Here is a 57,671-nt window from a genome sequence, read left to right as displayed (position 1 = left end):
CGGCTTCAAGTCTTCCGGCGCCTGGTCGAGTCTCGCGTACACCTGCTTGCCTTGCAGCAGATTGCGCGCGATGACCGAACGGCCTCTTTTCGAGCCTGCGCCTTCGACGGTCGTCCCATCCTCGTAGTAGAAGCTGGCGTAGCTGTAGTACGCCGTCTTCGTCACCGAAGAGAATGTCGGGCAGATCGCGTAGGCATTCGAGAATTCCATGCCCGACAGGTCCGCTCCCGCTTCGGCCGCGAACAGATACCCGTCGCCTGTAAGCACGTTGCAGCCGAGTGCCCGGCTCAGGAAGGCGCATCCGCCGGTGGCTACCACTACGGCGCCCGCCCGGATCTCCCACGTCTCGCCGGTCTGCGTATTCACCCCCCGCCGCACCTCCTACGCCGTGCTCGTCTGCCAGCAGCTCCAGCACCGGACTGTGGTCCATAATTTTGACGCCCGCCCGCTGCACGAGCTTCCTCATGAGCCGCATGTACTCCGGCCCTTGCAGCCCTCGCTTGTACGGATTGCCGTTCTCGTCGACGGGAAACGGATAGCCGAGATTGCCCAGCTTGTTCATATTCTCGTACGTGCGGTCGAGCACGCGGTCCATCCAGCGGTGCTCCGCCAGTTGTCCGCCCATCGCGTATCGGCTGGCTTTGGCTTCTTCGCGCTTCTCCCGGTCGGGCTCGACGTACCAGACGCCCGTTCCCGACGGCGCGGTGGCGCCGCTTGAGCCGCAGTATCCCTTGTCCACCAGCGTTACCTTCGCGCCCTTCGAAGCCGCCGATATCGCCGCCCACGTTCCCGCGGGTCCGCCGCCGATGACCAGTACGTCCGTGATCCGTTCAACCGAAGCGCTTGCCGCTGCGTTCGTCATTTTTTTAGTTCCTCCTCCGAATGGGTCGTTCAACTCTAGCTGGCTGCCGCCCTGTCCTTCATGACCTCCCGGCGAACGGTTCAACCCTTGTAGCCGTCCTGCCACTTCAACGTCCCGCGTTCGATCGCCTTGACGGCCGAATCCAGCAGCTTGCCCACGATCGCGAAGATCAGAATGCCCACGAATATCACTTCCGGCTGGCCGTTCTGCTTCGCTTCGTTGATCAAGAAGCCGATTCCCGAGGTGGAGCCGATCAGCTCCGCCACCACAAGACCGATCCAGGAGACGGCGAGCGAGGTACGCAAGCCGAGCAGGATCTGGGGCGTCGCAGACGGGAGGATCAGCCGCGCGACTCTTTTGTACCGACTGAATCCGAGCGTGCGCGACACCTCGAACAGCTTGTTGTCCACCTGGCGAATGCCCAGGAAGGCGTTGACGTACATCGGAAAAAAAAGAACCTGCGGCGATGATGACCACTTTGGAAACTTCGCCGAATCCGAACCACAAAATGATCAGCGGCGCGATCGCCAGATGCGGAACGAGCCGCAACACCTGCGCGCTGGGATCGAGAAGATATTCGGCCCGCCGGAACAATCCCGTCAGAACGCCGAGTGCGAGTCCCAAGCCTCCGCCGAACACAAATCCGATCCCCCGCTCTGCGAACGCTGTCTCCCATGTGATGGAGCAGTCCGCCGTTCGCCGCCAAGTCCGCGAATGCCGCCGCGATCGCGGCAGGCGTCGGCAGGAACTCCGAAGAGATCCAGCCCAGGCTGCCGGCCAGCTGCCAGACGGCGATCGCCGCGATCGGCACGAGCCACCCGGCGGCGACATCCGCGAGTGCCGCGCGTATTTTTCCCGCCGCGCCCCGAGCCCGCTTCTCCCTTGCCTTTCCCGCAGGCGCGAGCCATGCTTCGACTCTTTCGCTCATTCTCTCACGCCTCCTTATCCGTTATAGGTATCTTTCCATCGCACGATTCTGCGCTCCAGCAATCGCACGGCCGTGTCCGATACGAGCCCGGCTACCGCGAATACGAGGATCCCGACGAATACGACCGGCGTGTCCGCGAACTGGCGCGCGTCCGATATCATGTAGCCGATGCCGGATGTCGAGGCGATCAACTCGGCGACCACCAGACCTAACCAGGCCAATCCGAGCGACAGCCTGACGCCCAGCAAAATATTCGGTATCGCCGCCGGGATCACCAATCTCACGATTTGCTTGAACCGGTTGAAGCCGAGAACGCGGCTCACCTCGAACAGTTTATTGTCCACATGCCTTATTCCGATGAACGAATTGATATAGAGCGGGAAAAAGGCGGCTTTGGCGATCAACAGCACCTTCGATTCTTCGCCGATACCGAACCAAAGAATAAAAAGCGGCACGACGGCGAGGCTCGGAATCATTCGAATCATCTGAAGGGTCGGATCCAGCAGCTTTTCCGATTTTCGGAACAAGCCGACGACAACGCCGAACGTCAGCCCGAGTCCCCCCGCCAAGCAGAAATCCGGATATTGCCCGAACGGCGCTGATTCGGAAGTTCGTCCACAAATCGCCCGATGCCGCCAGATCGGCGAACGAACCGGCAATGACCGTCGGCGCCGGAAACATGAGTTCAGACAGATATCCCCACTCCGCTAGAATTTGCCATGCCACGACCACTGTCATGGGCAGTAGCAGCCCCAGGCCAATCTGTGCCCACCGTCCGGGCGCTCCCGTCTCGCGCGAATCCGCTATCCGACTGCTCAACAACGTTCCCTCCTTGCCTGTTCAACTTGAAATTCGATTTGCCTGTGTTGCCCAGATTATAAACACATTAATTCCTAGCTGTAAAATAGGAATTATCTATCGATGGTTTCATTGACAGGGAGCGTACCTCGATGTTACGGTTAATTCTATTATTCTTATCGTTTTTGTATGTTATGTTCACTCTTCGCATGGGGGGAGGCGTAAGTAGTGGGGGATATCTCGCTCAAAATTGAACATCTTAACAAGCAATTCGTTGGCGCCAAGGGGACGGTGACGGCACTCAGAAATGTCGATCTGGACGTGCGCGAAGGAGAGTTCCTAACGGTTATCGGCCCTAGCGGATGCGGCAAGAGCACCTTGCTCCGGATTGTCGCGGGACTTGATACGCAATACTCAGGAAGCGTCCGCCTGAACGGCGAGCCCATCGTCAAACCCGGCATCGATAAAGGCTTTATTTTTCAGGAGCATCGTCTATTTCCTTGGTTGACCGTGGAAAAGAATATCGCTTCCGATTTGTCTCTTAATGATAAAGAAATCCGCCGAAAAGTGGATGCGTTGATCGAGCTTGTCAGACTCAAAGGCTTCGAAAAGGCCTATCCGCGCGAACTGTCGGGCGGCATGGCTCAGCGAGTCTCCATCGCGCGCGCCCTGCTCCGACAGCCTCGGATCTTGCTGCTTGACGAGCCCTTCGGCGCGTTGGACGCCTTCACGCGGGCGCATATGCAGGAAGTACTGCTCGAAATCTGGCGAAACAACAAGACGACGATGATCTTCGTCACCCACGACATCGATGAAGCGATCTTTTTGGCCGACCGCGTCGTCATTTTGAAGCCGAGACCCGGCGAAATTAGCGCGATCGTCCCCGTCGGACTCGCCCATCCGCGTAAAAAAAGCGAGCCCCGATTTTCAGGCGCTTCGCCTGAAGGTACTCAGCCAATTCGAATCCGGCGAGGAATTCCAGTTCGCGGACGGCGCGGGAATTTAGCGAACGACAAAAAAAGCCTGGCGACCTAACCCTTATGGGTTGGAAGCCAGGCTTTTTGATAATCATCTATGATAGCCGATAATTAAACTTCAAGAATGTTGAGCTCGGTGTCCTTGTCGAAGATATGAATCTTGTTCATATCGATCGCCAGCTTGACGTTTTGGCCTTCTTGCAGTTGGGAACGGCCGTCGACGCGCGCGATGACGTTGTCCTTGCCAAGTCCGTTCAGGTACAGGAACATTTCGTGACCGAGGTTTTCGGAAACTTCGATGCTCGCGCTAATGACGGAGTTCGGAGACGCTTCGATAAAGACCGGCTCTTCGTGCAGATCTTCAGGGCGAATACCCATGATGATCTCGCGGCCGATATAGCCCTTGTCGCGCAGCAGTTGTGCTTTGCCCGCAGGAATAGCCACGTTGATGCCCGTCGCCTTGATGCGAACGGCGCCGCCTTCTTCGGACAGCTGGCCCGTGATGAAGTTCATCGCAGGAGCGCCGATGAAGCCTGCCACGAACAGGTTGACCGGGTGGTTGTAAAGCTCATCCGGCGTAGCGGCTTGTTGAATAAAGCCGTCCTTCATAACGACGATACGGTCGCCCATCGTCATGGCTTCCGTCTGGTCATGCGTTACGTAGATGCAAGTCGTCTCGAGACGCTTCATCAGCTTGGAGATGTTCGCCCGCATCTGCGTACGCAGCTTGGCATCGAGGTTCGACAGCGGTTCGTCCATCAGGAACACTTGCGGTTCGCGAACGATGGCGCGGCCCAGGGCGACACGTTGGCGTTGACCGCCGGAGAGCGCCTTCGGCTTGCGGTCGAGCAGGTGCTCGATCTCGAGCGTGCGAGCGGCTTCGCGAACGCGACGGTCGATCTCGTCTTTGCGGAACTTGCGGAGCTTAAGGCCGAATGCCATGTTCTGATATACGTTCATGTGCGGGTACAGCGCGTAGGACTGGAATACCATCGCGATATCGCGGTCCTTCGGTGCAACGTCGTTCACGACGCGGTCGCCGATGTAAAGCTTGCCTTCGGAGATCTCTTCGAGGCCTGCGATCATACGCAGCGTCGTCGATTTGCCGCAGCCGGACGGGCCGACCAGCACGAGGAATTCTTTGTCTGCAATGTCGAGATTAAAGTCGGTTACCGATGCCTTGTCGGAACCCGGATATTTTTTGTATACATGCTCTAAACGTACGCCTGCCATTGGAAAGTTCCCCCCTAACTCTTCGTTTAAGGTACGTTCTTATCTTACCTTAGACCGTGACGACTGACTATGCACAATCCGTACAAAAAATTCATTTCCTTTTCGTAACTTTGTACAATAGCATAAGCAGACGCACCAATATCGCATCGTTAAAGGAGCGGACGTCCAAGCCTGCTTCCTGCTTAAGCTTGTCCAGCCTATAGAGGAGCGTATTGCGGTGGATGAACAGGCGCTTCGCGGTCTCGCTTACGTTGCAGTCCATCGCAAAAAAACGCATCCAGCGTCAATACCGTCTCCGGGTCCGTGAACAAATCCTGCCGGCCGGACATCTCATCCATGAAACGCGAACGCACAGGCTCCGGGATGCCGCTGAGCAGCCGCTCCAGGTGAACGAGCCATGGCATATGCACGTGCATGCCCACGTGGAACTTGCGCCCGAGATTCACCGTCTCGCGCAGCGTCGCGACGGCGTAGACGAGGCTCTCCGTCGGTATGATCGGCTCACCGACCGCGACATGGCAGTCCCCGCCCCACTCCTCGGTGATCATCTGATGCAGGCCGGTCGCCAAGGAGACGAGCGCTTCCTTCGTCTCGCCGCGTTCGATCATGTCGCCGTCGCTGGTCTCGACCTCCGCGAGCAGCCGGTCCGTACCCAGAATGAGCCACTCCCGCTCTCTCAGAGGGATCAGCAGCATGTCGTCCGACAGATAGGAGCGAAGAACCTTTTCCAATTCTACGTAGGAGGGCTCGCGATTTTCCGCCTGTTCGCTCATCAACAAAAACGGAATCATGCCGTCGAACAACCGATGATGCAGCTCGAATCGTTCGGGAATTTCAGCTCGCCACTCGCCTGCATCGATCGACTGCTGCAGCCAATCGCCGAGCTTGCGGGCTTGCCGTTCCATCTCCGATGCGCTGACGCTCCCCGACTTTGACATCGAGCCTTGTTTGGCCAGCCAGCTCAGCAGTTCTTTCTCCAGCAAGGTTAACTCCGCTTGCATGTGCAGAACTTGAACCTGATGGTTATCCACCTTGGTCACGAGCATGAACCCTTGATCCAGATCCAATTGATCCCCGGACTCGGGGAGCTTGGCGCCTCCGGCCTTTACCCACTCCGATTTGGACATGGTGTCGATCTCGACGGAACCGACGATCATTTGCTGCAACTGTTGAAGTCTCGTATTGTTCATCTTGCGAGCCCCTTGTTTGCCTGGCGTTTAGCCACATTGTACCACATCGGATCTCGGCCGGGCTAAACGGCGGCGCTCAGCCTTTAACGAAGCAGAAGGACGACCACGACGGACATCAGGGCGAACACGGCTGCGATCAGGTACAGAAAAGACACGGTCTGAACCTGGGAGAGTCCCCATTTCATCAAGCTGTGATGCGTATGGAGATTGTCGGCATGATGGAGCCCCTTTCCCTTAATCAGACGCCTCGCGAATACGATCGCCGTATCGAGGATGGGTACGCCTAAAGCGAGAAGCGGCACGAGCAGCGACAAGAACGTCGCGCCCTTCAACGTACCGTCCATGGCGATGACCGCCAGCATATACCCTAAAAAAGGTTGCGCCGGCGTCTCCCATGAAAATCCTTGCCGGATGGAAATTATAAGCGAGAAAGGCGAGACAGGAGCCCGCGATGGCCAGCGCCGCAAGCGCCGTCGTCTCTTGATGGCCGACAATCGACGCGACGAACAACGTTAATGCCGAGATTACGGATATGCCCGAAGCGAGCCCGTCCACGCCATCGATAAAGTTCATCATATTAATTAGCGCGAATACCCAGACCATCGTGAACAAAACGCGCCAGCCGTCGCTGAACAAGATCATCGAGGAAAAGGAAGGAGAAGATACGCCCTGGATCGCAATTCCGAAGGCGCAGGGGATATACGACACTAGTGTGTAGAGGATAAGACGCGGCCATACGGGAAAGTCCTTGCCCTTCGACTTGAAAGCGTCATCGAGCAGTCCCGTGGCCACCAGGAGCGCTCCGCCTGCGGCAATCGCCCTGAACAATGCCGCATGCTGGACGAATAGCGCGCAGGTAAGCACCGCCCCGATATAGATCGCAACGCCGCCGCTCAAGGGAATCGGCGATTTATGTATCTTACGGTTGTTCGGCCGGTCGACGAACCCGATCCTCAGAGCCGCCATTCGAACAAAAGGGACCAGTATCATCACGCACAAAAAAAGCGAATGCGAACGCGTAAGTGTATCTCATGCTGGATGCCTCCGAAGGGACGGGATGCGCTTAACGTTCCCTAATCAGCATCCTGTTCATTCGAATGACGGCGAATTTATCCGGAAAATGCAAAAAAAACAGACGACATCGCGTCTGCTTCGATTGAAAAAATGGTGAGCCATGAAGGACTCGAACCTTCGACACCCTGATTAAAAGTCAGGTGCTCTACCAACTGAGCTAATGGCTCGGGTAAACTGGTGGAGGCTGATGGAGTCGAACCACCGAACCCAGAGGGAGCAGATTTACAGTCTGCCGCGTTTGGCCACTTCGCTAAGCCTCCACGTTATAGACCCGATCCCCGGTAGCTTGCACACCTGATGGCTTGCGTATACCGGAAATAAGTGGTGGCTCGGGACGGAATCGAACCGCCGACACGAGGATTTTCAGTCCTCTGCTCTACCGACTGAGCTACCGAGCCGTAAAGATTGCCATTTAAAATGGCGGAGCTGACGGGATTCGAACCCGCGGTCTCCTGCGTGACAGGCAGGCATGTTAGGCCTCTACACCACAGCTCCATGTGGTTAAATCGATGGTGGAGGCTGAGGGGATCGAACCCCCCGACCCTCTGCTTGTAAGGCAGATGCTCTCCCGGCTGAGCTAAGCCTCCACGGGATAAATGGAATGGTAGCGGCAGAGGGGATCGAACCCCCCGACCTTTCGGGTATGAACCGAACGCTCTAGCCAGCTGAGCTACGCCGCCACGCCACTTTGCGATTGGAGCTTGTCCAATACGCAGCTTCACAGAGCTTGCGCCCTGAAAACCGGATGCGAAACGAAGATGCGCTAGAAATGCTCTTACCTGTGCGGCTTGCCGTTTGTTCCTCGGAAGGAACGGTAGGATAAGCCCTCGACCGATTAGTACTCGTCAGCTACACATGTTGCCATGCTTACACCCCGAGCCTATCAACCTGGTGTTCTTCCAGGGGTCTTACATACTGGGAAATCTCATCTTGAGGCGGGCTTCGCGCTTAGATGCTTTCAGCGCTTATCCCTCCCGCACTTGGCTACCCAGCGATGCTCCTGGCGGAACAACTGGTACACCAGCGGTGCGTCCATCCCGGTCCTCTCGTACTAAGGACAGCCCCTCTCAAATTTCCTACGCCCGCGACAGATAGGGACCGAACTGTCTCACGACGTTCTGAACCCAGCTCGCGTACCGCTTTAATGGGCGAACAGCCCAACCCTTGGGACCTACTTCAGCCCCAGGATGCGATGAGCCGACATCGAGGTGCCAAACCTCCCCGTCGATGTGGACTCTTGGGGGGAGATAAGCCTGTTATCCCCAGGGTAGCTTTTATCCGTTGAGCGATGGCCCTTCCATTCGGTACCACCGGATCACTAAGCCCGACTTTCGTCCCTGCTCGACTTGTAGGTCTCGCAGTCAAGCTCCCTTATGCCTTTGCACTCTTCGAATGATTTCCAACCATTCTGAGGGAACCTTGGGGCGCCTCCGTTACGCTTTAGGAGGCGACCGCCCCAGTCAAACTGTCCGCCTGACACGGTCCCTTCACCGGATTCACGGTGACAGGTTAGAACCTAGATACGATCAGGGTGGTATCCCAACGGCGCCTCCATTGAAGCTTGCGCTCCAACTTCTTAGGCTCCCACCTATCCTGTACAGACCGTACCCAAGTTCAATATCAAGCTACAGTAAAGCTCCATGGGGTCTTTCCGTCACGTCGCGGGTAACCTGCATCTTCACAGGTACTAAAATTTCACCGGATCTCTCGTTGAGACAGCGCCCAAGTCGTTACGCCATTCGTGCGGGTCAGAATTTACCTGACAAGGAATTTCGCTACCTTAGGACCGTTATAGTTACGGCCGCCGTTTACTGGGGCTTCGGTTCACAGCTTCGGGTTGCCCCTAACCGCTCCCCTTAACCTTCCAGCACCGGGCAGGCGTCAGCCCGTATACTTCGCCTTACGGCTTCGCACAGACCTGTGTTTTTGCTAAACAGTCGCTTGGGCCTATTCACTGCGGCCCCCTCGGGCTATTCACCCTACCGAGGCACCCCTTCTCCCGAAGTTACGGGGTCATTTTGCCGAGTTCCTTAACGAGAGTTCTTCCGCGCGCCTTAGAATTCTCTTCTCGCCTACCTGTGTCGGTTTGCGGTACGGGCACCTTCTCCTGGCTAGAGGCTTTTCTCGGCAGCGTGAGCACGGAACCTTCGGTACTGTAATTTTCCCTCCCCATCACAGCTCAAGGTTAAAGCATGCGGATTTGCCTACATGCACCCCTCACTGCTTGGACGAGCTATTCCATCAGCTCGCGTTCTTGCCCTCCTGCGTCCCCCCATCGCTCGTAACGGATTACGGTGGTACAGGAATTTCAACCTGTTGTCCTTCGACTACGCCTTTCGGCCTCGCCTTAGGTCCCGACTTACCCTGAGCGGACGAACCTTCCTCAGGAACCCTTAGGCTTTCGGCGGACAGGATTCTCACCTGTCTTTTCGTTACTCATACCGGCATTCTCACTTGAATGCAGTCCACCGGTCCTCTCGGTCCGACTTCTACCCGCATTCAACGCTCCCCTACCCAAGCGTTTCTAAAAGAAACGCGAGCCATAGCTTCGGTGGTGTGTTTAGCCCCGTTACATTTTCGGCGCAGAGTCACTCGACCAGTGAGCTATTACGCACTCTTTAAATGGTGGCTGCTTCTAAGCCAACATCCTGGTTGTCTTCGCAACTCCACATCCTTTCCCACTTAACACACACTTGGGGACCTTAGCTGATGATCTGGGCTCTTTCCCTCTTGACGACGGATCTTAGCACTCGCCGTCTGACTCCCGAGCATACATCCATGGCATTCGGAGTTTGACTGGACTTGGTAACCCTTGGCGGGCCCCGCACCCAATCAGTGCTCTACCTCCATGATGCTAAATCTCGAGGCTAGCCCTAAAGCTATTTCGGGGAGAACCAGCTATCTCCGAGTTCGATTGGAATTTCTCCCCTACCCCCACGTCATCCCAGAGCTTTTCAACGCTCACGAGTTCGGGCCTCCAGTAAGTGTTACCTCACCTTCACCCTGCACAGGGGTAGATCACCCGGTTTCGGGTCTACGACTACGTACTCAAGCGCCCTATTCAGACTCGCTTTCGCTGCGGCTCCGCATCTCCTGCTTAACCTCGCACGTAAACGTAACTCGCCGGTTCATTCTACAAAAGGCACGCCATCACCCCTAGATCGGGCTCTGACTTCTTGTAAGCGCACGGTTTCAGGTTCTTTTTCACTCCGCTCCCGCGGTGCTTTTCACCTTTCCCTCACGGTACTGCTTCACTATCGGTCGCCAGGGAGTATTTAGCCTTGGCAGATGGTCCTGCCGGATTCCCACGGGGTTTCTCGTGTCCCGCGGTACTCGGGATCCGTCTCGGAGGGAGCAGACTTTCGGCTACGGGGCTTTTACCCTCTATGCCGGACCTTTCCAGATCTCTTCGCCTAACCTGCTCCTTTGTAACTCCATGTGAGACGTCCCACAACCCCTGAGAGCAAGCTCTCAGGTTTGGGCTAATCCGCTTTCGCTCGCCGCTACTGACGGAATCACTCTTGTTTTCTTCTCCTCCAGGTACTTAGATGTTTCAGTTCCCTGGGTGTGCCTCCAATGCAGCTATGTATTCACTGCATGGTGACTGGGCATGACCCCAGCCGGGTTTCCCCATTCGGACATCCCCGGATCAAAGCCTGCTTACGGCTCCCCCGAGGCAATTTCGCTGTTCGCCGCGTCCTTCTTAGGCTCCTGGCGCCTAGGCATCCTCCGTGCGCCCTTAATAGCTTAACCTGACGCTCCGAGTTGTCGATGTCACTGCGTTCTCCGATCAACCCGCCGACCTGCTTGCGCAGTCCGGCCGATCCTCGAAAGGCTGTTCCATTCGACATCTCTTCGCTCTCAGCAAAGTCTACACAAGGCATTGTAGAGAATTTCTAATTTGCGCATTTTCGTTTCGCTATCCGGTTTTCAAAGAACAAGTTCTGCCCTCCGCCCATCTGACCAGCAGGCTGCGCGGAGAATAAAAATGGTGGAGACTAACGGGATCGAACCGTTGACCCCCTGCGTGCAAGGCAGGTGCTCTCCCAGCTGAGCTAAGTCCCCATGGGAAGTATTCCATTAAAACTTGGTGGTGGGCCTTAGTGGACTCGAACCACCGACCTCACCCTTATCAGGGGTGCGCTCTAACCAGCTGAGCTAAAGGCCCGCATTGTATGGCCAGTCTCGCTGGCTTGATCCCGATTCCGATGAAGGAATCAAGACCGGCTTGGCGACGTCCTACTCTCCCAGGACCCTGCGGTCCAAGTACCATCGGCGCTGGAAGGCTTAACGGTCGTGTTCGAGATGGGTACGCGTGGAACCCTTCCGCCATTATCACCAAACCGGTTGTTGATCTGAAGGATTTCTCCTTCAAAACTGAACTCGAGCGTTAAAGCCACGGACTTTCGTATTGCCCCGAAGGGCTCCTTAGAAAGGAGGTGATCCAGCCGCACCTTCCGATACGGCTACCTTGTTACGACTTCACCCCAATCATCTACCCCACCTTCGACGGCTGGCTCCCTTGCGGGTTCCCCCCACCGGCTTCGGGTGTTGTAAACTCTCGTGGTGTGACGGGCGGTGTGTACAAGACCCGGGAACGTATTCACCGCGGCATGCTGATCCGCGATTACTAGCAATTCCGACTTCATGCAGGCGAGTTGCAGCCTGCAATCCGAACTGAGACCGGCTTTGGTAGGATTGGCTCCGTCTCGCGACTTCGCTGCCCGTTGTACCGGCCATTGTAGTACGTGTGTAGCCCAGGTCATAAGGGGCATGATGATTTGACGTCATCCCCGCCTTCCTCCGGTTTGTCACCGGCAGTCGATCTAGAGTGCCCACCCGAAGTGCTGGCAACTAAATCCAAGGGTTGCGCTCGTTGCGGGACTTAACCCAACATCTCACGACACGAGCTGACGACAACCATGCACCACCTGTCTCCTCTGTCCCGAAGGAAAGGCCTATCTCTAGACCGATCAGAGGGATGTCAAGACCTGGTAAGGTTCTTCGCGTTGCTTCGAATTAAACCACATACTCCACTGCTTGTGCGGGTCCCCGTCAATTCCTTTGAGTTTCAGTCTTGCGACCGTACTCCCCAGGCGGAGTGCTTAATGTGTTAACTTCGGCACCGAGGGGTGGACCCCCCCCAACACCTAGCACTCATCGTTTACGGCGTGGACTACCAGGGTATCTAATCCTGTTTGCTCCCCACGCTTTCGCGCCTCAGCGTCAGTTACAGTCCAGAGAGCCGCCTTCGCCACTGGTGTTCCTCCACATCTCTACGCATTTCACCGCTACACGTGGAATTCCGCTCTCCTCTTCTGCACTCAAGTCTCCCAGTTTCCAGTGCATCACGGGGTTGAGCCCCGCACTTAGACACCAGACTTAAAAGACCGCCTGCGCGCGCTTTACGCCCAATAATTCCGGACAACGCTTGCCCCCTACGTATTACCGCGGCTGCTGGCACGTAGTTAGCCGGGGCTTTCTTCTCAGGTACCGTCATCGAACCAGCAGTTAACTGGCCCTTATTCTTCCCTGGCAACAGAGCTTTACGACCCGAAAGCCTTCCTCACTCACGCGGCGTTGCTCCATCAGGCTTGCGCCCATTGTGGAAGATTCCCTACTGCTGCCTCCCGTAGGAGTCTGGGCCGTGTCTCAGTCCCAGTGTGGCCGTTCACCCTCTCAGGTCGGCTACGCATCGTCGCCTTGGTGAGCCGTTACCCCACCAACTAGCTAATGCGCCGCAGGCCCATCCCAAAGCCACAGCTTGCACCGTGTTTCTCAGCAAGGCGATGCCGCCTCGCTGCCTATCCGGTCTTAGCATTCGTTTCCGAATGTTATCCCGGTCTTCAGGGCAGGTTGCCTACGTGTTACTCACCCGTCCGCCGCTAACCTCGTCAGGAGCAAGCTCCATCTGAGATCCGCTCGACTTGCATGTATTAGGCACGCCGCCAGCGTTCGTCCTGAGCCAGGATCAAACTCTCCATAAAGGGTAGTTCGACTTGCTCATGATAAAGCTGGTATAACTTTTGCCTCAGCCCCGAAAGGCTTCAGCGTCCGTTTGTTTTAACGCTCGATGTTCAGTTTTCAAGGAGCAATCTCGTCTTCGCTCTCGGCCTCTTGCTCGGCGGCCTCTCAGCGGCGACTTGAATAATATATCACACTCGCCTAATCCGATGCAACCCATATTTTCTGGAATTTTGCTTTCTTTCCGACGGCCGCTTGGCCGCCGCTCTTAGGCGCGAAAATTAATTTAACACATCCCGGTATGGCTCGTCAATGCATTTCGCGCTTTTTGTTGCTTTATAGCACCAGCATATGTTGAAGACCGAGCACAAGCGCGACGCCAGGCAACCCAAGCAGCGACACCGCGCCGATCGTCGCCGGATTTAAGGGCACATGCCATCCGCTGATCCACCCCGAGAAATTGAGCGCATAGATCGCGAAGGCCGCTAACGCCAGATGGGTGCCGAACCTCAAAAGCCAGCCTCCCGGAGCGCTTCTTCGCAAGAGAAGCATCAACAGGGAGGCCGTAGAGACGACCAGCATGACGAGCCACACCGTCTTCACGCGCCCTCGCCTCCGACTACGGCAGACTCCATGCGAAAATCGGACAGCTGCGCGGCTTGGTCCGCGTGCCAGTGCATGCGCGCGCGCCGAAGCGTCATGTCCAGCTTCTGCTCGGCCGCTTCAAGCAGGTAAATAGCATAGTCGACCTGATCCGCGCCCAAGGCATCGTCGAAACGAACGCATGCCTGCCGCCACTCGGCCTCGGCCAGACGAACTTCATCCACGAGCTTTTCCCGTTCGGACATGCGCTGCTGCGCCGCTATTCTTTCCCGTCTCCCCTTCAACATTGCTCACCGCTCCCTTTCCTGTGTGGTCAAGCGCCCGCGAAGGACAACCCGATACCATTTATATGTCACAGAATCGGCATTCAGAATCAGGCAAGCACAGAAAAGAGCGCCCGCGGGCGCTCTTTCATGAATATTTTTACGATTAGAAAAGTTCGCGTCGCCCTTCCAGCGCTTTGGAGAGCGTCACTTCGTCCGCGTACTCCAAATCTCCGCCGACCGGAAGACCATGCGCGATGCGCGTCACCTTGATGCCGAAAGGCTTAACCAAACGCGACAGATACATCGCGGTCGCTTCGCCCTCAATGTTGGCGTTGGTCGCCAGAATCAGCTCCTGCACGCGTTCGTCGCTCAGACGCTGCACGAGCTCTTTAATGCGGATATCGTCGGGACCTACGCCGTCCATCGGCGAAATGGCCCCGTGCAGCACGTGGTAATAGCCGGCGAACTCCCGCGTACGCTCCATGGCGACGAGGTCCTTAGGCTCTTGCACGACGCAGATCGCCGAAGCATCGCGCGTCTTGTCCGAGCAAATCCGGCAAGGATCCGTGTCGGTAATATTGCAGCAAATCGAGCAATACGTCAGATTGCGCTTGACGCTGACCAGCGCCTTCGCAAAATCGATCGTGTCCTCTTCCTTCATCCGAAGCACGTGGAACGCCAGCCGGGCCGCCGTCTTCGGACCGATGCCCGGCAGGCGGGAGAAGGACTCGATCAGCTTGGCGATCGGTTCGGGATAGAACAAGAATCAGGCTCCTCGCTTAGAACAAGCCCGGAATCTTCATTCCGCCCGTATATTTGCCCATGTCCGCGTTCGCCAGCTCGTCCGCCTTGGTCAGGGCGTCGTTGACGGCGGTCAGCACGAGGTCTTGCAGCATCTCGACGTCCTCGGGATCGACCGCTTCGGGCTTGATCGTCACGTTAAGCAGCTTTTTGTGGCCGTTCATGGATACCGTCACGACGCCGCCGCCAGCCGTACCGTCGATCGTCTTCTCGCCGAGCGCCTCTTGGGCCTTCAGCATCTGCTCCTGCATCTTCTTCACTTGCTTCATCATTTGGTTCATGTTGTTCATCTTATAGTCCTCCTCTAGTCCTCTTTAATAACGACCAGTTCTTCCCCGAAAAGACGAATCGCCTCGTCGATCAGCGGCTCGCTCTGCGGGCCGGCGTCGTCCGGGACGAGCTGCAGCTCCTCGGGCGCTTCCTTGCCCGCCGCCGACGAATCGGCGGACGCGAGCGCCTCCTGCCATTCCTTCTGCAGCAGCGTAGCCAGTTGGGTCGGCCTTCCGAGCACCGCGCTAAGCACGCCTTCGATCACCTGCCGGTTGGCCGGCTTCTCCGTCGTCTCGCGGTGGATCGAGTTGCGGAAAGCGACAAGCACGGTATCGTCCGCATAGGACACCGGCTCCCCGTCCACCAGCCAAGCATGCACGGTCACGCGCTCTTCCTTGACCCGCTGCATGGCCTGCGGCCATTTGCCGAGCGCCTGCAGCGCGTCCGGCGAGCCCTTGGCGGCCAGAAACGGCTCGACCTTGACCCTGGCGCGCAGCGGCGCCTTGGCCGGTCCGCCCGACGCCCCGGCCGGGCTCCCGGGACCGCGGGCCGAACCCGCGCCTCCCGCGCGGCTGCCGCCGGCGTCGGGCGAACCGACCGCGCCGGCAGCGCCGGGCGCCACGCCCGTACGCGCCAGCTCCGCGAGCTTGCGCTCGAGGCCGGCCACCTGCTGCTGAAGGCGCTGCAGGTCTGCGCCTCCGGCAGCGGCAGGCGCGGCTGTCGCCGCTGCTTGTCCGCCGGAGGCGGTCGCGCCGCCGTCCGAACAAAGCTTGAGCAACGCGATCTCGAACATCGTCTGCGGATGCGCCGCGTACTTCATCTCCGTCTGATATCGGTTCAGATGGTCGATGACGGCGAACAACCGCTCCCGGCTGAATCCCGCCGCCGCCCGCGACAGCGCGGCCGGGTCGCCGGCGCGGCCCGTCGCCCCTTCGGCATCCGGAGCCAGCTGCGCCAGCAGCAGATCGCGGAAATAATGCATCAGCTGTTCGAGGCATTTGTCCGCGCTCTTGCCCGCCTGCATCATCTCGTCGATCTCGCGAAGCGCCGCGGCCGCGTCCTGATCCCGGATCGCCGCCGCCATGCGCACGAACTGATCCGCCGGCAATCCGCCCGTCGCGTCGACCGCGCCTTGAAGCGTGACCTCTCCGCCCGTGAACGAAGCGATCTGATCCAGGAGGCTCACCGCGTCGCGCATCCCGCCGTCCGACAGCCTGGCGATGTAGCCCAGCGCGTCCGGCTCGGCCGCAATGCCTTCTTCGCCGCAAATCTCGCGCAGCCGTTCGACCTGCTCGGAGAGCGGCACGCGACGGAACTCGAAGCGTTGGCATCGCGAGATGATCGTCGCGGGCAGCCGATGCGATTCGGTGGTCGCCAGGATGAACATCACGTGCGCAGGGGGGCTCCTCAAGCGTCTTGAGCAGGGCATTAAAAGCCTCTGTCGTCAGCATGTGCACTTCGTCGATAATATACACTTTGCGCCGAACCTCGGTCGGCGCGTACTTCACTTTGTCGCGGATGTCGCGGATCTCCTCGACGCCCCGGTTAGAGGCGGCGTCGATCTCGACGACGTCCATCACCGCGCCGGAAGTAATTCGCCGGCAGGCGTCGCATTCGTTGCAAGGCTCCGTCGCGGGGCCGCGCTCGCAGTTGACGGCCTTGGCCAGAACCTTGGCCGCCGTCGTCTTGCCCGTCCCCCTCGGACCGCTGAAAAGATAAGCATGAGACAGCCGGTCTTCCCGGATGGCGTTCTGCAGCGTCTGGACGATATGTTGCTGCCCGACCATGTCCTTGAACGTCTGGGGACGCCAGGCACGGTACAATGCCATATGGGCCATTCCAAGTCGCTCCTGCCTTTGGTGTATTGCTATTTATTATACATCATCGCAGGGAATCGCTCCACCGCCGGATGCGCGGTCGTCCAAGCCGGAAGCGGCGCAAGGGAGCAAGACGGTGAATACCGTGCCGGCCTCGGAGGAGGAAACCGCGATCCGTCCGCCCAGATCGTGAACGATACGCTGGCATATGGACAGACCGAGCCCCGTTCCGTTTTCTTTTGTCGTATAAAAGGGGTCGAAAATGCGATCCAGCGCGGCTTTGGGAATGCCGGGACCCGTATCGCACACCTCGACGGCGACGAAGCCGGCAAGCGCAGGACCGCCGTGGCGCTCGCGAATGAGCAGGCGGCCGCCCTTGCCCATCGCTTCGATCGCGTTTTTCCCCAAATTCAGAAGGACCTGCTTGAGCATCTCCTTGTCGGCCAGCACAGGCGGCAGATCGGGCTTCGTCTCGTATAAGAGGACGATGTCGTGGAGCGTCGCCTCATTGCGCAGCATCGGCATCATCTCCCGCATGACGTAGCCGATACGCATCGCGGACAGCTTCGTTTCCTTGGACTTGCTGAGCAGCAAAAATTCGCCGACCAGCTCCTGAACGCGATCGAGCTCGGACAGCACGATGTGCGCGTACTCCTGCTCCTTCGTCATCTCGCGCTCGTCGAACGATTTTTTCATCAATTGGACGAATCCCTTGATCGCCGTCAGCGGATTGCGAATCTCATGCGCGGTCCCCGCCGCGACCTGTCCGATCATCTTGAGCCTGTCCGAACGGCGCACCTGCTCCTCGAGCATCATCCAAGGCGTGACGTCGTGAAAAAGCAAATAAGCCCCGATCACCTCGCCACCGGAGACCAGCGCGTCCCCGTCGACGACGACTTCGCGGGTTACGCCGTCTTTGGTCCATGCCAGCTTGCGGTTGCGAAACGCTTCTCCCTGTAGAAGAGATCGGCCGAACGGCAGCGGCAGTCCCAGCTTCTCGGCCCAAACGTCCGCAGGCTGCCCGGCCCAGGCAGACCGGTCTCCGCCGAAGATGTCTCCTGCCATCGGATTCGCTTCGACGATCCGAAAATCGGCGTCGAGAAGCAGAACGCCCGTCCATTCGTCGGTCAGCATCCGATTCGCGAACAACCGGACGAAGTGATCCCGACGCGCGCCGGAATCTCCCCGCCACTGCGCGATCGCCCTCGCCGCTCCCCTCTGCTGCTGCCTCTTGTCCCCCATGCCTTCCCCCCCCGCTCTGCCGCTTTGGCCGCTCGCGCTGCCCGCCCTCTCGCGTTGGAATACGCTTACGCAAAAAATGAAAAAACACACCCCGGCGCAGCTCTGTCTACGCTGAGGTGTGTTGATGTTGGAATATGAAATATCGTCCTCGAATGAAGGACCGTGCACCTGCCCTCGATCGATGCCATCCAGCCGTACCTCGCTCGTACGCTCCCGAAGGGCTACCCTTCAGCACAAGAACGTGACCACTTACGGCTGCTTCCTTCCGGACCTGACCGGGTTCATGGGCGTCCCTCGCGAAGGACCCTGCGATCAACGCGCCGGGACGAAGCCGGAACTGCGTGGCATGACCTCAAACAGGAATTCGATCTCGCTATAGCGGATTGCGAGTGACAGGGCACCGCTACCTCCCCATCTAGCACGGCATGACCTAGTATAACGAATATCGCGACCAGGCGCAACTAAGTCCGGCATATCCCTTTGCGGGAATCGTTCCCTGCCGGGAAACTTACGGCAATTGTGCGGCTGCCCGCCCGACGATTCGCAGCATGCCGATGTCAGCGGCCGCCGACCGTCGACACATGAACGTTGTATCTCGGAAAATTAAAGCGGAGCACGGTCGTCGCCTGGTTTTCCACCGTCTGCCGCTGCTGGGCGTCGAGCCCCGGCTTTAACGTCACGGTCACGTAAGCGTCGGCGCCGTTAAAAACGACGCGCGAGCCGGCCACGCCGTTCAGGTTCTGGATCGACGTCGACATCAGCTTGGCGTCGTTGTCGTAAGTGAGCGTCATATGGCGTCCGGGAATGCGCGGATAGCTGCTCGTCCGTCCGAGCAAACCGTCGTCCGCATAGCTCTGCTGCTTGATGGAACTGCTGTTCGAGCCGCCCGAACTCCCGCATCCGGCGACGGGCAGCGCGGCCGCCGCCAGCGCGGCGATCAGCAGCATATTCAGGCGGAATCCCGTTGGTTTAAACATAAAAAAAACCTCCCTTCGTATCCGTTAGGATGCGGAGGGAGGCTGCGCTCTATTCGTGATGATACGGCTTGAATTAGATGCCGTATTTCTTCTTGAACTTGTCGATCCGGCCGCCGGCGTCCAGGAACTTCTGCTTGCCGGTGAAGAACGGATGGCACGCGGAGCAGATCTCGACCTTGATGTTCGGGCGAACCGAACCGGTCTCAAAAGTGTTGCCGCAAGCGCACGTAGCCGTCGTGACGGAGTACTTCGGGTGGATGGCTTCTTTCATCTTAGAATTCACCTCTTCTGCCCTGGAACGCATGCGGCTCCAGAGTTAATGGACATACCCGAACATTATAGCACCAATGCCCGCATCCTGCAACGGAATCGCAAAGCAGCGTCAAACGCCGGCGACGGTTCGGTTTTTCCGCGAGGGCGGGAGATGCGTATAGGAGCCGATCACGACGTCCGGCAGCTCCTCGCGGAAGATCTCGAGCAGCGTCTTCATGCCGTAGATCTCGCCCTTCGCCTTGGGAATCAGGTTCAGATACGCATCGGGATCGATGTTCAGATTGCGCATCTGGATGAGCTTGAGCTTGGTACGGCGCGCGAATTCGATCATCGCTTCGATTTCTTCTTCGCGGTCCGTGACGCCCGGGAAGATCAAATAATTGATCGAGGTATAGACGCCCTGGCTCTCCGCGTACTTCATGGTCTTCTCTACGTTGGCGAGCGTGTAGCCCCTCGGCTTGTAGTAAGCATTGTAGTGCTCGTCGATCGCGCTGATCGTACTGACGCGCATCAGGTCGAGCCCTGCGTCGGTAATGGCGCGCAGGTGGTCGCTAAGTCCGGCATTCGTGTTGATATTAATGTAGCCGTTCGACGTGCGTTCCCGCACCCGCTTGATCGCTTCGATGATCGTCTTGGCCTGGGTCGACGGCTCGCCCTCGCAGCCTTGGCCGAAGCTGATGATCGTGTCGGGCTTTTTCAGATGCTCGAGCATGATGTCGACGACTTCGTCCGTCGTCGGCTTGAACTTCAGACGCGTCTGGGGGGACACGAAGCCGCTATCGTCGGGCTGCTCGGAGATGCAGCCGAAGCAGCCGGCATTGCAGGCGAACGAGACGGGCACGGCACCTTCAAGGCGCTGGAGAAACGTATTGGATGCCGTGAGGCATTCGTAGCCGAGCGCGCAATGGGACAAATGCTGGTACAGCCGGTTGTCCGGGTAGGCGGCGAGCAGCCGGTCCACTTCGACCTCAAGCTCCTTGCGGTCGCAATTGTCCGGATTCCAAGGTTCGGGATCGTCCGTGCCCGCGGCCGCTACGTAGAAGCCGCCGTCTTTCCAGACGACGGCCGTGTAGCCGAACAAGGGAAACATCTGCGACTTGTCCGTTTTCGTGTAGCCCGGAACGTAGAATCGCGTGAAGCCCTGCGGAAGCAAAGCGCCGACCGCCTGGCTGCCCGCGGGCAAAGCCTTCATTTCGCCGGTCTTCGGATTCATCCCGATCGCGCGCGTGTGCGGCAAGCCGACCAGCGTCGCGCCGGCGGGAAGCGGAATCAGTTCGTCTTCAAGCAGCTCGACCAGCCTGTCGCCGCTCCGCGCAACGGCATGAAGTTTATCGTGATCGTATACATTGCCGTGCTCGTCGGCGTAAACCAGGTACATGGCGTATAGCTCCTTTCGTGACTTGGACGCGCCCGGACGATGCCGGGCGCGTCCTGTATGACTTAGGCGGGCTTATTCGCTCGCCGGATTGTTCTTGGTCGTGCGCCGCTGGCGCGGCGCTTTGGCGGGCGGCGCCTCGGCGTCGGGCTGCGTCGCGGGCGCTGCCGGCGCTGAAGGCTCAGGCGCGGCGGATGCCGCGGATGCACCGCTCGCGGCATTGTCCGCGACGTTCGCGGCCGCTTTGGCGGCGCGAGCGCCCGTCTTGGCGCCCGCGGACGCGCGGGTGCGCGTCGCCGGCTTGGCCGCGGCCGTCGGAGCCGCTGCCGGCTCAGCCGCCTGAGGCGCTGCCGCCTGCGGAGCTGCGGCAGCATCCGGCGCCTGCGCGGCAGGCGCGTCTTCGGCCGCCGCCTTGGCAGCGCGGCTGCCGCGGGCCGTTCCGCGCGGCGTCGAAGACGATGCGCGCGCGGACGTGCGCTTCGCGGCGGACGAAGTCTCGCCGGCGGATGCCGGCGCCTCAGGCGCCGCTGCGCTTGACGCGCCGGCCGATGCCGACGCCGCAGGCGCGGTTGCACTTGGCGCGGACGCAGACGCGTCGGCACTCGGCACGGCAGCCGGCGCAGATGGCGTCGCTGCGCCGGTCGCAGGCGCTGCCGCGTTAGTCGCTGCGGCAGCCGTTGCCGAAGGCGTTGGCGCCGTTGGGACAGACGGCTTGGCCGGGGCCGAAGCTCCCGTCGCAGGCGCTGCCGCCTGGTTAGCCCTTGCCGTCGTTCCCGGGGCGGCGCCCGCCGACGGCCGGTTGGAGGCCGCGGAGTCGCTCCCGGTCGCCGGCCTCGAAGTGCGAGCCGCCGCCCCCGTCGAGGACGCTGTCGGCCGCGCCGAGGCTCTCGCCGCGGATGATGCCGACGACGAGGAAGACGGCGTCGTCCCGCCCGTTCTGGGCGACGCGTTCGCGCGCGGCGTCGCTCCCGCCGGTGCCGTACCGCCCGTCGCGGCGGACGCACCTGCGCCCGGGTTCCCTACGCTCGGATTGGTCGATGCCGAAGGCGCGACCGGCGTGCCGTTCCCCGTCCCTGGAGATGCGCTTGCCGGATTCCCCGCCCCAGCCCCCGCGCCCGTCGACGACGATCCGACAGGCGAAGACGGCGCCTGTGAAGCAGGCGAGCCGCCGCCTGCGGACGGCGATGAAGCGCTAGGCCGTCCTCCGTAGGAGGACGTGCCGTTCGAATACGTAGGGCGGCTGCTCGAGTAGCTGCCGCCGCGCGGTCCTGCGTTGTAGCTGCCCGGACGCGACTGGGACAACGGCCTGGAACCGGACGCGCCGGAATAACGCTGACCGCCGGTCGAACTTGCGGTCGAGGAACCATAAGCCGCCGCCCCGGTGCCCGAAGTCCCGCCGGAAGGCGCACTCGCGGAGGCGGATCCGCCGGACGATACCGAACCGCCGGAAGCGGCGTTCCCGCCGGCGGCCGGGGATGCCTGGCCGCCAGTCTGCCCCGGACGCAGCGGTCCGCGGCCAGGCGCGTTCGCGGCGCTGTCCAGCACGGCCAGGAACTCCACGTTCGTCTTCGTGCCGCCCAGCTTGCGCAGGAATTGATCCACGAATTCGATCGAGTCGTTCATGCTCTTGCGCAGCGTCCATACCTTGTCGAGCTCCTCCTTCGAGAGGAGCATCTCCTCGCGGCGCGTGCCGGAGCGGCGAATGTCCAGCGCCGGGAAAATGCGGCGTTCGGCGAGCTTGCGGTCCAGATGCAGCTCCATGTTGCCGGTGCCCTTGAACTCTTCGTAAATGACGTCGTCCATCCGGGAGCCGGTCTCGACGAGCGCGGTCGCCAGAATGGTCAGGCTCCCGCCCTCTTCGATGTTGCGCGCCGCGCCGAAAAACCGCTTCGGACGGTGAAACGCAGCTGGATCCACGCCGCCTGACAGCGTACGGCCCGACGGCGGCACGACAAGATTGTAAGCACGCGCCAGACGGGTAATGCTATCCAGCAAAATAACGACGTCGCGCTTCTGCTCAACCAGACGGCGGGCGCGCTCGAGCACGAGCTCCGCTACCTTAATATGGTGTTCGGGCACTTCGTCGAAGGTCGAGGCGACGACTTCTCCTTTGACCGAACGCTGCATATCCGTCACTTCTTCCGGGCGCTCGTCGATCAGCAGAACGAACAAGTCGATATCCGGACGATTGGTCGAGATGCTGTTGGCGATTTCTTTGAGGAGCAGCGTCTTGCCTGCTTTGGGAGGAGCGACGATGAGACCGCGTTGCCCAAGACCGACCGGGGCCAGGAGATCCATGATGCGGGTAGACAAGCGATGGGGCGACGATTCGAGCACGAGCTTCTGATCCGGGAATAGCGGTGTAAGTGCAGGGAAATGCAAGCGCTCCGCCGCAACTTCGGGCGTGTCGCCGTTGACGAGGTTGACCTGCAGCAGGCCGAAGTACCGTTCGTTCTCCTTCGGCGTGCGGCATTTGCCGGAGACGAGATCGCCGGTGCGCAAGTCGAACTTGCGAATCTGGGAAGCGGAGATATAAATGTCCTCCGCGCTGGGCAAATAGTTGATCGGGCGAAGAAAGCCGTAACCTTCGGGCAATACCTCAAGCACGCCTTCGAGGAACATATGTCCTCCGCGTTCGGCTTGCGCGCGCAGAATGGCGATCATAAGCTCCTTTTTTGATCATCTGGCTGTAGCCTGCGATCTGAAGGTCCTTCGCCAGCTTGTAGAGCTGGGTCAGGCTGAGGCCTTCCAGATCGGACATTTTAAAATCCGTCAATACAATCCCCACTTCATCTTAGGATATGCGCAGCGCCGGAGCGGCTTGCCGCCGCTCAAGCTTCGCGCCATACGTCCGCGCCGAGGCCGCGCAAATGCTCTTCGAGCCTCTCGTAACCGCGGTCGATGTATTCCAAACCGGTGATCTCCGTCACCCCTTCTTCGACGGTCAACGCAGCCACGACAAGCGCGGCGCCCGCGCGCAGATCGGATGCGCGAACCTTGGCGGCGTTCAGCTTGCCGCCTTCGACGATGGCCGAGCGGCCCTCGACGCGGATCTGAGCGCCCATCCGCGCGAGCTCGGGAACGTGCTTGAACCGGTTGCTGTACACGTAATCGGACAAAATGCTGACGCCCGTCGTCTGTGTGAGCAGGCTCGTCATCGGCGACTGAAGATCCGTCGCGAACCCGGGATAGACGAGCGCCTTGACGTCGACTGCCTCGTAGTCTTGCTGGCCCACGACGCGGATGGATTCGTCCATCTCGTAGACGTGAACGCCCATTTCTTGAAGTTTGGCGGTGAGTGCTTCCATGTGCTTGGGAATGATGTTGTCGATGAGAACGTCGCCGCGCGTGGCGGCGGCCATGATCATATAAGTGCCGGCCTGGATGCGGTCGGGAATGATGGAGTGTCTGCAGCCGTGCATGCGGTCTACGCCTTCGATGCGGATCGTCTCGGTGCCGGCCCCTTTGATCTTGGCGCCCATGGCATTCAGAAGCGTGGCCACGTCGATGATCTCGGGTTCCTTCGCGGCGTTCTCGATGATCGTGGAGCCCTTCGCTCTGGCGGCTGCCAGCATAATGTTAATCGTGGCGCCTACGCTGACGACGTCCATATATATTCTAGCTCCGCGTAATTCGTTAGCTTGGATGCGGATAGCTCCGTGTTCGTTGGTTACGATTGCGCCCAGGGCCTCGAAGCCCTTGATATGCTGGTCGATCGGTCTCGGCTCGAAGTTGCAGCCGCCCGGCAATCCGATGGTGGCTTCGCCAAAGCGTCCGAGCAGAGCGCCCATTAAGTAGTAAGAAGCTCTAAGCAGCTTGACCCGGCCGTTCGGCATCGGGATCGATTGAATGCCTGTCGGATCGATGGACAAAGTCTCCTCTTGCCAAGAGACCTCGCAGCCTAGTTCTTGAAGCAATTCCTTGTAAATCTCGACGTCGCTGATATGAGGCAGATTGTCGAGCCTGACCTCGGATTCGGCGAGAATGGCGGCTGGGAGCAGCGCGATCGCGCTGTTCTTGGCGCCGCTGATGGAGACCGTTCCGCGAAGCGGACGTCCCCCGCGTATCATCAGTTTTTCCATGAATGCATGGTCCTCCTCGTAGATGCTTCATCTACTCCGGGGGCGCGTGGCGACCGCGTTCGATGAAGGAAAGGAAAGACGCCCGGCAGGCGTCTTGTCCCGTACGCAAGACAGAGCTCGCCGATCGTCCTTCGCCGGCGGCGGACAAGCCGCGGCGGCGGGACGAATACGGCGACGATCTGCGCTTAAGCTTGGTTGCTGCTGCCGAAGAGACGGATCTTTTCTTGAACGACGGCCTTCATCGCGGTGCGCGCAGGCGTCAGGTATTTGCGGGGATCGATGACGTTCGCGTCTTTGCCGAGCACTTCGCGGATCGCGGCGGTGCAAGCGACTTGGTTTTCCGTGTTGACGTTGATCTTGCCTGCGCCGGCCTGGATCGCCTTGCGGATCATGTCGTCCGGCACGCCGGAGCCGCCGTGCAGAACGATCGGCACGGGGATCTTGGCGACGACCGCTTCGATGATATCATAGTGGATCTTGACTTCGCCCTTGTACATGCCGTGAGCCGTACCTACTGCGATGGCCAGCGCGTCGACGCCGGTCTCTTCGTAGAAACGGATCGCTTCTTCGGGCTTGGCCAGCGAAGCGTCGGCTTCGTCCACGCTCAGGTCGTCCTCGACGCCGCCGATCGTGCCCAGCTCGCCTTCGACGGAAACGCCCATCGCGTGCGCGGCCTTGACGATCTCCTTGGTCAGCTTGATGTTCTCTTCATAAGGGTGGTGCGAGCCGTCGAACATGACGGAGGAGAAGCCTGCGCGAATACACTTCATGGCGATGTCGAACGTGCTGCCGTGGTCGAGATGCAAGGCGATCGGAAGGCCGGATTTCTTCGCTGCCGCCTCCGCGATGGCTACCGTGTACTCGATGCCCATGTACTTCAGCGCGCCTTCGCTGACGCCGAAGATGAAGGGGGATTTTTCTTCCATGGCGGCTTCGGTGATCGCTTGGGCGAATTCAAGGTTGTTCATGTTGAATTGGCCTACCGCGAACTTGTTCGCCTTCGCCTTGGGAAGGAATTCGTTCATTGATACGAGTGGCATTGTGATTCCTCCTGCGCTCTGAATAAGTCGTGTGCTGTCTTACGCCCGACTTGCATGCGACGTTATTATATCACAAATGAAAGTAGGATTGTAAAATGCCTGTACGCGGCAAACGGCCCGCCCCAAAGCCTGAAAAAACGAAAACCGCCGGTCGTCTCCGGCGGTTCCCTTCCCGATATTTCCAGGCATTCTCAGGTGCCCGCCGCGAACCTCGGCGACGGTCCGCCCTCCGTCAGCTGCATATTGACGGCCACCCGCAATTCGTCGATATCGAAGGGCTTCGTGAAGTGCATCAGCGCACCCAGATCGGTGGCTTCCTTGATCATGTCGAGCTCGCCGTAGGCCGTCATCATGATAACCTTGACGTCGCGGTTCATTTCCTTGATCTTTTTCAAAATCTCAAGCCCGTCCATGCCGGGAATCTTCATGTCCAGCAGAACAAGATCCGGGGTATGCGTGCGTACGATCTCCAGCGCCGCGCGTCCGTTCGCCGCCTGGAAAGTCTCGTAGCCTTCGACGCTGAATACCTCGAGCAGCAAGATCCGAATGCCGATCTGATCGTCGACAATTAGCAATCTCTTCTTGGCCACCTCATGATCCTCCTCTTCCTGTTGGTTCCTTCTTCCCGTATTCGCGCCCCGACCGGGAATTCCTTCCTAACTTCTGGCAATTACAAAAAAAAGCTCCGGCTTTTGCCGAAGCTGGAATCGTTATGTTGAAATAATCAAGATTCTGCGCCGGCCAGCGCCGCCTTGACGAATTCGCGGAACAACGGCTTGCGGACGGTTCGGACGGGAGATGAACTCCGGATGGAACTGTACGGCCAGGAACCAGGGGTGGCCCGGCAGCTCCACCATCTCGACCAGCCGGCCGTCCGGGGACGCGCCGCTAATCCTGAGGCCCGTCGACTCGATCAGGTCGCGATATTCGTTGTTGAACTCGTAGCGATGGCGATGGCGTTCGTAAATGAGCTCTTCGCCGTAGCATTCGGCCGCAAGCGTGCCCGGCACGATCTTGCAAGGATAAAGGCCGAGACGCAGCGTGCCCCCCCATGTCCTCGATGTCCTTCTGATCCGGCAGCAGATCGATGACCGGATACGGCGTAGCCGCATGGAACTCGGAGCTGTGGGCGCCGTCCAGGCCGGCCATGCTCCGCGCGAACTCGATGACGGCCACTTGCATGCCGAGGCAAATGCCGAAAAACGGCACCTTGTGCTCGCGCGCGTACCGGATGGCCGTGATCTTGCCTTCGATGCCGCGGTCTCCGAAGCCCCCCCGGCACGAGAATGCCGCCGACGCCGCCCAGCAGCTCCTGCACGTTCGCGGGCGATACTTCCTCGGCGTTCACCCAGCGGATGTTCACCTCGGCGTCCGCGTCGATACCCGCATGCGCGAGCGATTCGACGATGCTCAGATAAGCGTCGTGAAGCGCGACGTATTTGCCCACGATGGCGATCTCCGTCGTGCGCTTCAGCGACTTGACGCGGTTCACGAGCTCGATCCACTCGTCCATGTCGGGCTTGTCCGCTCCGCCGAGCTTAAGATGGCTGACGACATAATCGTCGAGGCCCTGCTCCTGCAGCATCAGCGGCACTTCGTACAGCGTGGAGGCGTCTCGGCATTCGACGACGGCGTTCGCGTCGATATCGCAGAAGAGCGCGATCTTGCGCTTCAGATCTTCGGCCAGCGGATGCTCGGTGCGGCAAACGATGACGTTCGGCTGGATGCCGATGCTGCGCAGTTCCTTGACGCTATGTTGGGTCGGCTTGGTCTTCACCTCGCCGGCTGCCTTGATGTAGGGGATCAGCGTCACGTGGATGTACATGACATTGTCGCGGCCGATATCGCTCTTGATCTGGCGGATCGCCTCGAGGAACGGGAGACTCTCGATATCGCCGACCGTGCCGCCGATCTCGGTGATGACGACGTCGGAACCGGTCTCGCGTCCCGCGCGGAACACGCGGTCCTTGATCTCGTTGGTGATGTGGGGAATGACCTGCACCGTGCCGCCCAGATACTCGCCGCGGCGTTCCTTGCTGATGACGGTGGAATAGATCTTGCCGGTCGTCACGTTGCTGTTTTTGGAAAGATTGATATCGATGAAACGCTCATAGTGCCCGAGGTCGAGGTCCGTCTCCGCGCCGTCGTCGGTCACGAACACCTCCCCGTGCTGATACGGGCTCATCGTGCCCGGGTCTACGTTGATGTACGGGTCGAACTTCTGGATCGTCACTTTGAGTCCGCGATTCTTGAGCAGGCGCCCCAGCGACGCCGCCGTGATGCCCTTGCCGAGCGAGGAAACGACGCCGCCCGTCACGAATATATATTTGGTCACCCTCTGTCATACCTCCTGCATGTGCCCCTGGCATCATGTTAATGGTCTCCAAAAAAACAAAAAAAAGTGACACCCAATTAAATGGGGGCACTTTTAAAAATAACGCTATTGAAATGCCTGCTTGAAAAGCCCAAGCATAAGTTTACCCGCAGACCACAGTGGTGTCAAGCCTTCGGAGCCCGTCGCACTTGAGGTCAAAGGCGTCTCGAACCGCCCCTGAAAAGACCCGAAGCCAGGCTGCGGGCTCGCCGCAGCCAGTCGCGGCAAGGGACGCCGGCCAGTCGTCCCGCAAGGCCGGAATTAACGCGTTTCTTCGTCTTCCTCTTCGTCCGCGTCTTCCTCGTCCTCATCCTCGTCGAAGCCGTCTTCTTCCTCGTCGACTTCGCCTTCGATGCCTTCCTCTTCTTCGGACTCCTCGTCGATCGCGACTTCTTCGTCGGATTCGCCGGCTTCTTCGCCTTCGTCGAAGATCTCCTCGCGGTCTTCGTCGAACAGATCGAAGCCCTCTTCGGCCTCCGTGAAGGTCTCTTCCTCGTCCTCGCCGTACAGATCCTCGTCGTCGAGATCGTCGTCGTCGTTGATGATGCGCGGACGCTTCGCGCCGCCCGTGACCGGATCGTCGGAGCGGTCGACCGGATACCAGCGCTTCAGCCCCCAGACGTTGCTGCCGACGCAAGCGAAGCGGCCGTCGATATTAATCTCTGTATACACCTGCGCGATAAATTCATTGATCTGCTCGGGCGAAAATCCCCCGCAGCTTGGCAATCTCCATCATGAGATCCCGGTAATAGAACGGCGTATTGGCCGCCTTGAGCACCTCGAAGGCCAGGTCGACCATCGGCATCTCCCGGATCTTCTCGGCGTCGAACTTCAGGACGTATTCAGCGCTCACGCTCTAAGTCCCCATCCTCTCTGTATGTTAAACGTTCTTATACCCCTCGGGCGTCAACCTTTAGTTAACCGCATTTGCCGCGAAAATGCAAGTACGGCGGCCTGCGGACAAGGCTTGGCGGGCGACGCGCCGCCACATGCTCCCATTCGTCATTTTCCGCGTTCGAGCGAGGAGGACGGCGCATCCGCCATCCCCGCCGGGCTTGTCCGCCGCGATGCGCACGCCATTAAGCGAAGGCGCCTCGGAGCCGCGCCTTCGCTTAACCGACTGTACCCTTCCGCGCTCCTCGGGAGGAGGAACCTACATGGGTGCGAGAGTCTCTCCGGGGAAACTCCCACTTCATACTATGTGCGGTGAACCGAATTGACACCGCCTGACGCCCAATTTAAGCATCCCCGGGCCATACTCCCAAGCTTCGCTCCGCCGCTGTACATAGTATGGGGAATCTAAGCCGGGAAGGGGGCCAGCACATGAACACGAGCGCTCTCCTTCGCCTCCTCCGGCGCCTGCTCGACGGCGGCGGGGAGCATGGCGCCAGAACGATCGTGCGATTCGCGAGGCCGGAAGACGGCCGCAGGTTCCTGCCGAAGCTGGCCGCCAAGCGAGCAAGCGTCGGCGCGCTGCGCGCCGCCCGTCCGATCCGGGTCATCGGCGGCTTCAGCCTCCCGCTGTCCGCCGCTGCCCTGACCCCGCTGCTAGGTTACGGCTGCCTGCTCGAGGAAGACGCAAGCATCAAGATCAGCCGCGCGCTTCCAAGACCGATCGTCCGCACGGACAGCAAGATGGACATCCCTTGGGGCGTTCGGCGAATCCGCGCGCCGCAAGCCTGGAGCCGCACGACGGGGCAGCGGGTCAAGGTCGGGGTGATCGACACCGGCGTCGACTTCGGCCATCCGGACCTTCGCCATGCCTTGAGCCGCGGCATCAATCTCCTGCAGCGCGCATCGCTGCCGTATGACGACAACGGCCACGGCACCCACATCGCGGGCACGATCTCCGCCGCCAACGCCTCGCGCGGGATGATCGGCGTCGCGCCGCGCACGGAGATATATCCGGTCAAAGCGTTCGATACGGAGGGCTCCGCGTACGTATCGGACATCATCCTCGGGATCGAGTGGTGCGTCCATCACGGCATGGACATCGTGAACATGAGCTTCGGCATGCCGAATCGGAGCGACGCGCTGCTGAAAGCGGTGGAAAACGCGCACAAAGCCGGCGTGCTCATCGTCGCCTCGTCGGGCAACGACGGCAGAAAGGGCCGGATCGACTATCCGGCCGGCTTCGGGCACACTGTCGCCGTCGGCGCCCTCGACCGGCGCGGCCGGATCGCGCGCTTCACGAACCGCAGCGCAGCCATCGATATCTACGCCCCCGGCGCAAAGGTGGAATCCGCCTGGCCGCACGGCCGCCGCCGCGTCATGAGCGGCACGTCGATGGCGACCTCGCACGTCACCGGCGCGGTCGCGCTGCTGCTCTCGCTCCGGCCGGGTCTGTCGCCGGGCCGGATCAAGGACATCCTCCGCCGATCCGCGAAGCCGCTCGCCTACGACAAAGCTCCCCCCGGGGGGCCGGGGAGCTCGATGTGCTGCGGATGCTGGAAGTCGCGGGCGATTCTTCCGACGGAGCGGGGCGGCCGCCGCCGGGGGACCGGTCGGCAGGGTCGAAGGCGCTATAAGCGTAGCCGGGCGGGCCGATGCCAGCGATGTCGCTAATGCCTTTTGTCCGCCGCCCCCCAGTGCCTTTAGCGGCTTGAAATGCCGCTTGCGACCGATTGCTTCCTACATCTGCTCCGGCGCGGAGACGCCGATCAGACGCAAACCGTTGGCCAGCGCGTGACGCAGCGCGGCCAGCAGTTGGAGGCGCGCCTGGCTCTGCGCGGCGTCCTCGGTGATGACCCGCTCCGCGCGGTAGTAGCTGTGGAACAGCGCGGCCAGCTCGTACACGTAGCGCACGATGTGGTGAGGCGCGTAGTCTTTCGCCGAATCGGCGACGACGGCGGGGAACTCGCCCATTTTGCGCAGCAGATCGTATTCGTGCTCGGTCGCGAGCAGCTCCAGGTTCGCTTCCGTCACCGGCAGCACGGCGACGCCTTGTTCCTCCGCCTGACGGAAAATGCTGCAAATGCGCGCATGCGCGTACTGCACGTAGAACACCGGATTCTCGTTGGACGTCGAAACGGCGAGGTCCATGTCGAAGTCCAGGTGCGTATCCATGCTGCGCATCGTGAAGAAGTAGCGGATCGCGTCGACGCCGACTTCGTCCATCAGATCCTCGATCGTGATCGCCTTGCCCGTACGCTTCGACATTTTCACTTTTTCGCCGTTCTGGAACAGGCTGACCATCTGCGCGATCAGCACCGTCAAGCGCTGCGGGTCGTGGCCAAGCGCCGCCATCGCCGCCTTGACGCGCGGGATGTACCCATGGTGGTCGGCGCCCCAGATGTTGATCAGCTCGTCGAAGCCGCGCGCGAACTTGTCCATATGGTAGGCGATGTCGGGCGTCAGGTACGTGTAGCTGCCGTCGTTTTTGACGAGCACGCGGTTCTTGTCGTCCCCGAACGCCGTCGTGTTCAGCCAGACCGCGCCTTCTTCCTCGTACACGTGGCCCTGCGCGCGCAGCGCTTCAAGCGCGCCTTCGACCTTGCCCGTCCGATAAAGGGAAGTCTCGCTGTACCAGCTGTCGAAGCTTACGCCGAACCGGCCGAGGTCGCGCTTGATCTTGTCCAGCTCGCGCTCAAGGCCGTAGCTGCGGAAATAGTCGAAGCGCTCTTCGTCCGTCTTTTCCAGCAGCCGCGCGCCTTCGCGCTCCGCCAGCTCCTTGGCGAACCCGACGATATCCTCGCCGTAATAGCCGTCCTCCGGCATCGCCGCGTCTTCGCCGAGCGCCTGGCGGTAGCGCGCCTCGATGGAGCGGGCCAGGTTGTTCACCTGGTTGCCCGCGTCGTTAATATAGTATTCGCGCGATACGTCGTAGCCCGCAAACGCAAGCACATTGCAAAGCGCATCGCCGACCGCGGCGCCGCGCGCGTGGCCGAGATGCAGGCTGCCCGTCGGATTCGCGCTGACGAATTCGACCTGCACCTTGCGTCCGCCGCCGGCGTCCGTACGGCCGTAAGCCCCGCCCTGCTCCAGCACGGAAGCGACGACCGGCAGCAGATAGCGCTTGTCCATGCGGAAATTGATGAAGCCCGGTCCCGCGATCTCGGCGGACGTGACGTTCGCCTTCGCATTGTCCAGGTTCTCGATGATCGCGGTCGCGATCTCGCGCGGATTTTTCTTGGCGATGCGCGTCAGCTGCATGGCCGCGTTGGTGGCCAGGTCGCCGTGCGCCTTGTCCCGAGGCACCTCGATGACGATCGCAGGCACCTGCTCACGCTCCACGACCCCCCGCCTTGACCGCGGCGTCCGCGATCGCTTCTTTTAACGTCTCGTATGTCTGCTCCAGCACGTTCATGACCCTATTCCTCCCGTATATCCAGTCCGATCTCGAACCGGCCCATCTCCTGATCGTCGCTGCGCATCTCGTAGCGCCAGAACAACGTGCCTCCGGCATCCGTCAACGCCGCCGACAGCTCGTGCGTGAACGCCTCCACGGCCATCGAACCCTGCGGCAGACGCACTGCGCCCGGCGTCGAAGCGCCCAGGCGAAACGTCTGCTCGACGCCGACCTCGCCCTGCCGAACGACGCGCACGTCGCCCTTCAGCACCGAGACCGTCATCGCGTCCGGGCAGCGCAGCACCCAGCCCGTCGCCATCTTGAACCACTGTCCGGCCAGCCGTTCCTCCGTCCATGCGCCCGCGTCGCCGTCCTGGCGGCTCCGGAACAAGACCGACACCCGCTTGTAGTCCGGCATTCCGATCCGCTCCCGTCTGTCCGATTGTCTGTTATTACTATATACACAACGCTCTTTGAATTCAACGACGGAGGACGCTCGCTCCTCTTGCTCCCGCCGCCTCCGCATGCTATGATATGGGCCAATATCCGATCGACGATGAACGGGAGAGTACCGGATCGCATAGCCGTACCAGAGAGCCGGGAGGGTGGGAGCCGGCACGGCGGGATCTTCGGGAAACGGACCCGGGAGTCGGTCGCCCGAACCGGCGCGGCGCGTGAGCCGCATGTCCGGCAGTAGGGCGATCCGGCCTTGCGGCCGTTATCCGTTCGAGCGGCGTTCCGCGCAGTCTGTCTGCCGGGGCGCTATAAGAGTGGTACCGCGGACCGACCTCCGTCTCTTGATGAGACGGAGGTTTTTTGCGTTCGGATTGTGCGTTTCGGATAGCGGAGCTCGTTTGGATATGACGTTCCGATTAAAGCGAAGGAGGACCATCGACATGTTGTTGGAACAAGCCGCAGCGCTGCTGCACCCCCACGTACCGTTAGAAAAGGAGGCGCTGCTCCGACGGCTCGAACGGCCGCCCGAGCCGAAGCTCGGCGACGTCGCGTTCCCTTGCTTCGTCCTGGCGAAGCAACTTCGCCGCGCGCCTGCCGCGATCGCCGCGGAGCTGGCCGAGACAGTCGCCGCCGCCGGCAAGGGCGTCCGCGCAGAGGCCGCGGGCGCTTACGTCAACCTGTTTTTCGATCCCGCCGTCTGGGTCGGCCGGATCGTCGATGCCGCCCTCGAGCCCGATTACGGGCGCGGCGGCGAGGAACACGTTTCGCGCGTCGTCATCGACATGTCCTCGCCCAACATCGCCAAGCCGCTGGGCGTCGGCCACCTGCGCTCCACGATGATCGGTCATGCACTGGCCAACCTGTACAGAGAGACCGGGCATGCAGTCACGACCGTCAACCACCTCGGCGATTGGGGGACCCAGTTCGGCAAGCTGATCGTCGCCTATCGTCGCTGGGGCGGCAAGGCCGCGCTCGATGCCGATCCGATCGGCGAGAGCCTGCGGCTGTACGTCCGCTTCCACGAGGAAGCGGCAGACCAGCCGGCGCTGGAAGACGAGGCGAGAGAAGCTTTTCTGCGCCTGGAGCAGGGAGACGAGGAGACGACCGCGCTGTGGCGCTTCTTCGTCCAAGCGAGCATGAAGGAGTTCGATCGCGTCTACGCTCGGCTCGGCGTCCGGTTCGACGCGGTGCTCGGCGAGAGCTTTTACAACGACAAGCTGGAGCCTGTGCTGCATCGCCTGCGTACGCTAGGACTGCTCGAGGAGAGCGACGGCGCGCTCGTCGTCCGGCTGGACGAGGAAGGGCTGCCGCCCTGCTTGATTCTTAAAAAAGACGGCGCCACGATCTATCCGGTTCGCGACATCGCGACCGCGATCTACCGCAAGCATGCGATGAAGGCGGACCGGCTGCTGTATGTGGTGGGCGCCGAACAGCAGCTGCATTTCAAGCAAGTATTCGGGGTACTCGGAAAACTGGGAGAGCCGTGGACGGGAGACTGCGAGCATGTGCCGTTCGGCTTGATGACCGTGGAGGGCAAGAAGATGTCCACCCGCAGGGGGAAGGTCGTCTTCCTGGACGAGGTGCTGGACGAAGCGGTGCGCAGGGCGCGCGGCATCATCGCGGCCAAAAGCCCGAATCTGCCGAACGCGGACGAAGTCGCCGAAGCCGTCGGCATCGGCGCGGTCGTATTCGGCGATTTGAAAAATCGCAGACAGTTGTCGGTGGACTTCAAGCTGGAAGAGGCGGTCAGCTTCGACGGCGAAACGGGACCTTACGTGCAGTATACGCATGCGCGGATCGCCAGCCTGCTGCGCAAAGGCGGTTTCGGACAGCCGCCCGCGCAGGAGGCGGCGGACGACGCAACGCTTGCGGGAGACGCCGTGCTCCCTACGGCAGATGACGCATCGCTTGCGCCGGACGCTGCGCTTCTTCTTACGGCGGATGGCGCATCGCTTGCATCGAACGCCGCGTTCCTTACAACCGGTGAAGCGCCCCTTGCGGCAGACGCGGGCGTTGCCATGACAGAGTCCGCTTGGACTTGCGCCAAGCGGCTCACGCAGTGGAGCGATGCCGTGAGCGAGGCCGTCCGGGACAACGAGCCTTCGGCCGTGGCCCGCTACCTGCTCGAGCTCGCTCGCGACTTCAACCGCTTCTATCATGACGGCAAAGTGATCCGTCCGGACGACGCGGCTGGCACGCTGGCGCGCTTGCGCCTGTCGGCGGCGGTCGGGATGCTGCTGGGCCGCGGCTTGAAGCTGCTGGGCATCGCCGCCCCGGAGCGCATGTAACCCGGGTCGGCGACAAGGTGGTTGTGCGTGTAGTGGAGGGGAGACTCCTCCTTAGGCAGAAAATGCCTGAGATAGCCAAGAAATTCGGTTATCTCAGGCTTCGCTGCGCCCCTGGCATTAGCCGATAAAGCCGGCTATCTCGGGTCTCGCCACCACTTTGACACCGCCGTTAGCCGATAAAGCCGGCTATCTCGGGCCTCTACACTACTCAGACACTTCCGTTAGCCGATAAAACCGGCTATCTCGAGTCTCGCCACCACTTTGACACCGCCGTTAGCCGATAAAGCCGGCTATCTCGCGCCTCTACACTACTCAGACACTTCCGTTAGCCGATATAGTCGGCTGTCTCGGGCCTCTACACTACTCAGACACTTCCGTTAGCCGATATAATCGGCTGTCTCGAGCCTAACCGACTCACTGGCACCAGTAACTCCGTACAGAACGTGACATCTTAGCCGGCATTAGCGCCCAAAGGCGCTTATACGCGGCCTTGGCACGCGTTTGGCGGGCGCGCTAGCGCCCAAAGGCGCTTATCCACGGCCTTGGCACGCGTTTGGCGGGCGCGATAGCGCCCAAAGGCGCTTATCCACGGCCTTGGCACGCGTTTGACGGGCGCGATAGCGCCCGAAGGCGCTTATCTACGGCCTTGGCACGCGTTTGGCGGGCGGGATAGCGCCCAAAGGCGCTTATCTACGGCCTTGGCACGCGTTTGGCGGGCGCGATAGCGCCCAAAGGCGCTTATCCAAGGCCTTGGCACGCGTTTGGCAGGCGCGATAGCGCCCAAAGGCGCTTATCCACGGCTTCGGCACGCGTTTGGCGGGTGCGATAGCGCCCAAAGGCGCTTATCCCAGCCACGCGCCACCCCAAGCCTAGCGGACCTACGCTAGCAGACTCGCGCTTAGCGAACCCGCGTCTCCGTCAGTTGGAACTGTCCGACCAGCTGCCGCAGGAACGCGGTGATGCCCTCGACGCTGTGCGACGTATGCCGGACGCCGACGATCTCGCCCATCAGCGCTTGCACCTTGGTCTCGACCTCGGCCGAGATGGCGCGATTCTCCTTGCTGACGGCGGCGATTTTCTCCATCAATGCGACGACCTCGTCCACGACTTGCGTCTTCAAGGCTTCCTCCGACTTGGCGGCGGCGAGCGTCTCGGACGCGACGGCGACCAGCTCCGTGCCCTCTTCGACCACGCGGGTCCCTTCTTCCATCGAGGCGGAAGCTAGCTTGGCCTGGTCGTATATCTTGGCCACGATAGCGTTGACTTCTTCCGTCGACCGCCGCGTCGAGTCGGCCAGCTTGCGGATCTCGCCGGCGACGACGGCGAAGCCGCGCCCGTGCTCGCCGACGCGCGCCGCCTCGATGGAGGCGTTCAGCGCGAGCAGATTGGTCTGCGCCGAGATTTCCTCGATGACGGCAAGCACGCTGCGGATCTCGCCCGCCGTATCCATGAACAGGCGGATCGTGCCGTTCGTTTGCGCGACGCGGTCCGAGATTTGCGACATCTTGCCGCCGATCCGTTCGACTTCGCCTTGGGCGACTTCAATTTGCTCCGCCGCCTTCCGTTCGAGCATGGCGAGCGTCTCGCGCATCTCGCCCGCCACGTCCTTGGCGACGTCGATATCCTTCAGTTGCCTGCGGAGACTGCGGATCATATCGTGAATGCGCTCGCTCACGCGCTCGGTCGATCCGGCCGTAGAAGCGGCTGTCTCGTACATGAGGCGCTGGCTGCTGGATACGTCCGAAGCGGCAAGGCGCACCTGCAGCATGATGCCCTCGAGCGAGTCGATCATGTTGTTGATCCACTTGGCCAGGTCCCGGATCTCGTCGTCGTCGTAGTCGGCCGTGCGTATCCGCTGCGTCAGGTCGCCCTTGCCCTCGGCGTTGATCCGGATGAACTTGCTCAGGCTGCGCAGCGGCTCCGAGACGCGGCGGTCGCTCCTGCGGGACACCATCGCGATGCCGGCCCAGCCGGCAACGAGCGACAGCGCCAGCTCGCAGACGGCGGTCCATATCGGGGACACCTCCGAGGCGAGGAAGCCGACCAGCGCTGCCGATAACGCGGCAATCGGAATCACGCCCATCCACAGCGGTCTCGCGAGCCGGACCGACACGCTGCGAATGCGATAGACTTCCTCCAGGTCGCCCTCGCACATCATGCCCCAGCGGTCGGGACAATGAGGAAGCTCGAAGGTCACGCCTTTGCCGATGACGGGGATGTGGCGGTAATCCGAGTATCCCGGAAATTCGACGAAGAGGTTGCTGCCGTTGCGGATCGTGCTCGCGACGCCGGGATGGAGCTGCCCCGTGGCCGGATCGGTGAACATGAGCTCGAGCTCGGTGTGCTCCTTGACCGATACGACGCCCCAGTCGGTAGTGACGCCGTCCTTCAGGTTTTCGCCGTGCGTGAAGGTTCTGTCCTCGAACCGGCTGCGCGACAACGCGGTGCCCGGCGCAATGTGCGTGTTCAGCGAAGGCTTCGCCATGAACAGGTAGTTGTCCCCGGAATCGGGATAGACGTGGCCGGATTCGCGCTGGATGAGATCCCCGATGACGTCGTTCGGCACTCTTCCGCACAACGCGCCTTGCCATTTGCCGTTTTCCGTCAACGGAAGAATGAAGAGCAGCGTCATCTTGTCGTGAAACGCGGAAGACCGGGCTCCGATCTCCACCGTGATCGGATCGGGGTAAGGACCGAACAGGCAAGGACGAGCGCCGCCGCCTTTCGCATACTCCATGCCCGCCGCGAATCCGGCGCCGCTGCCGTAATTCCGTCCCTCGTGGGACGCATGGGTCGAATAAGCGACCGTACCGGCGGCATCGGTCAAAAAAGATCTCGGTAAAATCGATCGCGCGCGTATACGCCGAACCGATCAGCTTTTCCACCGCTTCGCGGGAAGCCCCGCCGCCTGCGAACGACGGGCCGCCGTCTTGCGAGCGAAGCTGCTCCAGCAGACGGTCCAGGTGGCGCCAGTAATCCGTCGTCCAGTCCTTCAAAAGCTGCATCCGCGTCTCCGCGATGCCTTCGAAAATATCCTCGATATCGCTTTTCAGTCTTTTGTTGAGCCTGTACGACCACCACAACGGGAGCCCTTTTTTAAAGCCGAGCCAGTCGAACATGCCGCCACCCCATTCTCTGTATATGATGTAAATAATAATAACACCAAAAATGACGAATTTCCTTACTTTTCCGAATATTCTCGATGATTTGATTTAAAAATGTTAGTTTTTATAACGTATTCGCAAAATAAAACACGCAAAAAGCCCATCTCCATATGGAAATGGACTTTTCCGCCCCTTGAATGCCGGATTACTTGGTCAGATCCTCGACGAACTTGGGCAGCGCGAAGGCCGCATGGTGCAGGCGAGGCGTGTAGTACTTCGTGTCGAGCTCCGGCAGCTTGGACGCGTCGACCTGGAGCGGATCGTGCTTTTTTGCTGCCCATCGTGAACGTCCACAGGCCGCTCGGGTACGTCGGGATGTTCGCCGTGAACACGCGCACGATCGGGAACACTTCCTTGACGTCGCGGTTGACGCTTTGGATCAGGTCCGCTTTGAACCAGGGGTTGTCCGTCTGCGCGACGAACAGGCCTTCTTCCTTCAGCGATTCGAAGATCCCCTGATAGAAGCCGCGCGTGAACAGGTGCGCCGCAGGGCCGACCGGCTCGGTCGTATCGGCCAGGATGACGTCGTACGTGTTTTTATGATCGAGAATGTGCTTGAAGCCGTCGTTCACCTGCACGTCGACCCGCGGATCTTCGAGCTTGCCGGCGATCGAGGGCAGATACTGCTTGGAATATTCGATGACCTTGCCGTCGATGTCGACGAGCACCGCTTTTTTCACCTTCGGGTGCTTCAGCACTTCGCGGATGACGCCGCCGTCGCCGCCGCCGACGACCAGCACCTGCTCCGGATTCGGATGCGTGAACAGCGCAGGGTGCGCGACCATCTCGTGATAAACGAATTCGTCCTTGACGGTCGTCATGACCATGCCGTCCAGCACCAGCATGTTGCCCCACTCTTCCGTCTCGATCATCGCCAGTTCTTGAAAATCGGTTTGCTCGTGCACGTATGTTTGCTTGACCTTCGCCGTGATGCCGAAGTTTTCGGTTTGCTTTTCGGTGTACCACAATTCCATGGAGGACATGGGATCCCTTCTTTCCGCTCGGATTCGACTAAACAAGTTGTATTATAGGGGATCGCGCGCAAAAAAGCAATGCGGATTCGGTCGGACGGCGGAATAAGACCATGCCGACTTTTCCATAATAAGGGGTGAGTGTGTTCGGAATGTCACGTTAAACGTCGACCTGTGTCAGACGATCAAAAAGAATCGCTCGGCGCGAAGCCCGCAACATTCGCATAAGGCGCAAAGGAGGATTCGCATTGGACATGCACTCGGAAAAAAGGGCGGCCGGCCGGGAGGGCGGAGGCGTTCCCTTGCACGCGGAAGCGACGCCGCGACCGGAACGGCCCGAACGTCCGCAACGAGCTGGCGGCGGCAAAGGACGCAGATTCGGCTGGCGGAAGGCACTCGGCGTCGCCCTGCTGCTGTTCGCTTGCGGGGCCGTCGCAGCCGAGCTGGCGCTCCGGTTCGGCAGTCTGCCGATGGCCGAGCTGCCCCAGTCGACCCGCATTCTGGACGCGAACGGCCAGGTGCTGTCCTCGCTGCAGGGCGGCGTCAACCGGCGGACGGTGGCGCTGCGCGATATCTCGCCCTGGCTGACGAAGGCGACGCTGGCGGTCGAGGACCGCCGGTTCTATTCGCATTCGGGCGTCGACCTGCGCGGGCTCGCGAGGGCCGCGTGGGTCGACGCGCGCCATCTGTCCCGCGAGCAGGGGGCCAGCACGCTGACGCAGCAGCTCGCCCGCAATCTGTATCTGAGCCACGAGCGCACCTGGACCCGCAAAGCCAAGGAAGCCTGGTATGCGGCCATGCTGGAGCGCAAGTACAGCAAAGACAAGATTCTCGGGATGTACCTCAATCAAATTTATTACGGAAACGGCGTTTACGGCGCCGAGGCGGCGGCGCAGCTCTACTTCGGCAAGCCCGCCGCCTCGCTCAGTCTGGCGGAGAGCGCCTTGCTCGCCGGCATCCCGAAGGGACCGCGTTATTATTCGCCGTATACGCGGTTGCCCCAGGCGCTTCAAAGGCAGCGCATCGTGCTGCAATCGATGGAGGACAGCGGCGCGATCGACGCGCGGCAGCGGCGGCAGGCGCTCGCCGAGAAGATCGTCGTCCGGCCGATGCCGGACAACCGCGGGCAGAGCGCGCCGTACTTCGCGGATTACGTGCGGAAGCTGGCGGCAAGCAAGCTCGGCATCGAGGAGCGGCTGCTTAACGAAGGCGGACTGCAGATCTATACGACGCTCGACAGCCGGATGCAGCGCGAGGCGGAAGCGGCCGTAGAGAAGCAAATGCCCAAGAACAGCCAACTGCAAGCCGCCCTCGTCTCGATCGATCCTGCGACGGGATACATCAAGGCGATGGTAGGCGGCCGCCATTACGTGGACAATCCCTACAATCGCGTCTTCGCCGCCACGCGCCAGCCGGGCTCCTCGTTCAAGGCGGTCGTCTACGCGGCCGCGCTCGAGAGCCGCGCCGTGACCGCCGCCACGACTTTCCGCAGCGAGCCGACCGTCTTCTATTACGACGACTACCGCAAGGTGTACCGGCCGAGCAATTACAACGACCGCTACTTCGGCGCCGACATCGGGCTGCGGCAGGCCATCGGCACGTCGGACAATATTTTCGCGGTTCAGACGCTCATGAAGACCGGTCCCGATGCGGTCATCGCGATGGCGCGCAAGCTCGGCATCGCCTCGAAGATGGACGCCGTGCCGTCTCTCGCGCTCGGGACGTTCCCGGTCAGCCCGTACGAGATGGCGTCGGCATACGCCGTGTTCGCGGCCGGCGGCGTGAAACGGGAGCCGACGGCCATCCTGCGCATCGCCGACAGCGGCGGGCACACGTTGTACGAAGCGCGCCCGAGGGCCGAGCAGGTCGTGTCTCCCGCGCTCTCCTACGTGCTGACCGACCTGCTGGGCAGCGTGTTCGAACCCGGCGGCACCGCCCGGCGCGTCGCCCATCTGCTGCACCGGCCGACGGCCGGCAAGTCGGGCACGACGAGCTCGGATGCCTGGTTCGTCGGCTACACGCCGGACTTGGTCACGTCCGTCTGGGTCGGCTACGACAAAGGCAGGGCCATCACCTCCAGCGAAGCGCATCGGGCCGCCCCGATCTTCGCCGAGTATACGGAGGCCGCGCTGGCCGGCGTGGCGCCGCATGCCTTCGCGGTGCCCGAGGGCGTCGTCTCGACGGACATCGATCCCGCGTCGGGACTGCTCGCTTCCGCCGCGTGCCCGACGCGCGTGCATGCGGCCTTTCTGGCCGGCACGGAGCCGACCGGCACCTGCGGCGAAGATCCCGGAGCCGCGGCCGGGGACGACGGCGGACCGCAGTCGCTCTGGCGCAAGATTCGCGGCTGGTGGAAGAGCTGACGAGCCGGCGATGCGCGTCGCGATTTCGAATACCGGACGTTTCCCAGAACAGCACCTCAGCCTCACTAAAAAAGACTGCCGAGCCCGCGCGGGAAATTCCCGGCGATCTCGGCAGTCTTTCCTTTTGCAGCGAGGACGATTAAGCCAGCTGATCCTTCAGCTCGTCCGGCGAACGGTCCCACCACTCGAAGTTGTGCGATTGGAGCAGCCGGCGGAGCGCCGCCTTGTCGTCTTCGCCCAGATCCTCGAGCAGGAACTTGCGCTTGAGCGCGCGGTCCATGCGGTTCACGTGCTCGGCCAGCACCTTCCAGCCGCGGCGCGCCTCGGTGTCGACGAGCATCTCGCACGCCGTCGCGCCGCCGTAGAAGCTGCCCCGCTCGTCGCGGTCGACCGCCACCCACACGATCCACACCTGGCGGCCGTTCGGGACGTTTTCTTTTTCCGGCGAAAACTTGATGCCCTTCTCCACCTTGCTCTTCGCGTGCATCGCGCCCACGTCGATATACGCCTCGCCCCCCGTCGATGATGACGGGCGACACCTGGCTGAGGTCGATGCTCCCCCGCGCCGAAGCCTTTATGTTCTTTACTGCTCACTACATTCAGCGCCAGCTTCTTTTTTTCCGGCTTGGGCTGTTGTTCGTTCGCGTTAATATCCACGACTCATCCTCCATCCTGTTCCGCTAATCTTTATTTTATCGAAAAGCAGGGCAAAAAGCACCCAGCGGCGCCGCCTCCGGAACCGCCCTATTGCCGCAACGCCCGCACCTCGCCGAATCCAACCGCAACGATCGACTCCTCCCCCGTCTTGCCGCTCTTAAGAAAAAACGTCAGGGGCAGATCGAAGGGGACGCTTTCGCCTCTGCCGATCGCCCTGACAGCCACTTCAATAGGCCCCGTGTCGTCTCCAGCGTCATTCTTTCGCCGCAATGCCTGCAAATATACATCTTTTTATGCCGATGTCGCCTCGTCTAAACAGGATAGATGCAAAAGCGCAGTTATTTCCCTTCATCAGCCCAATTTCCGGCTTGCGCCTAGCATTTACCTGCACATTTGGTTACTACTTAGGTCCTCTCGTGTCGTGACTCTACAAAAAAAGGATTTTTAGAGATTGGTCTTGAATTAGTTATTCCATCATCTTCCGTTAGAAAGGAGAGACGTTTGTGGAGCTGAAGCCGGATCAAGTATTGCATATTTGCAAAGGTGACACCGAAATCGCAGACGTCTTTACCCTTCTTTTGGAGCAAAATCGGACCCTTCTTGAACAGAATCAAAAGCTAGAAAGGCGCGTACACGAGCTTGAACGACAGCTCGGACAAAACAGTCAAAACAGCAGCAAGCCGCCTTCCAGCGACGGCTTTCGCAAACCGAAAAATTCCCGGGTCGCAGGTGGTAAAAAAAGGCGCGCCTAAAGGTCACGACGGTCATACGCTTCGCTTTGCGGAATGCCCGGATGAAATCATCGTCCACACGCTCGAAGTTTGTTCCTGTTGCCAGACTGCCCTTCAGAGCGTTCCTGCTCTGGCTCATGAAGCACGGCAGGTGTTTGACCTGCCGGCTCCCCGCGTCGTCGTGACGGAACACCGGTCTGAGCATAAAATCTGTCCAGGCTGCGGTGTCAAAGCCCGAGCACCTTTTCCCGAAGGCGTCCACGCCCGGACCCAATACGGAGCCAGCTTCTCTGCCTGGACGACGTATCTGAGCGTGTACCAACTGTTGCCGTTGGAGCGAATCGCTCAATGCTACGAGGATCTGTGCGGTTGCCGTCCCAGCGAAGCGACGCTGCTCGCTCAGCTTGGTAAGGCTGCAAGCGCGATGGAAGCGACCGAAATTCAAATCCGAGAGCAGGTACGAAAGCTCCCGGTCCTCCATGCGGACGAAACCGGGCTGCGCGTCGGCAAACAGATTAAGTGGATGCATGTGGCCTCCGATTCGCAGTGGACCTTTTTGCAGATCCATGAGAGCCGGGGGGAGCCGAGGTATGGACGAAGCGGGCGTGCTACCTCACTTTACTGGCGTGCTGGTGCATGACAGCTACGCATCGTATTTCAAGACCCACTACGACTTTGAACATGCGCTGTGCGGAGCGCACTTGCTTCGCGAATGCCAAGGCATTGTGGAACACGACAAGCACGAGTGGGCCAAGCAGATGCATACGTTTTTGCACGAAGCCTGGAAAGCAGCCAAAGCGAGTCGCAACGCGCAGCAGCCCCTGACAGCGGATGGGCTTGACCAGTGGAAAGACCGCTATGACGCCATACTAAAAAGCGGCGAAGCGGAGTGGGCCCAGGACGCGCTTCGTGAAAAAAACCGGACCCCGCGGACGAAAAATGCGTAGCAAAGCGAGCAATCTTGGTAAGCGAATGAACGCGCAAAAACCGGCCATCCTCCGGTTTCTTTCCGATGCAAGGGTTCCGTTTGACAACAACCAGGCAGAACGGGACATTCGAATGACCAAAGTGAAACACAAAATTTCGGGTTGCTTTCGTACCGAGCAAGGAGCGAAACAATTTGCTCGGCTGCGCTCCGTCATTTCGACCCTGATGAAACAGGGCAAGCCGATCCTCGATTCGTTGACCTACGCGTTGCGCTACCGCACCTCGCTGGTGGAGTGCTAAGTAGTAACCACATTTGCAGGTATTTCATCGCATATCGCCCATCAGCAGAAAATACATGTACAAATGCAGGTTTTTCAACCGCCAAACTTTCGATAGCTCCGGTACGAGAATAGCACGCTTCATTGTCCGCGAATTCCCGCCCAATTCATCCTTTCTGAGCTTCCAAAAAAGAAGCCGCCCGCCGCATCTTCCGCGGCAAGCGGCGTTACCCTGCTTTAAATATCGTCGTCCAGCGTCGCGGGCCCTTCCGATTCGAGCAGATCCTTCTGCGCGACCGGCTTGCCGCCCGCATCCGAGAGCGTCGCATGCGCAGGCACGAACGCGCCGTATCGGTACGTATAGGCGGTACGCATCCAACCGATCGCTTCCCGACCGTCCCCCGACTCTCCGCTGACGCGCTGCACCGCGACGATCTTCCCGGGCGCGAACTCGTAGGCGGTCACCGGATCCACGGCCGCTCCCTCGCCCTGGGCGCCGGGTATCACGCCGCTCAGGCCGCTCGCCGGATCGGTCAGCTTGACGCCTCCGCCGGCGACGCCTTCAAGTTCGTAGCGCCGCGCCAGGTCCGCCATCGTAAAGGCCGGGTCCGTCACGTCGAACAACAATCGGAAGCCGTCCGCGCCGTCGTAGACGCTAAGTCCGGTTCCCGACGCGATATTCGCCGCCTTGCGGTAGATGAGCAGCTCCGGTACGCCGTCGCCCGTCAGATCCTCGAACTTCACTTCAGGCTTCTTTACATATTCAATCTCCGCCGCCTGCATGAAGGCGAACCGCAGGGAGCCGTCCGTCAGCACCCGCCATCTGATCGGATGTCCCGCTTCGTCGAGATCGGCTTCGATATCGATCCCTTCCCGAAGCTTCAGCGCCTCGGCCAAGCCGGGATCGCGATTCGTATATACGGTTTCCGTGCGCGCGATCGGCAGCGTCCCGCCGTCGGATATGCCGCCGGCCAAGGGTGGTCCGGCGAGAGCTATGGATGGGATTCCCGCGAACGCGGCGGCAGCCGTGCCGGCCGCGATCAGGCGGAGCGTGCGATGAATGGGGTTCATGACCATCCCTCCTTCTATTATAGTTGTACCCATTCTATGCGGAGGAACAACCGGTTAGACCGGCTTGTCCATCCCGTTGACGACCTCATGCCTCGGACGGCACGCGGATTTTCATTTGTTTGGGACAAAGATATAATCCGCGGACAACCCACATATACATCTGCTAGACGCTTGTCAACGGGAGGGTTACCGTCATGCCCCAACGCCCCATCTATCGCATCGCAGCGCTCGCCGTCGCCGCCGCCGTGTTGTTCGGCTCGGCCAGCTTCGGATTCGATGCCGCCTGGCAATCCCAGTTCGCCCTGCCCGCCTATGCCGCCCAGGAACAGCTGTCCGCCGCCGGCGCATCCGGCGATTCGGACGCAACCTCCGGCGCCAATCCCGCAGCCCATTCTGCAGCCGATTCCGCATCGGCGCCCGCCGGCTCGCGCGATTCCGACGTACAGCATAGCGAGGCGGCGGCGCCGCAGTCCCAGCCGTCTCCGATTCCGACGCCGCAAGCCGTCGGTCGCGCTGAGCAACCGGATCGTCGACTACGACATTTCGGTCAAGCTCCTGGAGGGCGGCCGGCTCGAAGGCGCGGAGACGCTCACCTGGAAAAACCCCGGACGCAAGCCCGTGACGGATCTGTACCTGCACCTGTATCCGAACGCGTTCGCGCCGGGCAGCACGTTCCTGAACGAATCGAACGGCCAGCTTCGCGGCGTGAAGATGACGCCGGGCAAGGATGGCGCCATGGAGCTGACCGAGCTGACGACCGAGGACGGCGAAACGCTGCTGCCCCGCCTTCGTTATGTCCAGCCGGACGACGGCAACGCGAAGGACCGAACGCTGGTCTCCTTCCGCCTGCCGAAGGCCGTCGCGCCGGGACAGAGCGTCACCGTCCGCATGAAGTTCGCCGTCAAGCTGCCCCAGGTATTTGCCCGCATGGGACAGGCGGGGGGACTTCGTCATGGCGGGCCAATGGTTCCCGAAGGTCGCCGCCTACGAGACGAACGGCGTCCGCGGACGCGCTTCCGAAGGCTGGGACCTCCATCAGTACCACGGCAATTCGGAGTTCTACGCGGACTTCGGCGTATACGGCGTGAAGATCGACGTGCCCGAGGACCGCATCGTGGCGGCGACCGGGTTCCAGTACAAGCAGCCCGTCGTCAAGGACGGACGCAAGACGTATCAATTTTACGCGGAGGACGTGCACGACTTCTCCTGGTCCGCTTCTCCGGACTTCGTCACGGCGGAGGACTCCTTCTCCTCGGCGGGCGTGCCCGGCGTGCGGATCAAGCTGTACCTCGATCCGCTGCACGCCAAGCAGCAGGAGCGCTACATGCACGCCGCCAAGTCAGCGTTGGCCAAGCTCGGCGAATGGTACGGCGACTATCCGTATACGACGCTGTCGGTCGTCGTCCCGCCGGCGGACGCGGAAGGCGCGGGCGGCATGGAATATCCGACGCTCGTCACCGGCGCGGCCGCGAAGGACGACAACCCGGGCTACGAGCTCGAACGCACCCTCGTGCACGAGATCGCGCACCAATACTGGTACGGCATCGTCGCCTCCAACGAGTTCGAGGAAGCCTGGCTGGACGAAGCCTTTACGTCCTACACCGAGGATAAGCTGATGGCCGCCATCTACGGCGTCTCGGCCCGCACGCCGATCGAATCCCTCTACATGACGAACCCGATGCCGCTTAAGCTCGACGCATGGGATTACGGCGATTCGGACGCCTACGCGGAAAACGTGTATATTCGCGGCAAGCTCGTGCTCAAGGCGATCGAGTCCCAGGCGGGAGAAAAGACGATGTCGAAGATCATGCGGACTTATTTTCAAAAATACCGCTTCAAGCACCCCGACAGCCAGAGCTTCCAGCGCGTGGTCGAAGCCGTCACCAAAGACGATTGGAAAGCCTTCTTCCAGTCCTATGTATACCGCGGAGAATCGGCCGACTTCGCGGTCGCTTCCATCCGAACGGAGCCCGACGGCGAGGGCGGCTATCAGTCCATCGTCCTGCTCACGAGGACCCAGGGCAGTCCGCAGGCGGCGACGGTGCAGTTCGGCTTCAAGGACGGCAAGACGGTCCGCAAGACGTGGGACGGCATCCAGAGCCACATCCAGATCCGCCTGCAGTCGGCGTCGCCGCTATCGTACGTGGCGGTCGACCCGATGCTGGACATCGTGCTGGACCACAGCCGCTACGACAATTATCTGAAAGCCGAAGCGCCCGTGCGCAAACGGACCAAGTTCGACGTGACGCTGGGACAGCTGATCGACGCGATCGTCGGCAGCATGGCCTGGTGATGAAGGGGGGAACCGCTATGAACGATGCGATCCGGCAAGGGTGGGAGACGACCAAGCGGCACAAATACGTGCTCGTCGCCTTGTTCCTTTACCGCCTCTTGTGGGGATTTTTCCTCTACCGGTTTATCGACGCGATCGTCGCGCCGATCTTGACCCGCTATCCGGACGAACATCCGATCGGCGAGGCGGCCAAGCAGCTGTTCGCGATCGAGGCCCAGTTCCGTCTGCTCAAGACCGATCTTGCCGACCGCACGCTGCTCATGCTGGGCGCCATGCTCCTTCTTCGCATGCTGATCACGCCGATTGTGAACGCCGGGCTCTACTACTCCTTCGCCCATGCCCAGGATCAAGGCGGCACCCAAGTGCTGCAGGGCATCCGCCGTTCGTGGAAAAAGGTGTCGCTCTTCTACGGAGCGGAGAAGCTGATCGCCCTGGCGCCCGCGATCTGGCTCATTCCGTTCGGGAGAAGCGCCTATCTGGAAATGCCCAACGCCGCCTCTTGGATCGGGCAGATGCTGCCCTACGCGGCGGGCTGGGCGATCTGGATGCTGGCCGTGCATCTTCCCTTCCTGTTCATGCAGTTCAGCGCCGCCGCCGGGGACCGCCCCTGGCAGGGCGCGATCCGCGCGATCCGCCGGCTGCTCCCCCTGCTCGGCGTGACGATCCTGCTGCCGCTGCTCTCCCTGCTCGGCTCGGCCGCCGTATCCGGCGCTACGCTGATCTGGACCGGCTTGCTCGCGATCGCGCTGAATCAAGCCTTTCACTTCGTCCGGTCGACGATCGCGCTCTGGACGGCGGCTTGCCAGCATCGCCTGTGGCAGCGCGAAGAAGCTTGAGAATACGCTGAAAAGCAGGAAGAGACGGACGCGCCGTTCATCGGAAGATGAGCGGCGCGCCGTCTCTTTTTTTCGCACGCTATTAATATCGGCCGAGAGGGCGGCATAGACTACGTTCATACTCTTGCGTCCGCAGACCTGTCGAAGACTTGCGCCCTCTTAATCTTTCTCATTTAATCATAGGCTTGCCCTCTCGTCGGTTCGCAGCCCGCATCCCTTGCCAGGACTGGGTTTTGCGATGTCGCCAGCATATCCCTTTTAATTTGGGACATTAAGGAATTCTAATCTTGAAGGAGCAGGAGTTGGGGCCTAAAAATCGAATTTCTAAAGCTAAGGTGCGAAAACTGCCGAATTCCCGCGCACTGGGAAACGGGGGGAACCAGTCTTTACCGGGTGAATTGGCTTTGCTCCGCGCAGAAGCCATAGGGAACCTTCAACCGAACCCTCCAGCTAACCTCGTAGGCACTTGGAAGGAGCTTCTTGTTTTGCGCAAAGTCACAGTCCTCGTTCTTGCATTAACCTGCCTTCTGGCCTTCCAGATGGGCAGCGCATCCGCTGCATCCAAGCTCGACTCGACCGTCTCCAAGCTGATCGGGATCAACTACGATTACGGCGGCACGACGACCAGCGGCTTCGATTGCTCCGGATTCACGGCTTATGTATTCAAGAAGTTCGACGTCAAGCTGCCTCACTCGTCCAAGGGCCAATACGCCATGGGCAGCAAGGTCGCTCGCGACGATCTTCGTCCGGGAGATCTCGTATTCTTCAACACGAGCGGCGAAGGCGTGTCTCACGTCGGCATCTATGTCGGGGACAACCGGTTCGCGCACTCGGCGTCGAAGGGCGTCACGATCTCGGATCTCGATGAAAAGTATTACGCGAAGCGCTACCTGGGCGCCCGCCGCGTAATGGACTCCGACACTTACACGTCCGTAGCGATCGATCACGTGTAAGCGCGTTTGATTGAGAATGGCTTAGGCAAAGACCCGCCCCAAGCGGGTCTTTGCTGCTGCATGAAGTGAATGGAGGGGTTACTAGGTTTGTACCCTTCTCTTCAAAAGCTTGAAACAGGGATGCGCAAAAAAGATGATCGAAAGATCGTCGAAAAAGCCGCTTGCTCCGTTAGGCTTGCGCTGCGCACCAGCGCGTAGCGGATGAACCGAGGAGCCGTTATTTTTGTTCCTAGCCCGATAGGCGGCCCGCTCGCGGACTCAGGCGTCGTTATTGCGGGTTTGCCGGCGTTTTTTAGCTTCGATCCGGATGAATAAAGCCCCTCAGGTCCGATAAGATCGCCATTCGGACCGATTTTTAAGAAATAACGTCGCTTGAGTCCGATTCTCTCTGCCCAACTCATCCGATTCGTGAAAAAGGAACTTTGGCGCGAGCGCCAAAGTCCCTTTTTCACGTTTTCCAAGGAAATTCCGACCCGAGCCGGTCGGCTTCCTCGGACCTCACGCGGCCGCCGTAACGGGCCTTCCCGTACTGTTCGCCGAGCGACCGGGACATTTTACCCAGCCACCCGCGGGACGCCGTCTCCTGCGCACGACCCGCGGGCGCTTCGTTCAGCCTGCGCCACGCTTCGATCGCCATGAGCGTCTCGGACGGCGTCAGCGATTCCCGGTGCGCGTAGCCTTCCCGAATCGCGTCGGCGATAACCTCGGCATAAAGACTTCTGACCTGGTCTTCCGCGGTCATCGCCGTCCAATCCTCGCGCCGGAGCGCACGCCTTGCCTTCGGCCGCTTCCGCGAGAACAGCCTGCCGAGCAGTTTGTCCCCTTGAAGCAAGCTCTCGCGCTCTTCGGTATAGCCAAGATCCGTCTCCGCCGCGCGCCGGCCTGCGAGCAGTTTGCCATACCAGGCTTTGACGCGATCCGCGATGCGCCGCCACCAGACCGCGCTCAGCAAATATCGCCGCGCCAGCCGATAAACGACGGCAATCGCCAGCAGCGCCAGTACGACGTAGAGCGCATACTCGAGCCAGATCCAGAGCCGCCCCGCCTCCCCCCTCCTGCTGCGGGAACGCCGGCGGCTGCGCGGACGGTTCGGGCTGAGGCGTCGGCTCGGGCACGGATTCGCCTGCCGGCATAAGCGAGACCAGCCACCGGATGAGGCGAACGACCTGGGGCCAGATCGGAAGTCCCGCGAACGGGAGAAAGACGAGCGCGACGACGACGCCCCAGAGCGCGAGGTAACGCTTGCCGGCGGCCGCGAGCCTTCTCGTGACGAGGCCGGCGTGAAGACCGGCCTCGGCCAGCGACTTGGCCTGCACGAAGTAGAGCGCCGCGGCCAGCCAGACGATGCCCGCCGCGAGCAGCAGCGGCTTCGCGCCGCCTGCAATGCCGAGCGGCGCAGCGGCGGCGAGCACGATCGCGTGGAGACCGACCGCGACGGCGCAGCGAACGGTACGCGCCCAGTCGAACCGGGCGATCCACGACAGGATGCCGAGCGGCAGCGCGAGCCAGAGCAGCCGTGGATCTGCCGCTCCCGCTGCGGCGCTTGCCGCGGCGAACAGCGCGAGATGGACGAGCGACGCCGGCACCTTGCCGCGCAGCAGCGCAGGCAGCGCCCGACCGATCGCGGCGCTCAGCCAGGCGAGGGCGAGCCAGCCGAGCGTCGGGAACGCGAGACCGGCTTGCGCATGCAGCGCCAGCAGAAGCGGGTAAGCGGCCAGGGCGTCCGCCGAGCTTCGGAGCAAACCTTTCATGACGTCCCTCCCGCCGCTTGTCGCGAAGCCGGCCTGTCTTTATAGAGCAGCATGACCTCCACCCGATTGCCCGCCTGCCGCAGCTTGCGCACGGCCAGCTCCTGTTTCGGCGTCAGGAAGGCGGTGATCAACAGCAGATTCGCTCCGCGCATCCGCCCCTGGAGCAGATCGCCGAGCAGGTAGCCCAGTTCCAGCCGGACAACGGGCTCGAAGCCGCTCATCGCTTCGAGCAGCGCATAGAACTGGCTCCGGCCGCGCGCAGGCTCGATCCGCAGAGGAACCGCATCGTCGCCCTGCACGCGGCCGTTGAAGATCAGTCCGGCCCGCCCGCCGCTGTCGAGCGCTTGCTTGGCGACGGAAGCCGCGACGCTGATCGCTTCCTCGAACTGCTCGCCCGCGAGCCGCCTGTTCGTCGATGCGTCGGCGAGCTCCGCATTGAGCAGCACGGTCACGTCGCCGCCCACCATCGTCTCCCTGCGGTTGACGAGCAGTTCGCCTGTTTTGGCGGTGGCGCTCCAATTCACCTGCTTCATGGCGTCGCCGCCGCGATAAGCTCTGACGCCCGCCGTATGGTAGTGATCCTCGCGGAAAGCGTCCGGCGAGCTCAGCGCGCTCTGCATCCATTCGCGCGCGGCGCGCGGCAGCTCCTTAACGCCTAGCAGCCTGGGGCACACGGTGATCGCGCATTCCGACGCGACCTGCAGCGAGCCGCTCGTCATCCCCAAGAGATCCCCGTGCGTGATCGTCAGCGTCTGCACCCGGTATCGCCCCCCGCAGCAAGCAGGTCACTTCATGCCGTCGCACGAGCCTCGTATACGGCCCAAGGGTAAACAAGCTCGCATGGTTTTGCAGCGTCTGTCCGACGCTGACCGCGAGATCCGACGACGTCTCTTTGCCGAATCTCAGCGCGGCCGGCATCTGCGTCTCGGCCCGCAGCCACGGGAGCGGCAGCCACTTGGCATTGACGAGCCGCTCCTCCAGCCAGATCTTGTCGCCCGCGAACGCCCGGGGCGCGCTGAACCTGCGTTCATATCGGATTTTGCGCAGCCCGAGCCCACCGAACAGCAGACGCTGCGCCATCGCCAGTACGGCGGCGACGATCAGCAATTTGATGATCGGCATGCGCTAGGCGTACACCGCGTCCTGCTCGGCAGGCACGGCGATATTGTTCAGGAGCTCGCGCACGATCGCTTCCGCGCGGCCGCTTCCCGCCAGCGGATCGTGAAGAACGAGCCTGTGGGCGAGCACCGGGACGGCCAGCGTCTTGATATCCTCGGGCAGCACGAAGTCGCGCCCGCGAAGCAGCGCCCTTGCCTGCGCCGCCCGCATGAACTGAAGACTCGCGCGCGGGCTCGCGCCGACCGCCGTATCTTCGCTGTCCCGCGTGGCAGCGACGATCGCGAGCATATATTGCAGCACGTCGTCGTGACAGCGAACGGTTCGCAGCGCGACCTGAAGCTGAACGACTTCATCCAGCGCGAGGACCGGCTCGGCCGTCGCCAGCGGATCGCCGCCCATGAACCGCCGCAGGATCTCCGCCTCCTCTCCCGCTGCGGGATAGCCCATCGGGATCCGCAGCATGAAACGGTCGAGCTGCGCCTCGGGTAGCGGGAACGTGCCATGGCTCTCTACCGGATTTTGCGTGGCGATGACGAGGAATGGCCGCTCCAGCGGATAGGTTTCGCCGTCGATCGTCACCTGGCGCTCCTCCATGCTCTCCAGCAGGCTCGACTGCGTTCGCGGGGTCGCCCGGTTAAGCTCGTCGGCCAATAGGATGTTCGTGAATACCGGACCCTTCCTGAGTTCGAAAACGCTTGCCCGCTGGTTGTAAAAGTTAATGCCCGATACGTCGGACGGCAGCAGGTCCGCGGTGAACTGAATCCGTTTGAACGCGCAGCCGAGCGAACGGGCGAGCGACTTGGCGAGCAGCGTCTTGCCGGTGCCGGGCACGTCCTCCAGAATGATATGCCCGGAGGCCAGCAGCGCGATCAGCGCATACTCCGCGGCGTCCGGCTTGCCGACGACGATCCCGGCGATTTGATCCAGTACGCGGCGCGTCTTTTCCCGTACGTCCTCGAGATGTAGCATGATTAGAGCCTCCTGTTCCTCAAACGCTTTCAATTCCAGCTAACTTTCATATTACAGAGGCGGGAGCGGAATAACAAACCTCGTCGAGGTTGCAGACGCCGGGGCGGGAGCGCGGAACGGTTGAAGTCTCGGCTAGAAACAATCCATGCCGCTCCCACCGCCACACCGGCGAATAAGTCCCAGCTAGAAACAATCCCTGCCGCTCCCACCGCCACACCGGCGAATAAGTCTTGGCTAGAAACAAACCATGCCGCTCCCACCGTCACTCCGGCGTAAAAGTCCCAGCTAGAAACAAACCATGCCGCTCCCACCGTCACGCCGGCGAATAAGTCTCAACTAGAAACAATCCATGCCGCACCCACCGCCACACCGGCGAATAAGTCCCAGCTAGAAACCATCCATGCCGCGCCCACCGTCACTCCGGCGTAAAAGTCCCAGCTAGAAACAATCCCTGCCGCGCCCACCGCCACACCGGCGAAAAAGTCTCAGCTAGAAACAATCCCTGCCGCACCAAGCGTCACTCCGGCCAATAAGTCCCAGCTAGAAACAATCCCTGCCGCACCAAGCGTCACTCCGGCCAATAAGTCCCAGCTAGAAACAAACCGTGCCGCTCCCACCGTCACCTCGGCGAAAAAGTCTCGGGTAAGACCGATAAACCCGCCCCCCCCCTCAAACCACCCCGGCCAAAGCCAACAAAAAACGCCTCCCCGGCCGTTAATACGGCGGGGAGGCGCCCATAAAACCAACTTTCGCTACACGACCGCAGCAGCGGTCAGACGGCCATCTTCACGATGCGCGGCCGTGCGGCCCGGAACGGACACCGGCGCTTGGCCGTGCCCTTCGGCCAGCCCGTACGGCAGGCAGAGCGGCGCGCCCGTACGCGGGTCCGGGATCACGTCGGCGTCGATGCCGAACACGTCGCGCAGCATCGCCGGCGTCATGACGACTTCGGGATGCCCTTCGTAGAGCACCGTGCCGCGCTTCAGCGCGACGAGGTGCTGGGAGAAGCGCGCGGCATGGTTGAGATCGTGGACGACCATGATGATCGTGCGCTTTTGTTCGCGGTTAAGCTTTTCAAGCAGGCTCATGACTTCGATCTGGTGCGCCATGTCAAGGAACGTCGTCGGCTCGTCGAGCAGCAGCACCTCGGTGCCCTGCGCGAGCGCCATCGCGATCCATGCGCGCTGACGCTGGCCGCCGGAGAGCTGATCGACGGCCCGGTCGTGAAACTCGCCCATGCCGGTCGCCTGCAGCGCCCAGTCGATCATCCGGTTGTCCTCGGCGGACAAGCTGCCGAAGCCCCGCTGGTGCGGGTAGCGCCCGAACGAGATCAGCTCCCGGACCGTCAGCCCCTCCGGAGACGTCGGATTCTGCGGCAGGATGGCGAGCTGCTTCGCCACTTCCTTGGTCGGCTGGCGGTGAATCTGCTTGCCGTCCAGGAACACGCCTCCGCTCTGCGGATTCAGGATGCGCGCGAGCGACTTCAGGATCGTGGACTTGCCCGATCCGTTCGCGCCCACCAGAGAAGTGATCTTGCCGTCGGGTACGGACAAATTCAGATTCTCCACAATACGCCGGCTGCCATAGGCGAGAGTCAGCTGATTCGTGCTTAACCGCGACATATCTTCACTCCTCCGGCGAACTTACTCGCCTTTATGTTAAGTCTGTGATAATCGTTATCATTTTCAAATCACAATAAGAATGATAATGGTTCTCATCCCTGAAGTCAACGATTTACCATATTTGTTTTCGAATTTTTTAAATGCAGCAGCTCCGAGACGGTGACGAACCGGTACCCTTCTTCTGTCAGCTTGGGCAAAATGATGCGGAGCGCGTCGACCGTTTGCGTTTTCCCGCTCACAAAGTCGTGCAGCAGGACGATGTCGCCGCTGCGTACGTCGCCGAGAATGCCTTTCACGATATGGTTCACGCCCGGCCGCGCCCAGTCGTCCGTCGGATGGTGCCACGACCAGAGCACGGTCATGAGTCCTTCCTCGCGTCCGACCGTCAGCACCCGCGCGTTAAAGAAGCCTTCGGGCGGCCTGAAAAGAACCGGCTCCGTACCGGCGGCCGTGCCGATGCTCTTCTGAGCCATCGCGATCTCCCCGCGAATCTGCGCCTCCGTGCAGTGCAGCAGCATCCGGTGCGTGTATGTATGGTTCGCGACCTCATGGCCCTCCATCGCCTCCCGCCTCACGATGCCGGGGTACTGCTCGGCTTTTTTTCCCGTGATAAAAAACGTCGCGCGCGCACCGTACGTCGCGAGCAGGTCCAGGATGGCAGGCGTGTCCGCCGGATCGGGTCCGTCGTCGAACGTCAGCGCGATAAACTTCCCCTCCAGCGGCACCTCCCAGATCGCCTCGCCTCTGGATTCATAATAAGCCCGCCCCTTGAACGCCGGCGCGCCCCCCGCCGCGTCAACCGTACCGCCTCGATCGGCTGCTTGCATGACGGGCGCCGCGAACAAGATGGCCGCAACGACCGATTTAAACGCGATACGACCCGCGGCCGCCAACGCCTTCAAGTGTCGCATATGCTGGTCCCCCTTCCTGCCCCTTCTATTGAAGAGGGAGTCCCGGACGCGCCGGAACTCCCTTCCTTGAACAGCGTCGGCGATTCTCAGAATCCTTTGTACTGCGGTTCTTCCTGCTCCAACTGCTGAACGCGCTGTTCCACTTGATCGACGATCTGCTGGGTTTGCGCAGCCGCGTCTGTGAATAGCTGCTTGGCTTGCTGGTTTTGCGTGCTGATCGCGAATTGCTCCAGGCTCGCCTGAGCGCTTTTGAGCGATGCCACCGTGGTTTTTACTTGGGATGCTACGGTCATGTTCGCTACGCCTCTTTCTCTTCGGTAATGTTCCCCCGCAGAGGGACTCGTCTAATTTGCCCGACAGCGCCGCGCTTCACAACTGTAAACATCTGGTCGGCGCGCGACCGTCCGCTTCTTGCGGGTAAAAATCCGGCCGGCGAGGCATCCTCAACTTATACTGCCCGTCATTTGCACGAAAGTAGGAGGCGAACGTCATGGCGAACAACAAGATCAAAAAGCTGACGCCGGTTCAGCAGGAATACCGTCAGCTAGCCTTGAAGCGGCAGCCGGCGCGTCCGGTCGCGCTCAACTGCCTGCGCGCCTTCGTCGTCGGCGGCCTCATCTGCACGCTCGGCCAGGGCATCCAGGAAGCGTTCATGCGCTTCGCAGACATGACGCAGAAGGAAGCGGCCGCTCCGACGGTCGCCGTCCTGATCGCGATCTCGGTCGTGCTCACCGCGGCCGGCGTGTACGACAAGCTCGGCCAATGGGCCGGCGCCGGAACCGCGGTGCCCGTGACCGGTTTCGCAAACGCCATGTCGTCCGCGGCCATCGAGCACCGCAGCGAAGGACTCGTGCTCGGCACGGGCGCGAATATGTTCAAGCTCGCGGGCTCCGTCATCGTGTTCGGCACCGTGGCAGCGTTCATTATCGGGCTCCTGCGATTTATTTTCGGATATGGAGGGTGATCGAATGACGATTCTGAAGGGGCATCAGAGCTGGCTGTTCCGCGACAAACCCGCCCTCTTGTCGTCCGGCACCGTCGTCGGACCGTTCGAGGGAAGGGGCCCGCTCGGCCGCGACTTCGACATCGTGCACGACGACTCCTTGGTCGGCCAGGACAGCTGGGAGAAAGCAGAACGAACCTATCTGGAGGAAGCGGCCAAGATCGCGCTGCAAAAGGCAGGCATGACGCAGGACCAGATCAGCTTTTACATCGGCGGAGACTTGATGAACCAGATTACGAGCAGCAGCTACGCCGCTCGCACGCTGGCAATGCCTTATATCGGCATGTTCGGCGCATGCTCCACCTCGATGGAGAGCCTTGCGATCGCCTCTTATCTGATCTCGACAGGCGGCGCCAAGCATGTGCTGGCCGGTACCTGCAGCCATAATTCGACCGCCGAAAAGCAATTTCGCTATCCGACCGAATACGGTTCGCAAAAGCCGCCTTACGCGCAATACACGGTGACCGGCGCCGGCGCGGTTCTCGTCGCGAGCGAGGGAGACGGCCCCCGCGTCGCGGCCGCCACGATCGGACGCGTCGTCGACATGGGGATTACCGATCCGTTCAATATGGGGGCGGCGATGGCGCCGGCCGCGGTCGATACGATCGTCTCGCACTTTCGCGACCTCGGCGTCGGTCCGGACCACTACGATCTCATCGTGACGGGGGGACTTGGCGAAGGTCGGGCACGAGCTTGCCAGCGACCTGTTCGACAAGCATCGCATCCCGATGCACAAGACGCGTTTTCGCGACTGCGGCATGATGATCTACGACTACGACAAGCAGATGGTGCAGGCCGGCGGCAGCGGCTTGCGGCTGCTCCGCCGTCGTAACCTACGGCCACCTGCTGAAAAAGCTGAGCAAGGGCGAGCTGC

Annotated in this window: 39 protein-coding genes, 8 tRNA genes, 3 rRNA genes, 1 other RNA gene, 12 pseudogenes and 1 riboswitch (2 of these 64 only partly in view); of the genes and pseudogenes, 14 read left to right on the top strand and 49 right to left on the bottom strand. The window is 60.9% G+C overall.

The window, feature by feature from the left end:
• The 3 pseudogenes from OMP40_RS08535 to OMP40_RS08525 form a co-directional block, all read right to left on the bottom strand.
• Positions 1–862, bottom strand: a pseudogene (locus tag OMP40_RS08535) (FAD-dependent oxidoreductase) (it extends 746 nt beyond the left edge of the window).
• 80 nt (positions 863–942) lie between these two features.
• A pseudogene (locus OMP40_RS08530) lies at positions 943–1,693 on the bottom strand (ABC transporter permease).
• Between the two features lie 111 nt (positions 1,694–1,804).
• Positions 1,805–2,528: pseudogene (locus OMP40_RS08525) on the bottom strand (ABC transporter permease).
• 297 nt (positions 2,529–2,825) lie between these two features.
• Here OMP40_RS08525 and OMP40_RS08520 point away from each other — a divergent pair.
• A pseudogene (locus OMP40_RS08520) lies at positions 2,826–3,594 on the top strand (ABC transporter ATP-binding protein).
• Between the two features lie 82 nt (positions 3,595–3,676).
• Here the strand turns inward: OMP40_RS08520 and OMP40_RS08515 are convergent.
• The 32 genes and pseudogenes from OMP40_RS08515 to rpoE form a co-directional block, all read right to left on the bottom strand.
• The gene (locus OMP40_RS08515) at positions 3,677–4,798 is read right to left on the bottom strand and encodes an ABC transporter ATP-binding protein (protein WP_277530683.1); all 1,122 of its coding nucleotides are present in this window, start codon (positions 4,796–4,798) and stop codon (positions 3,677–3,679) included.
• 91 nt (positions 4,799–4,889) lie between these two features.
• Positions 4,890–5,060, bottom strand: coding sequence for a helix-turn-helix domain-containing protein (locus OMP40_RS41350; RefSeq protein ID WP_420871911.1), 171 nt, complete (start codon positions 5,058–5,060; stop codon positions 4,890–4,892).
• A complete protein-coding gene (locus OMP40_RS08510; protein WP_277530682.1) occupies positions 4,996–5,988 on the bottom strand; it encodes a PucR family transcriptional regulator in 993 nt (330 codons plus the stop codon). Before OMP40_RS08510 ends, OMP40_RS41350 begins: the two co-directional genes overlap by 65 nt.
• Positions 5,989–6,071: 83 nt before the next feature.
• Complete coding sequence (locus OMP40_RS08505) at positions 6,072–6,332, bottom strand: MraY family glycosyltransferase (RefSeq protein WP_277533248.1); 261 nt, start codon at positions 6,330–6,332, stop codon at positions 6,072–6,074.
• Entirely contained in the window at positions 6,223–6,954 is a 732-nt protein-coding gene (locus tag OMP40_RS08500) for an MraY family glycosyltransferase (RefSeq protein ID WP_277530680.1), read from the bottom strand. The genes OMP40_RS08505 and OMP40_RS08500 overlap by 110 nt, the downstream gene beginning before the upstream one ends.
• Before the next feature lie 199 nt (positions 6,955–7,153).
• Positions 7,154–7,229, bottom strand: a tRNA-Lys gene (locus OMP40_RS08495).
• Between the two features lie 8 nt (positions 7,230–7,237).
• Positions 7,238–7,322 (bottom strand) — tRNA-Tyr (locus OMP40_RS08490).
• 62 nt (positions 7,323–7,384) lie between these two features.
• Positions 7,385–7,460, bottom strand: a tRNA-Phe gene (locus OMP40_RS08485).
• Between the two features lie 20 nt (positions 7,461–7,480).
• Positions 7,481–7,557 (bottom strand) — tRNA-Asp (locus OMP40_RS08480).
• A gap of 15 nt (positions 7,558–7,572) precedes the next feature.
• A tRNA-Val gene (locus tag OMP40_RS08475) sits at positions 7,573–7,649 on the bottom strand.
• A gap of 15 nt (positions 7,650–7,664) precedes the next feature.
• A tRNA-Met gene (locus tag OMP40_RS08470) sits at positions 7,665–7,742 on the bottom strand.
• A gap of 135 nt (positions 7,743–7,877) precedes the next feature.
• Positions 7,878–10,815: ribosomal RNA gene (locus OMP40_RS08465) — 23S ribosomal RNA — on the bottom strand.
• Positions 10,816–11,051: 236 nt separating this feature from the next.
• Positions 11,052–11,127 (bottom strand) — tRNA-Ala (locus OMP40_RS08460).
• A gap of 26 nt (positions 11,128–11,153) precedes the next feature.
• Positions 11,154–11,230: transfer RNA gene (locus OMP40_RS08455), tRNA-Ile, on the bottom strand.
• Between the two features lie 58 nt (positions 11,231–11,288).
• Positions 11,289–11,405 (bottom strand): 5S ribosomal RNA (rrf, locus tag OMP40_RS08450).
• Positions 11,406–11,494: 89 nt separating this feature from the next.
• Positions 11,495–13,049 (bottom strand): 16S ribosomal RNA (locus OMP40_RS08445).
• Together the 16S, 23S and 5S rRNA genes with 8 tRNA genes alongside form the textbook arrangement of a ribosomal RNA operon.
• A gap of 313 nt (positions 13,050–13,362) precedes the next feature.
• On the bottom strand, positions 13,363–13,629 hold the full coding sequence (locus tag OMP40_RS08440) for a pro-sigmaK processing inhibitor BofA family protein (protein WP_277530679.1): 267 nt from the start codon (positions 13,627–13,629) through the stop codon (positions 13,363–13,365).
• Positions 13,626–13,916, bottom strand: coding sequence for a DUF2508 family protein (locus OMP40_RS08435; RefSeq protein WP_277530677.1), 291 nt, complete (start codon positions 13,914–13,916; stop codon positions 13,626–13,628). The genes OMP40_RS08440 and OMP40_RS08435 overlap by 4 nt, the downstream gene beginning before the upstream one ends.
• A gap of 142 nt (positions 13,917–14,058) precedes the next feature.
• Positions 14,059–14,658: a recombination mediator RecR gene (gene recR / locus OMP40_RS08430; RefSeq protein ID WP_277530674.1), complete on the bottom strand. Its 600-nt coding sequence runs from the start codon at positions 14,656–14,658 to the stop codon at positions 14,059–14,061.
• 16 nt (positions 14,659–14,674) lie between these two features.
• Complete coding sequence (locus OMP40_RS08425; RefSeq protein ID WP_090117671.1) at positions 14,675–14,986, bottom strand: YbaB/EbfC family nucleoid-associated protein; 312 nt, start codon at positions 14,984–14,986, stop codon at positions 14,675–14,677.
• Positions 14,987–15,000: 14 nt separating this feature from the next.
• Positions 15,001–16,804, bottom strand: a pseudogene (dnaX, locus tag OMP40_RS08420) (DNA polymerase III subunit gamma/tau).
• A 36-nt stretch (positions 16,805–16,840) separates the two neighbouring features.
• Positions 16,841–18,025, bottom strand: a complete 1,185-nt coding sequence (locus OMP40_RS08415; RefSeq protein ID WP_277530671.1) for a two-component system sensor histidine kinase NtrB — start codon at positions 18,023–18,025, stop codon at positions 16,841–16,843.
• 160 nt (positions 18,026–18,185) lie between these two features.
• Positions 18,186–18,449: signal recognition particle sRNA large type (gene ffs, locus OMP40_RS08410), an RNA gene on the bottom strand.
• Positions 18,450–18,582: 133 nt separating this feature from the next.
• On the bottom strand, positions 18,583–19,002 hold the full coding sequence (locus OMP40_RS08405) for a hypothetical protein (RefSeq protein ID WP_277530669.1): 420 nt from the start codon (positions 19,000–19,002) through the stop codon (positions 18,583–18,585).
• A gap of 73 nt (positions 19,003–19,075) precedes the next feature.
• Complete coding sequence (gene rpmE, locus OMP40_RS08400) at positions 19,076–19,273, bottom strand: 50S ribosomal protein L31 (RefSeq protein ID WP_090117667.1); 198 nt, start codon at positions 19,271–19,273, stop codon at positions 19,076–19,078.
• Between the two features lie 111 nt (positions 19,274–19,384).
• Positions 19,385–20,653: a radical SAM protein gene (locus tag OMP40_RS08395; RefSeq protein WP_277530664.1), complete on the bottom strand. Its 1,269-nt coding sequence runs from the start codon at positions 20,651–20,653 to the stop codon at positions 19,385–19,387.
• Between the two features lie 1,515 nt (positions 20,654–22,168).
• Positions 22,169–23,411: pseudogene (gene rho / locus OMP40_RS08390) on the bottom strand (transcription termination factor Rho); the annotation flags it as partial.
• Between the two features lie 70 nt (positions 23,412–23,481).
• On the bottom strand, positions 23,482–24,732 hold the full coding sequence (locus OMP40_RS08385; protein WP_277530661.1) for a UDP-N-acetylglucosamine 1-carboxyvinyltransferase: 1,251 nt from the start codon (positions 24,730–24,732) through the stop codon (positions 23,482–23,484).
• A 185-nt stretch (positions 24,733–24,917) separates the two neighbouring features.
• Positions 24,918–25,772: a class II fructose-1,6-bisphosphate aldolase gene (gene fba / locus OMP40_RS08380; RefSeq protein ID WP_277530658.1), complete on the bottom strand. Its 855-nt coding sequence runs from the start codon at positions 25,770–25,772 to the stop codon at positions 24,918–24,920.
• A 191-nt stretch (positions 25,773–25,963) separates the two neighbouring features.
• Positions 25,964–26,362, bottom strand: a complete 399-nt coding sequence (locus OMP40_RS08375; protein ID WP_090117655.1) for a response regulator — start codon at positions 26,360–26,362, stop codon at positions 25,964–25,966.
• Positions 26,363–26,496: 134 nt separating this feature from the next.
• Positions 26,497–28,107 (bottom strand): annotated as a pseudogene (locus tag OMP40_RS08370) (CTP synthase).
• A gap of 300 nt (positions 28,108–28,407) precedes the next feature.
• Positions 28,408–28,999: pseudogene (rpoE, locus tag OMP40_RS08365) on the bottom strand (DNA-directed RNA polymerase subunit delta).
• Between the two features lie 470 nt (positions 29,000–29,469).
• On the opposite strand from rpoE, the gene OMP40_RS08360 reads away from it, so the two are divergent.
• Positions 29,470–30,711 (top strand): S8 family peptidase, encoded by a 1,242-nt coding sequence (locus OMP40_RS08360; RefSeq protein WP_338131065.1) that lies wholly within the window; start codon positions 29,470–29,472, stop codon positions 30,709–30,711.
• Between the two features lie 66 nt (positions 30,712–30,777).
• Here OMP40_RS08360 and argS (OMP40_RS08355) read toward each other — a convergent pair.
• Both argS (OMP40_RS08355) and OMP40_RS08350 read right to left on the bottom strand, forming a co-directional pair.
• Positions 30,778–32,452: pseudogene (gene argS, locus OMP40_RS08355) on the bottom strand (arginine--tRNA ligase).
• Positions 32,453–32,456: 4 nt separating this feature from the next.
• Positions 32,457–32,852, bottom strand: a complete 396-nt coding sequence (locus tag OMP40_RS08350; protein ID WP_277530654.1) for a YwiB family protein — start codon at positions 32,850–32,852, stop codon at positions 32,457–32,459.
• 478 nt (positions 32,853–33,330) lie between these two features.
• Here OMP40_RS08350 and argS (OMP40_RS08345) point away from each other — a divergent pair, with 478 nt between their 5' ends.
• Entirely contained in the window at positions 33,331–35,178 is a 1,848-nt protein-coding gene (argS, locus tag OMP40_RS08345; protein WP_277530652.1) for an arginine--tRNA ligase, read from the top strand.
• An 898-nt stretch (positions 35,179–36,076) separates the two neighbouring features.
• Here argS (OMP40_RS08345) and OMP40_RS08340 read toward each other — a convergent pair.
• Positions 36,077–38,005, bottom strand: coding sequence for a methyl-accepting chemotaxis protein (locus OMP40_RS08340; protein ID WP_338131064.1), 1,929 nt, complete (start codon positions 38,003–38,005; stop codon positions 36,077–36,079).
• Positions 38,006–38,108: 103 nt separating this feature from the next.
• On the opposite strand from OMP40_RS08340, the gene OMP40_RS39855 reads away from it, so the two are divergent.
• Positions 38,109–38,384 (top strand): hypothetical protein, encoded by a 276-nt coding sequence (locus tag OMP40_RS39855; protein ID WP_338131063.1) that lies wholly within the window; start codon positions 38,109–38,111, stop codon positions 38,382–38,384.
• Positions 38,385–38,487: 103 nt separating this feature from the next.
• Here OMP40_RS39855 and speE read toward each other — a convergent pair.
• A pseudogene (speE, locus tag OMP40_RS08335) lies at positions 38,488–39,316 on the bottom strand (polyamine aminopropyltransferase).
• A 251-nt stretch (positions 39,317–39,567) separates the two neighbouring features.
• Here speE and OMP40_RS08330 point away from each other — a divergent pair.
• A complete protein-coding gene (locus OMP40_RS08330; RefSeq protein WP_277533051.1) occupies positions 39,568–41,676 on the top strand; it encodes a transglycosylase domain-containing protein in 2,109 nt (702 codons plus the stop codon).
• Between the two features lie 139 nt (positions 41,677–41,815).
• Here OMP40_RS08330 and OMP40_RS08325 read toward each other — a convergent pair.
• Positions 41,816–42,327 (bottom strand): annotated as a pseudogene (locus OMP40_RS08325) (YwhD family protein).
• A 509-nt stretch (positions 42,328–42,836) separates the two neighbouring features.
• Between OMP40_RS08325 and OMP40_RS41345 the strand changes: the two are divergent.
• From OMP40_RS41345 to OMP40_RS08310, 4 genes are read left to right on the top strand one after another with little or no spacing between them, the layout of a single operon-like run.
• Positions 42,837–43,085 carry a DUF6444 domain-containing protein gene (locus OMP40_RS41345; protein WP_420871910.1) on the top strand — a complete coding sequence of 83 codons (249 nt, stop codon included), beginning with the start codon at positions 42,837–42,839 and terminating at the stop codon, positions 43,083–43,085.
• Entirely contained in the window at positions 43,063–43,704 is a 642-nt protein-coding gene (locus OMP40_RS41340) for an IS66 family transposase (protein WP_420871909.1), read from the top strand. The genes OMP40_RS41345 and OMP40_RS41340 overlap by 23 nt, the downstream gene beginning before the upstream one ends.
• Positions 43,655–44,011, top strand: coding sequence for an IS66 family transposase (locus OMP40_RS08315; protein WP_277530648.1), 357 nt, complete (start codon positions 43,655–43,657; stop codon positions 44,009–44,011). Before OMP40_RS41340 ends, OMP40_RS08315 begins: the two co-directional genes overlap by 50 nt.
• The gene (locus tag OMP40_RS08310) at positions 44,004–44,291 is read left to right on the top strand and encodes an IS66 family transposase (protein WP_277530646.1); all 288 of its coding nucleotides are present in this window, start codon (positions 44,004–44,006) and stop codon (positions 44,289–44,291) included. Before OMP40_RS08315 ends, OMP40_RS08310 begins: the two co-directional genes overlap by 8 nt.
• Positions 44,292–44,506: 215 nt before the next feature.
• Here the strand turns inward: OMP40_RS08310 and OMP40_RS08305 are convergent, their stop codons facing one another.
• Positions 44,507–45,340, bottom strand: a complete 834-nt coding sequence (locus OMP40_RS08305) for a hypothetical protein (protein ID WP_277530644.1) — start codon at positions 45,338–45,340, stop codon at positions 44,507–44,509.
• 952 nt (positions 45,341–46,292) lie between these two features.
• Here OMP40_RS08305 and OMP40_RS08300 point away from each other — a divergent pair.
• The 3 genes from OMP40_RS08300 (at position 46,293) to OMP40_RS08290 (ending at position 49,422) form a co-directional block, all read left to right on the top strand.
• Positions 46,293–47,633, top strand: a complete 1,341-nt coding sequence (locus tag OMP40_RS08300) for a M1 family metallopeptidase (RefSeq protein WP_277530643.1) — start codon at positions 46,293–46,295, stop codon at positions 47,631–47,633.
• Between the two features lie 17 nt (positions 47,634–47,650).
• Positions 47,651–48,469: a hypothetical protein gene (locus OMP40_RS08295; protein ID WP_277530641.1), complete on the top strand. Its 819-nt coding sequence runs from the start codon at positions 47,651–47,653 to the stop codon at positions 48,467–48,469.
• Positions 48,470–48,804: 335 nt separating this feature from the next.
• Positions 48,805–48,949: riboswitch (cyclic di-AMP (ydaO/yuaA leader) on the top strand.
• 5 nt (positions 48,950–48,954) lie between these two features.
• A complete protein-coding gene (locus tag OMP40_RS08290; protein ID WP_277530639.1) occupies positions 48,955–49,422 on the top strand; it encodes a C40 family peptidase in 468 nt (155 codons plus the stop codon).
• Positions 49,423–49,523: 101 nt separating this feature from the next.
• Here the strand turns inward: OMP40_RS08290 and OMP40_RS08285 are convergent, their stop codons facing one another.
• The 8 genes from OMP40_RS08285 to OMP40_RS08250 form a co-directional block, all read right to left on the bottom strand.
• Positions 49,524–49,883, bottom strand: a complete 360-nt coding sequence (locus OMP40_RS08285; protein WP_277530638.1) for a hypothetical protein — start codon at positions 49,881–49,883, stop codon at positions 49,524–49,526.
• A gap of 93 nt (positions 49,884–49,976) precedes the next feature.
• Positions 49,977–51,173: a hypothetical protein gene (locus OMP40_RS08280; protein WP_277530636.1), complete on the bottom strand. Its 1,197-nt coding sequence runs from the start codon at positions 51,171–51,173 to the stop codon at positions 49,977–49,979.
• Positions 51,170–51,931 carry a DUF58 domain-containing protein gene (locus OMP40_RS08275; protein ID WP_277530635.1) on the bottom strand — a complete coding sequence of 254 codons (762 nt, stop codon included), beginning with the start codon at positions 51,929–51,931 and terminating at the stop codon, positions 51,170–51,172. Before OMP40_RS08275 ends, OMP40_RS08280 begins: the two co-directional genes overlap by 4 nt.
• On the bottom strand, positions 51,822–52,295 hold the full coding sequence (locus tag OMP40_RS08270) for a hypothetical protein (RefSeq protein ID WP_277530633.1): 474 nt from the start codon (positions 52,293–52,295) through the stop codon (positions 51,822–51,824). The genes OMP40_RS08275 and OMP40_RS08270 overlap by 110 nt, the downstream gene beginning before the upstream one ends.
• A 3-nt stretch (positions 52,296–52,298) precedes the next feature.
• A complete protein-coding gene (locus tag OMP40_RS08265) occupies positions 52,299–53,261 on the bottom strand; it encodes an AAA family ATPase (protein ID WP_277530632.1) in 963 nt (320 codons plus the stop codon).
• Positions 53,262–54,013: 752 nt separating this feature from the next.
• A complete protein-coding gene (locus OMP40_RS08260) occupies positions 54,014–54,883 on the bottom strand; it encodes an ABC transporter ATP-binding protein (RefSeq protein WP_277530631.1) in 870 nt (289 codons plus the stop codon).
• Between the two features lie 104 nt (positions 54,884–54,987).
• Positions 54,988–55,794: a polysaccharide deacetylase family protein gene (locus tag OMP40_RS08255; RefSeq protein ID WP_277530629.1), complete on the bottom strand. Its 807-nt coding sequence runs from the start codon at positions 55,792–55,794 to the stop codon at positions 54,988–54,990.
• 86 nt (positions 55,795–55,880) lie between these two features.
• Positions 55,881–56,087: a DUF1657 domain-containing protein gene (locus OMP40_RS08250; RefSeq protein ID WP_217595695.1), complete on the bottom strand. Its 207-nt coding sequence runs from the start codon at positions 56,085–56,087 to the stop codon at positions 55,881–55,883.
• 197 nt (positions 56,088–56,284) lie between these two features.
• On the opposite strand from OMP40_RS08250, the gene spoVAC reads away from it, so the two are divergent.
• Positions 56,285–56,758 carry a stage V sporulation protein AC gene (gene spoVAC / locus OMP40_RS08245; protein WP_277530627.1) on the top strand — a complete coding sequence of 158 codons (474 nt, stop codon included), beginning with the start codon at positions 56,285–56,287 and terminating at the stop codon, positions 56,756–56,758.
• Positions 56,759–56,762: 4 nt separating this feature from the next.
• Positions 56,763–57,671, top strand: a pseudogene (gene spoVAD, locus OMP40_RS08240) (stage V sporulation protein AD); it runs 131 nt beyond the window's last position.

Source organism: Cohnella rhizosphaerae (genome assembly GCF_029525575.1).
GTDB classification, from domain to species: domain Bacteria; phylum Bacillota; class Bacilli; order Paenibacillales; family Paenibacillaceae; genus Cohnella; species Cohnella rhizosphaerae.
Note: the sequence above shows the minus strand (reverse complement) of the source record. Positions and strands in the feature narration are given on the sequence as shown.

What these genes read in the sequence shown, in the direction of transcription:
- OMP40_RS08515 (WP_277530683.1), bottom strand. Translation starts at nt 4,798, where the DNA reads ATGGCAGGCGTACGTTTAGAGCATGTATACAAAAAATATCCGGGTTCC.
- OMP40_RS41350 (WP_420871911.1), bottom strand. Translation starts at nt 5,060, where the DNA reads ATGGACTGCAACGTAAGCGAGACCGCGAAGCGCCTGTTCATCCACCGC.
- OMP40_RS08510 (WP_277530682.1), bottom strand. Translation starts at nt 5,988, where the DNA reads ATGAACAATACGAGACTTCAACAGTTGCAGCAAATGATCGTCGGTTCC.
- OMP40_RS08505 (WP_277533248.1), bottom strand. Translation starts at nt 6,332, where the DNA reads ATGGACGGTACGTTGAAGGGCGCGACGTTCTTGTCGCTGCTCGTGCCG.
- OMP40_RS08500 (WP_277530680.1), bottom strand. Translation starts at nt 6,954, where the DNA reads ATGGCGGCTCTGAGGATCGGGTTCGTCGACCGGCCGAACAACCGTAAG.
- OMP40_RS08435 (WP_277530677.1), bottom strand. Translation starts at nt 13,916, where the DNA reads ATGTTGAAGGGGAGACGGGAAAGAATAGCGGCGCAGCAGCGCATGTCC.
- OMP40_RS08425 (WP_090117671.1), bottom strand. Translation starts at nt 14,986, where the DNA reads ATGAACAACATGAACCAAATGATGAAGCAAGTGAAGAAGATGCAGGAG.
- OMP40_RS08415 (WP_277530671.1), bottom strand. Translation starts at nt 18,025, where the DNA reads ATGGGGGACAAGAGGCAGCAGCAGAGGGGAGCGGCGAGGGCGATCGCG.
- OMP40_RS08405 (WP_277530669.1), bottom strand. Translation starts at nt 19,002, where the DNA reads ATGTTTAAACCAACGGGATTCCGCCTGAATATGCTGCTGATCGCCGCG.
- rpmE (WP_090117667.1), bottom strand. Translation starts at nt 19,273, where the DNA reads ATGAAAGAAGCCATCCACCCGAAGTACTCCGTCACGACGGCTACGTGC.
- OMP40_RS08395 (WP_277530664.1), bottom strand. Translation starts at nt 20,653, where the DNA reads ATGTACCTGGTTTACGCCGACGAGCACGGCAATGTATACGATCACGAT.
- OMP40_RS08385 (WP_277530661.1), bottom strand. Translation starts at nt 24,732, where the DNA reads ATGGAAAAACTGATGATACGCGGGGGACGTCCGCTTCGCGGAACGGTC.
- fba (WP_277530658.1), bottom strand. Translation starts at nt 25,772, where the DNA reads ATGCCACTCGTATCAATGAACGAATTCCTTCCCAAGGCGAAGGCGAAC.
- OMP40_RS08360 (WP_338131065.1), top strand. Translation starts at nt 29,470, where the DNA reads ATGAACACGAGCGCTCTCCTTCGCCTCCTCCGGCGCCTGCTCGACGGC.
- OMP40_RS08350 (WP_277530654.1), bottom strand. Translation starts at nt 32,852, where the DNA reads ATGCCGGACTACAAGCGGGTGTCGGTCTTGTTCCGGAGCCGCCAGGAC.
- argS (WP_277530652.1), top strand. Translation starts at nt 33,331, where the DNA reads ATGTTGTTGGAACAAGCCGCAGCGCTGCTGCACCCCCACGTACCGTTA.
- OMP40_RS08330 (WP_277533051.1), top strand. Translation starts at nt 39,568, where the DNA reads ATGCACTCGGAAAAAAGGGCGGCCGGCCGGGAGGGCGGAGGCGTTCCC.
- OMP40_RS08315 (WP_277530648.1), top strand. Translation starts at nt 43,655, where the DNA reads ATGGACGAAGCGGGCGTGCTACCTCACTTTACTGGCGTGCTGGTGCAT.
- OMP40_RS08310 (WP_277530646.1), top strand. Translation starts at nt 44,004, where the DNA reads ATGCGTAGCAAAGCGAGCAATCTTGGTAAGCGAATGAACGCGCAAAAA.
- OMP40_RS08305 (WP_277530644.1), bottom strand. Translation starts at nt 45,340, where the DNA reads ATGAACCCCATTCATCGCACGCTCCGCCTGATCGCGGCCGGCACGGCT.
- OMP40_RS08300 (WP_277530643.1), top strand. Translation starts at nt 46,293, where the DNA reads ATGGCGGGCCAATGGTTCCCGAAGGTCGCCGCCTACGAGACGAACGGC.
- OMP40_RS08295 (WP_277530641.1), top strand. Translation starts at nt 47,651, where the DNA reads ATGAACGATGCGATCCGGCAAGGGTGGGAGACGACCAAGCGGCACAAA.
- OMP40_RS08280 (WP_277530636.1), bottom strand. Translation starts at nt 51,173, where the DNA reads ATGAAAGGTTTGCTCCGAAGCTCGGCGGACGCCCTGGCCGCTTACCCG.
- OMP40_RS08270 (WP_277530633.1), bottom strand. Translation starts at nt 52,295, where the DNA reads ATGCCGATCATCAAATTGCTGATCGTCGCCGCCGTACTGGCGATGGCG.
- OMP40_RS08265 (WP_277530632.1), bottom strand. Translation starts at nt 53,261, where the DNA reads ATGCTACATCTCGAGGACGTACGGGAAAAGACGCGCCGCGTACTGGAT.
- OMP40_RS08260 (WP_277530631.1), bottom strand. Translation starts at nt 54,883, where the DNA reads ATGTCGCGGTTAAGCACGAATCAGCTGACTCTCGCCTATGGCAGCCGG.
- OMP40_RS08255 (WP_277530629.1), bottom strand. Translation starts at nt 55,794, where the DNA reads ATGCGACACTTGAAGGCGTTGGCGGCCGCGGGTCGTATCGCGTTTAAA.
- OMP40_RS08250 (WP_217595695.1), bottom strand. Translation starts at nt 56,087, where the DNA reads ATGACCGTAGCATCCCAAGTAAAAACCACGGTGGCATCGCTCAAAAGC.
- spoVAC (WP_277530627.1), top strand. Translation starts at nt 56,285, where the DNA reads ATGGCGAACAACAAGATCAAAAAGCTGACGCCGGTTCAGCAGGAATAC.